This is a genomic window from Marivirga sp., from assembly GCF_051117495.1.
Classification (GTDB): Bacteria; Bacteroidota; Bacteroidia; order Cytophagales; family Cyclobacteriaceae; genus Marivirga.
This window is the reverse complement of record NZ_JBNPEF010000027.1, coordinates 1-56,389: the sequence shown is the minus strand read 5'-3', so window position 1 is coordinate 56,389 and position 56,389 is coordinate 1. Positions and strand designations below refer to the sequence as shown.

At 33.3% G+C, this 56,389-nt stretch carries 61 protein-coding genes and 2 tRNA genes (1 of these 63 cut by a window edge); 30 read left to right on the top strand and 33 right to left on the bottom strand.

Annotated features, from left to right (window positions below; all coding sequences use genetic code 11):
• From ACFE0M_RS14375 to mnmA, 9 genes are all read right to left on the bottom strand, one after another.
• Positions 1-183, bottom strand: the 5' portion of a protein-coding gene (locus tag ACFE0M_RS14375) for a MotA/TolQ/ExbB proton channel family protein (RefSeq protein WP_434546473.1). The gene continues 495 nt to the left of window position 1, outside the view; only the first 183 of its 678 coding nucleotides appear in the window; its start codon is at positions 181-183; the stop codon falls past the left edge of the window.
• Positions 184-194: 11 nt separating this feature from the next.
• Entirely contained in the window at positions 195-971 is a 777-nt protein-coding gene (locus tag ACFE0M_RS14370; protein ID WP_434546472.1) for an SPOR domain-containing protein, read from the bottom strand.
• A gap of 155 nt (positions 972-1,126) precedes the next feature.
• Entirely contained in the window at positions 1,127-2,815 is a 1,689-nt protein-coding gene (locus ACFE0M_RS14365; RefSeq protein ID WP_434546471.1) for a hypothetical protein, read from the bottom strand.
• 1 nt (position 2,816) lies between these two features.
• Positions 2,817-5,885 carry a tetratricopeptide repeat protein gene (locus ACFE0M_RS14360; RefSeq protein ID WP_434546470.1) on the bottom strand — a complete coding sequence of 1,023 codons (3,069 nt, stop codon included), beginning with the start codon at positions 5,883-5,885 and terminating at the stop codon, positions 2,817-2,819.
• A gap of 111 nt (positions 5,886-5,996) precedes the next feature.
• Positions 5,997-7,019 (bottom strand): DNA polymerase III subunit delta, encoded by a 1,023-nt coding sequence (gene holA / locus ACFE0M_RS14355; protein ID WP_434546469.1) that lies wholly within the window; start codon positions 7,017-7,019, stop codon positions 5,997-5,999.
• A gap of 223 nt (positions 7,020-7,242) precedes the next feature.
• The gene (locus tag ACFE0M_RS14350; RefSeq protein WP_434546468.1) at positions 7,243-7,728 is read right to left on the bottom strand and encodes a YkgJ family cysteine cluster protein; all 486 of its coding nucleotides are present in this window, start codon (positions 7,726-7,728) and stop codon (positions 7,243-7,245) included.
• A 74-nt stretch (positions 7,729-7,802) separates the two neighbouring features.
• Positions 7,803-8,618, bottom strand: coding sequence for a CvfB family protein (locus ACFE0M_RS14345; protein WP_434546467.1), 816 nt, complete (start codon positions 8,616-8,618; stop codon positions 7,803-7,805).
• A 131-nt stretch (positions 8,619-8,749) separates the two neighbouring features.
• Positions 8,750-9,433 carry a hypothetical protein gene (locus ACFE0M_RS14340; protein WP_434546466.1) on the bottom strand — a complete coding sequence of 228 codons (684 nt, stop codon included), beginning with the start codon at positions 9,431-9,433 and terminating at the stop codon, positions 8,750-8,752.
• Positions 9,408-10,544, bottom strand: a complete 1,137-nt coding sequence (gene mnmA, locus ACFE0M_RS14335) for a tRNA 2-thiouridine(34) synthase MnmA (RefSeq protein WP_434546465.1) — start codon at positions 10,542-10,544, stop codon at positions 9,408-9,410. Before mnmA ends, ACFE0M_RS14340 begins: the two co-directional genes overlap by 26 nt.
• 200 nt (positions 10,545-10,744) lie before the next feature.
• Here mnmA and ACFE0M_RS14330 point away from each other — a divergent pair, with 200 nt between their 5' ends.
• From ACFE0M_RS14330 to ACFE0M_RS14310, 5 genes are all read left to right on the top strand, one after another.
• Entirely contained in the window at positions 10,745-11,329 is a 585-nt protein-coding gene (locus tag ACFE0M_RS14330) for a redoxin domain-containing protein (protein WP_434546464.1), read from the top strand.
• A gap of 132 nt (positions 11,330-11,461) precedes the next feature.
• Positions 11,462-12,676 carry an Nramp family divalent metal transporter gene (locus tag ACFE0M_RS14325; protein ID WP_434546463.1) on the top strand — a complete coding sequence of 405 codons (1,215 nt, stop codon included), beginning with the start codon at positions 11,462-11,464 and terminating at the stop codon, positions 12,674-12,676.
• Positions 12,677-12,681: 5 nt separating this feature from the next.
• Positions 12,682-13,437 carry a 5-oxoprolinase subunit PxpA gene (locus ACFE0M_RS14320; RefSeq protein WP_434546462.1) on the top strand — a complete coding sequence of 252 codons (756 nt, stop codon included), beginning with the start codon at positions 12,682-12,684 and terminating at the stop codon, positions 13,435-13,437.
• Positions 13,437-14,108, top strand: coding sequence for a 5-oxoprolinase subunit PxpB (gene pxpB / locus ACFE0M_RS14315; protein WP_434546461.1), 672 nt, complete (start codon positions 13,437-13,439; stop codon positions 14,106-14,108). Before ACFE0M_RS14320 ends, pxpB begins: the two co-directional genes overlap by 1 nt.
• A complete protein-coding gene (locus ACFE0M_RS14310; RefSeq protein WP_434546460.1) occupies positions 14,095-14,973 on the top strand; it encodes a biotin-dependent carboxyltransferase family protein in 879 nt (292 codons plus the stop codon). The genes pxpB and ACFE0M_RS14310 overlap by 14 nt, the downstream gene beginning before the upstream one ends.
• Before the next feature lie 27 nt (positions 14,974-15,000).
• Here ACFE0M_RS14310 and ACFE0M_RS14305 read toward each other — a convergent pair whose 3' ends face one another.
• Positions 15,001-15,534, bottom strand: a complete 534-nt coding sequence (locus ACFE0M_RS14305; RefSeq protein ID WP_434546459.1) for a hypothetical protein — start codon at positions 15,532-15,534, stop codon at positions 15,001-15,003.
• A gap of 29 nt (positions 15,535-15,563) precedes the next feature.
• Positions 15,564-17,882 (bottom strand): penicillin-binding protein 1A, encoded by a 2,319-nt coding sequence (locus ACFE0M_RS14300; RefSeq protein ID WP_434546458.1) that lies wholly within the window; start codon positions 17,880-17,882, stop codon positions 15,564-15,566.
• A 253-nt stretch (positions 17,883-18,135) separates the two neighbouring features.
• Here ACFE0M_RS14300 and ACFE0M_RS14295 point away from each other — a divergent pair, with 253 nt between their 5' ends.
• Together ACFE0M_RS14295 and ACFE0M_RS14290 are read left to right on the top strand one after the other, a co-directional pair.
• Entirely contained in the window at positions 18,136-19,002 is an 867-nt protein-coding gene (locus tag ACFE0M_RS14295) for a substrate-binding domain-containing protein (RefSeq protein WP_434546457.1), read from the top strand.
• A 20-nt stretch (positions 19,003-19,022) separates the two neighbouring features.
• Positions 19,023-19,457: a peptidylprolyl isomerase gene (locus tag ACFE0M_RS14290; RefSeq protein WP_434546456.1), complete on the top strand. Its 435-nt coding sequence runs from the start codon at positions 19,023-19,025 to the stop codon at positions 19,455-19,457.
• A gap of 130 nt (positions 19,458-19,587) precedes the next feature.
• Here ACFE0M_RS14290 and ACFE0M_RS14285 read toward each other — a convergent pair whose 3' ends face one another.
• Positions 19,588-20,535, bottom strand: coding sequence for an OmpA family protein (locus tag ACFE0M_RS14285; protein WP_434546455.1), 948 nt, complete (start codon positions 20,533-20,535; stop codon positions 19,588-19,590).
• 77 nt (positions 20,536-20,612) lie between these two features.
• On the opposite strand from ACFE0M_RS14285, the gene ACFE0M_RS14280 reads away from it, so the two are divergent.
• Complete coding sequence (locus tag ACFE0M_RS14280; protein WP_434546454.1) at positions 20,613-21,305, top strand: SIR2 family NAD-dependent protein deacylase; 693 nt, start codon at positions 20,613-20,615, stop codon at positions 21,303-21,305.
• A gap of 18 nt (positions 21,306-21,323) precedes the next feature.
• Here the strand turns inward: ACFE0M_RS14280 and ACFE0M_RS14275 are convergent, their stop codons facing one another.
• From ACFE0M_RS14275 to gyrB, 3 genes are all read right to left on the bottom strand, one after another.
• Positions 21,324-22,184, bottom strand: a complete 861-nt coding sequence (locus ACFE0M_RS14275) for a prephenate dehydrogenase (RefSeq protein WP_434546453.1) — start codon at positions 22,182-22,184, stop codon at positions 21,324-21,326.
• Complete coding sequence (locus ACFE0M_RS14270; protein ID WP_434546452.1) at positions 22,181-23,341, bottom strand: pyridoxal phosphate-dependent aminotransferase; 1,161 nt, start codon at positions 23,339-23,341, stop codon at positions 22,181-22,183. The genes ACFE0M_RS14275 and ACFE0M_RS14270 overlap by 4 nt, the downstream gene beginning before the upstream one ends.
• An 89-nt stretch (positions 23,342-23,430) precedes the next feature.
• The gene (gene gyrB / locus ACFE0M_RS14265) at positions 23,431-25,392 is read right to left on the bottom strand and encodes a DNA topoisomerase (ATP-hydrolyzing) subunit B (protein ID WP_434546451.1); all 1,962 of its coding nucleotides are present in this window, start codon (positions 25,390-25,392) and stop codon (positions 23,431-23,433) included.
• Positions 25,393-25,566: 174 nt separating this feature from the next.
• Here gyrB and ACFE0M_RS14260 point away from each other — a divergent pair, with 174 nt between their 5' ends.
• Complete coding sequence (locus ACFE0M_RS14260) at positions 25,567-27,027, top strand: leucine-rich repeat domain-containing protein (RefSeq protein WP_434546450.1); 1,461 nt, start codon at positions 25,567-25,569, stop codon at positions 27,025-27,027.
• A gap of 125 nt (positions 27,028-27,152) precedes the next feature.
• Here ACFE0M_RS14260 and ACFE0M_RS14255 read toward each other — a convergent pair whose 3' ends face one another.
• The 3 genes from ACFE0M_RS14255 to ung all read right to left on the bottom strand — a co-directional run bounded on the left by ACFE0M_RS14255 (position 27,153) and on the right by ung (position 28,975).
• Positions 27,153-27,617, bottom strand: coding sequence for a hypothetical protein (locus ACFE0M_RS14255; protein WP_434546449.1), 465 nt, complete (start codon positions 27,615-27,617; stop codon positions 27,153-27,155).
• A gap of 76 nt (positions 27,618-27,693) precedes the next feature.
• A complete protein-coding gene (locus ACFE0M_RS14250; protein WP_434546448.1) occupies positions 27,694-28,284 on the bottom strand; it encodes a Crp/Fnr family transcriptional regulator in 591 nt (196 codons plus the stop codon).
• Positions 28,285-28,312: 28 nt separating this feature from the next.
• Positions 28,313-28,975 (bottom strand): uracil-DNA glycosylase, encoded by a 663-nt coding sequence (gene ung, locus ACFE0M_RS14245; protein ID WP_434546447.1) that lies wholly within the window; start codon positions 28,973-28,975, stop codon positions 28,313-28,315.
• A 117-nt stretch (positions 28,976-29,092) separates the two neighbouring features.
• On the opposite strand from ung, the gene apaG reads away from it, so the two are divergent.
• Together apaG and ACFE0M_RS14235 are read left to right on the top strand one after the other, a co-directional pair.
• Complete coding sequence (gene apaG, locus ACFE0M_RS14240; protein ID WP_434546446.1) at positions 29,093-29,479, top strand: Co2+/Mg2+ efflux protein ApaG; 387 nt, start codon at positions 29,093-29,095, stop codon at positions 29,477-29,479.
• Between the two features lies 1 nt (position 29,480).
• On the top strand, positions 29,481-30,260 hold the full coding sequence (locus ACFE0M_RS14235) for an O-methyltransferase (RefSeq protein ID WP_434546445.1): 780 nt from the start codon (positions 29,481-29,483) through the stop codon (positions 30,258-30,260).
• Here the strand turns inward: ACFE0M_RS14235 and ACFE0M_RS14230 are convergent.
• Positions 30,217-30,834, bottom strand: coding sequence for a methyltransferase domain-containing protein (locus tag ACFE0M_RS14230; protein WP_434546444.1), 618 nt, complete (start codon positions 30,832-30,834; stop codon positions 30,217-30,219). The genes ACFE0M_RS14235 and ACFE0M_RS14230 overlap by 44 nt on opposite strands.
• Positions 30,835-30,950: 116 nt before the next feature.
• Between ACFE0M_RS14230 and ACFE0M_RS14225 the strand changes: the two genes are divergently transcribed.
• Positions 30,951-31,883 carry a coiled-coil domain-containing protein gene (locus ACFE0M_RS14225; protein ID WP_434546443.1) on the top strand — a complete coding sequence of 311 codons (933 nt, stop codon included), beginning with the start codon at positions 30,951-30,953 and terminating at the stop codon, positions 31,881-31,883.
• A 45-nt stretch (positions 31,884-31,928) separates the two neighbouring features.
• Positions 31,929-33,065, top strand: a complete 1,137-nt coding sequence (locus tag ACFE0M_RS14220) for an acyloxyacyl hydrolase (RefSeq protein WP_434546442.1) — start codon at positions 31,929-31,931, stop codon at positions 33,063-33,065.
• A 34-nt stretch (positions 33,066-33,099) separates the two neighbouring features.
• On the opposite strand, the gene ACFE0M_RS14215 is transcribed toward ACFE0M_RS14220, so the two are convergent.
• From ACFE0M_RS14215 to ACFE0M_RS14205, 3 genes are all read right to left on the bottom strand, one after another.
• Positions 33,100-34,950, bottom strand: coding sequence for a PAS domain-containing protein (locus tag ACFE0M_RS14215; protein ID WP_434546441.1), 1,851 nt, complete (start codon positions 34,948-34,950; stop codon positions 33,100-33,102).
• A gap of 89 nt (positions 34,951-35,039) precedes the next feature.
• Positions 35,040-35,342, bottom strand: coding sequence for a hypothetical protein (locus tag ACFE0M_RS14210; RefSeq protein WP_434546440.1), 303 nt, complete (start codon positions 35,340-35,342; stop codon positions 35,040-35,042).
• A 48-nt stretch (positions 35,343-35,390) separates the two neighbouring features.
• Positions 35,391-35,834, bottom strand: coding sequence for a hypothetical protein (locus tag ACFE0M_RS14205; RefSeq protein ID WP_434546439.1), 444 nt, complete (start codon positions 35,832-35,834; stop codon positions 35,391-35,393).
• A gap of 142 nt (positions 35,835-35,976) precedes the next feature.
• On the opposite strand from ACFE0M_RS14205, the gene rpsF reads away from it, so the two are divergent.
• The 3 genes from rpsF to rplI are packed head-to-tail and all read left to right on the top strand — an operon-like array spanning position 35,977 to position 37,070.
• Positions 35,977-36,348 (top strand): 30S ribosomal protein S6, encoded by a 372-nt coding sequence (gene rpsF, locus ACFE0M_RS14200; protein ID WP_085515787.1) that lies wholly within the window; start codon positions 35,977-35,979, stop codon positions 36,346-36,348.
• The gene (rpsR, locus tag ACFE0M_RS14195) at positions 36,345-36,602 is read left to right on the top strand and encodes a 30S ribosomal protein S18 (RefSeq protein WP_013452439.1); all 258 of its coding nucleotides are present in this window, start codon (positions 36,345-36,347) and stop codon (positions 36,600-36,602) included. Before rpsF ends, rpsR begins: the two co-directional genes overlap by 4 nt.
• A 24-nt stretch (positions 36,603-36,626) precedes the next feature.
• Positions 36,627-37,070, top strand: coding sequence for a 50S ribosomal protein L9 (gene rplI, locus ACFE0M_RS14190; protein WP_434546438.1), 444 nt, complete (start codon positions 36,627-36,629; stop codon positions 37,068-37,070).
• Between the two features lie 62 nt (positions 37,071-37,132).
• On the opposite strand, the gene ACFE0M_RS14185 is transcribed toward rplI, so the two are convergent.
• A complete protein-coding gene (locus tag ACFE0M_RS14185) occupies positions 37,133-39,685 on the bottom strand; it encodes a CHAT domain-containing protein (RefSeq protein ID WP_434546437.1) in 2,553 nt (850 codons plus the stop codon).
• Between the two features lie 3 nt (positions 39,686-39,688).
• Positions 39,689-40,642, bottom strand: a complete 954-nt coding sequence (locus tag ACFE0M_RS14180) for a hypothetical protein (protein WP_434546436.1) — start codon at positions 40,640-40,642, stop codon at positions 39,689-39,691.
• A 315-nt stretch (positions 40,643-40,957) separates the two neighbouring features.
• On the opposite strand from ACFE0M_RS14180, the gene ACFE0M_RS14175 reads away from it, so the two are divergent.
• The gene (locus ACFE0M_RS14175; RefSeq protein WP_434546435.1) at positions 40,958-42,319 is read left to right on the top strand and encodes a sensor histidine kinase; all 1,362 of its coding nucleotides are present in this window, start codon (positions 40,958-40,960) and stop codon (positions 42,317-42,319) included.
• Between the two features lie 4 nt (positions 42,320-42,323).
• Here ACFE0M_RS14175 and ACFE0M_RS14170 read toward each other — a convergent pair whose 3' ends face one another.
• Positions 42,324-42,695: a hypothetical protein gene (locus ACFE0M_RS14170; protein WP_434546434.1), complete on the bottom strand. Its 372-nt coding sequence runs from the start codon at positions 42,693-42,695 to the stop codon at positions 42,324-42,326.
• Positions 42,696-42,816: 121 nt separating this feature from the next.
• On the opposite strand from ACFE0M_RS14170, the gene ACFE0M_RS14165 reads away from it, so the two are divergent.
• The 9 genes from ACFE0M_RS14165 (at position 42,817) to ACFE0M_RS14125 (ending at position 47,729) form a co-directional block, all read left to right on the top strand.
• Complete coding sequence (locus ACFE0M_RS14165) at positions 42,817-43,155, top strand: PadR family transcriptional regulator (RefSeq protein WP_434546502.1); 339 nt, start codon at positions 42,817-42,819, stop codon at positions 43,153-43,155.
• Positions 43,155-43,823, top strand: a complete 669-nt coding sequence (locus ACFE0M_RS14160) for a hypothetical protein (RefSeq protein WP_434546433.1) — start codon at positions 43,155-43,157, stop codon at positions 43,821-43,823. The genes ACFE0M_RS14165 and ACFE0M_RS14160 overlap by 1 nt, the downstream gene beginning before the upstream one ends.
• Positions 43,820-44,476 (top strand): hypothetical protein, encoded by a 657-nt coding sequence (locus ACFE0M_RS14155; protein ID WP_434546432.1) that lies wholly within the window; start codon positions 43,820-43,822, stop codon positions 44,474-44,476. The genes ACFE0M_RS14160 and ACFE0M_RS14155 overlap by 4 nt, the downstream gene beginning before the upstream one ends.
• A gap of 121 nt (positions 44,477-44,597) precedes the next feature.
• A complete protein-coding gene (locus ACFE0M_RS14150; RefSeq protein WP_434546431.1) occupies positions 44,598-45,011 on the top strand; it encodes a 6-pyruvoyl trahydropterin synthase family protein in 414 nt (137 codons plus the stop codon).
• Complete coding sequence (gene folE, locus ACFE0M_RS14145; RefSeq protein ID WP_434546430.1) at positions 44,986-45,690, top strand: GTP cyclohydrolase I FolE; 705 nt, start codon at positions 44,986-44,988, stop codon at positions 45,688-45,690. The genes ACFE0M_RS14150 and folE overlap by 26 nt, the downstream gene beginning before the upstream one ends.
• Positions 45,691-45,907: 217 nt before the next feature.
• The gene (locus ACFE0M_RS14140; protein WP_434546429.1) at positions 45,908-46,618 is read left to right on the top strand and encodes an SDR family NAD(P)-dependent oxidoreductase; all 711 of its coding nucleotides are present in this window, start codon (positions 45,908-45,910) and stop codon (positions 46,616-46,618) included.
• A 92-nt stretch (positions 46,619-46,710) separates the two neighbouring features.
• On the top strand, positions 46,711-47,151 hold the full coding sequence (locus ACFE0M_RS14135) for a hypothetical protein (protein ID WP_434546428.1): 441 nt from the start codon (positions 46,711-46,713) through the stop codon (positions 47,149-47,151).
• 6 nt (positions 47,152-47,157) lie between these two features.
• On the top strand, positions 47,158-47,406 hold the full coding sequence (locus ACFE0M_RS14130; RefSeq protein WP_434546427.1) for a hypothetical protein: 249 nt from the start codon (positions 47,158-47,160) through the stop codon (positions 47,404-47,406).
• A gap of 62 nt (positions 47,407-47,468) precedes the next feature.
• Positions 47,469-47,729 carry a hypothetical protein gene (locus ACFE0M_RS14125; RefSeq protein WP_434546426.1) on the top strand — a complete coding sequence of 87 codons (261 nt, stop codon included), beginning with the start codon at positions 47,469-47,471 and terminating at the stop codon, positions 47,727-47,729.
• A gap of 151 nt (positions 47,730-47,880) precedes the next feature.
• On the opposite strand, the gene hflC is transcribed toward ACFE0M_RS14125, so the two are convergent.
• From hflC to ACFE0M_RS14110, 3 genes are all read right to left on the bottom strand, one after another.
• Positions 47,881-48,822, bottom strand: coding sequence for a protease modulator HflC (gene hflC / locus ACFE0M_RS14120; protein ID WP_434546425.1), 942 nt, complete (start codon positions 48,820-48,822; stop codon positions 47,881-47,883).
• 27 nt (positions 48,823-48,849) lie between these two features.
• Positions 48,850-49,839, bottom strand: a complete 990-nt coding sequence (hflK, locus tag ACFE0M_RS14115) for an FtsH protease activity modulator HflK (protein WP_434546424.1) — start codon at positions 49,837-49,839, stop codon at positions 48,850-48,852.
• Positions 49,840-49,909: 70 nt separating this feature from the next.
• Positions 49,910-51,379, bottom strand: a complete 1,470-nt coding sequence (locus ACFE0M_RS14110; RefSeq protein ID WP_434546423.1) for a M20/M25/M40 family metallo-hydrolase — start codon at positions 51,377-51,379, stop codon at positions 49,910-49,912.
• Positions 51,380-51,540: 161 nt separating this feature from the next.
• Between ACFE0M_RS14110 and ACFE0M_RS14105 the strand changes: the two genes are divergently transcribed.
• Positions 51,541-51,960: a nucleoside deaminase gene (locus tag ACFE0M_RS14105; RefSeq protein WP_434546421.1), complete on the top strand. Its 420-nt coding sequence runs from the start codon at positions 51,541-51,543 to the stop codon at positions 51,958-51,960.
• Here the strand turns inward: ACFE0M_RS14105 and ACFE0M_RS14100 are convergent.
• The 5 genes from ACFE0M_RS14100 to ACFE0M_RS14080 all read right to left on the bottom strand — a co-directional run bounded on the left by ACFE0M_RS14100 (position 51,950) and on the right by ACFE0M_RS14080 (position 55,416).
• Complete coding sequence (locus tag ACFE0M_RS14100; protein WP_434546420.1) at positions 51,950-52,567, bottom strand: hypothetical protein; 618 nt, start codon at positions 52,565-52,567, stop codon at positions 51,950-51,952. The genes ACFE0M_RS14105 and ACFE0M_RS14100 overlap by 11 nt on opposite strands.
• Positions 52,564-53,538, bottom strand: coding sequence for a YheT family hydrolase (locus ACFE0M_RS14095; protein WP_434546419.1), 975 nt, complete (start codon positions 53,536-53,538; stop codon positions 52,564-52,566). Before ACFE0M_RS14095 ends, ACFE0M_RS14100 begins: the two co-directional genes overlap by 4 nt.
• Before the next feature lie 116 nt (positions 53,539-53,654).
• Positions 53,655-54,047: a hypothetical protein gene (locus ACFE0M_RS14090; RefSeq protein ID WP_434546418.1), complete on the bottom strand. Its 393-nt coding sequence runs from the start codon at positions 54,045-54,047 to the stop codon at positions 53,655-53,657.
• A 205-nt stretch (positions 54,048-54,252) separates the two neighbouring features.
• Complete coding sequence (locus tag ACFE0M_RS14085) at positions 54,253-54,930, bottom strand: molecular chaperone DnaJ (protein ID WP_434546417.1); 678 nt, start codon at positions 54,928-54,930, stop codon at positions 54,253-54,255.
• Between the two features lie 96 nt (positions 54,931-55,026).
• Entirely contained in the window at positions 55,027-55,416 is a 390-nt protein-coding gene (locus ACFE0M_RS14080) for an START-like domain-containing protein (RefSeq protein WP_434546416.1), read from the bottom strand.
• 306 nt (positions 55,417-55,722) lie between these two features.
• Here ACFE0M_RS14080 and ACFE0M_RS14075 point away from each other — a divergent pair.
• The 3 genes from ACFE0M_RS14075 to ACFE0M_RS14065 all read left to right on the top strand — a co-directional run bounded on the left by ACFE0M_RS14075 (position 55,723) and on the right by ACFE0M_RS14065 (position 56,224).
• Positions 55,723-55,803: transfer RNA gene (locus ACFE0M_RS14075), tRNA-Met, on the top strand.
• A 36-nt stretch (positions 55,804-55,839) separates the two neighbouring features.
• Positions 55,840-55,913: transfer RNA gene (locus tag ACFE0M_RS14070), tRNA-Met, on the top strand.
• Between the two features lie 53 nt (positions 55,914-55,966).
• Positions 55,967-56,224 (top strand): GIY-YIG nuclease family protein, encoded by a 258-nt coding sequence (locus tag ACFE0M_RS14065; RefSeq protein ID WP_434546415.1) that lies wholly within the window; start codon positions 55,967-55,969, stop codon positions 56,222-56,224.
• The last annotated feature ends 165 nt before the right edge of the window (positions 56,225-56,389 follow it).

The window sequence follows — 56,389 nt, the reverse complement described above, 5'->3', positions numbered from 1 at the left end:
TTTGGCAGATTTCTTAATGGTTAGTATCCGCTCAACAAAAATAGCAATTGCTGCAGCTGATAATAACAAAAGGGGAATCATAACATATCCCCCTTTTAAAAGTAAGTCGAACAAATTAACGCTTTCTTCAGAAGCGTTTACCATTGCGGAATCAGCAACAGTAGTAACTTGTAATAGTGTCATATTTTATAATATCAATATTTCAATGGCCAAGGTTGTTCTTTAAATTGACCTGACAATTCAGTAGCTCTAGTGCTCGCAGCCGCAAAACTTTCTGTTTCTTCAATAGCTACTCTATTGAATTTACTTTTTCCGAAAGGTGGAATAATATAAGCATTGGTACCATCTTTCGTTAGCTTTTCTGCATAGTCTTTAGCCAAATCTTCATCAAAGAAACTTCCCACTACCACATATGAACGCCCCGTCCTTGAGTTTAGTGTATTGACTTGCCCCTCAACTGGCTCCTCCGGCTCAATAACTTCTGGTTCTGGCTCCACTTCTTTTTCTACTACTACAGGCTCAGTTTCTTCAACAGGTTCTTTTTCAACAACAGGTTCTTCTGCTGGTTCCCTAAGGAAAAACCAATAAACTAACGCAACAGCAATCAGTATAATTATAGATAATGTAATGATAATTGGCGCTGCAGATTGTTTTTTAGGGGGGGTGTAAGTTGAAACTGGCGGTTCCTCTTCTAACTCCTCCTCATCATCTCCGAAAGGATTTGGATCGTACTCCTCTTCAGCATATTTTGAAAATGAATCTTCAGTGGTTTCAGCAGTATCAAATGAAGTTTCAATCTCAGCTTCTTCTTGAGGAGTAGTATCATCATCTGAATCGAAATCATCGGAGGGTTCAGACTTTTCCTCATCACCGTCTAAATCTGGAAGACCGAAATCTTCATCATCTTGCTCAGGCTCGTTATGTATGTTTTCGTCCTTATACTCTTCGTCTTTTTTGTCCTTTTTGGCCATATTCTGGTAATTTAAGGTTTACTCTAGCTTAAAAGTATTAAAAAATTATAATACTTTATCAATAAACTATTATTTTTAATGAAAATCAATACTCAATAATAAGTAGATTTAACTATAAGAATCAAATATAATGGCAAATATTGATATTAAAAACATTAAAATGAATATGTGAAACCACCCAAAATTTGGAAACCACGGTTGGGATAACCCAAATAATACTCGTATTTATTGGCTATCAGGTTATTAGCATGTAAGAAAACCTGACTCCTATTACTTAACTGGTAACCTAATTTTATTCCTAAATCATATATGGGAGGTATAGATTCATCTACATTGAATGAATAACTAGCATTTTCTTGAACAAATGTATTGACATTATTCATGCGGCCTTGTAAATAAGCATTCAAACCAATCTTCAATTTATTGGCTATCCAATATTGGGAATTCAATTTTAAAGTATAATTCGGACGGAATGGCATCAATTGAGTTTCCCCTACATTATAATAGAAATAATCTCCTCTTAAATTAATTTTTAATTGAGCAATATCGGTAGAAACAGAAGCATATACATTGGCCTCTGTATTATTTTCACTGAAATACTTTGCTCTATATCTTATCTCACCTTGCGATTCACTATAAATTGCCTCATAACCAAAATTATGACGTACTGAGGCAACGCTAAAACCTAATTCATAGCCAAAGAAATTGCTTAAAGAACCATTTAATCCGCCATAGAATTGGAATGGCATTAAAGTATTATAAACACCAATTGTATTATCCAAATAAGGATTTTCCATCAAAAAATCTCTGTATCGGTTAGCTCTTACATCCCCATTTAAACCACCAAATACACTTAATTTATCAAATGGCCTGTAAACAATATTCAAATCGGGATATATATGAAATTTATTCATGCCTTGAAGCGTATCATTCTCATTCACCATATTTAAGCCTATTCCTATTCTTAATTTTTCTTTGACAAACTTTACGCCAGACTTAAACCTTAATAAATTCCGATTTTGAGCAGAATCCAATTGATCGAATTTTAAATTACTGATATAGCCATCAGCATTAAAATAAATTGAAAAATCATTATTTATGTCATAACTATTTTTAAAATTATAATCAAATGAAAATTCTGAATTATTGATATTGGTAAATAATTGATAGGCATCTATATCCAAACCATAATAATATTTACTATTATCATTATGGTCTTCTAATGATATTTTGGCGCCAATTGTGTGGAAGGTTCGTTGTAAGGTATCTCTATCCACTTCTGAAGTCAAAGCCGTATCATATCCGTATAAATAGTTATTATGTCGCTCATAATATGCCTCTGCATTCAAAACTGCTTTCTGAAAAATTAATTTTCCGTAAGGATTTACTCGTTGATAACCAGAACCAGAATTTCTTCCATCTATGGAGCCATTTGCAAAGCTTTGGTGGAATAAATTGACACCATAGCTTTTGTCCTTACTTCTTTTGCTCGCAAAATTTCCTTCGAAATAGGATGCCCCATAATTTCCTCCGCCAATTTTAAGTTGATTAGCATATAGCTTTTCCAGCTTTTCATCTTGAATGGTCAGCACTCTAATTCTAGGTGAAAGATGACTGAGATTGGGTACAAACTCCCGTGAATTGAAGTCAACTTCTATTGGAGATAGATTTTCTTTTATTTCCGGCACTTTTTTGAAATCCCTATTGACTCTGGGCAGATCAATTTTACGGTCCTTCTCAATTATGACTTGGGAATCTTCCAAATCTCCTTCCTGATTCCAGTTATCCTGCCCGAATACTGCTAAAGGAATACAAAAAATTATAAATAAAATATATTTTAGCATATCAATTTTTAGTAGAATCGTTTTCAATTACTTCTTCCATTTCTAAGGCCTTCCCTGTGCTATCTTGTTCTTCTTCCTCTGCTCCATTCTCACTTTCTATCAACTCAAGCTTCAATTTAGCCTCATCTTTTAAAACCTTGGAATCAGCATTCTCAATAATTGAATTTAAGGTGGCCTTAGCTTGAAAGATTTCCCCCATCGCGTAATAATTATCTGCAATCAATAAGAAAGATTTGCCCAACCACTGTGCATAATTTCCGAAGTCCTTATTCAATTCAAATAATGTATTGATAGATTCTTGATAATTTTCAGAATTATAATCCATTAATGCTATCATATATTTCGACTCAGCTGCATATTCGTCTTTAGCCGCATCTACAGCATTTTGAAAACTTGCTTTAGCATCGGTATATTTTCCTTGATAATAATTAGCCATACCTTTATTAAGGTAAGCTTCATTAATTGCATTGGCATTCACAGCCGCTTCATCCAAGATTAAATCCGCATACAAAATCATTTTGCTGTAATCAGATTTTGCTTTGGCAATTTCCATAAGCCCTGTATAGGCATTGTATTTATCTTTTTTATTTTCGGCCTGGTCCAAAAGCTTGGTAAAATATAATCTTGCCTTATCAAAATCTTTATTTTCCAACTCTATTTCCGCTATTTTTTGAATTGAACGTTTGTTGAATGAAGTATTATTGGCTTCAACTACCTCATAAAATAATACTAATGCCTCTTCAAATTGATTATTTCTATAATAAGAATCCGCCAAATAATAACGGGCTTCCGCAGTTAATGAATGATCAGGATAATTTTGAATATAAGCTTTAAATGAAGATATCGCCCGATCATATTTCTGATTGAAATATAGAGATTGGGCAGCATCAAATTCAATTTTTGTTACCTCCCCATCATTAGGGTTTGCATTTTTATAGGCTGTCAAATATTGGTCTAAATCCCCTTCTTTATTCATTATAGAATATAATTCCTGCAAACCAGCCAAAGCACCATTAGCAGTGGAATGAGTTAAGTAGTTTTGCAATATTAAAGTATAATCTTCTTCAGCATTTTCATATTGCTGTAGGTTAAAATATGCCAAAGCTCTTTTCGAATAGGCATAAGGTCGTAATGGACTTTGGGGTAAATTTTTCAGCAAATAGGAAAATCCGTCAATTGATTTCTCATATAGTCCTGATTCAAATGCCAATTGGGCTTTTTGAAATAAGGCATTATCATAATAATTAGAATTACGATAATCCGAAATTACTTTATCAAAACTCTGATTCGCGATTTTATTATTTCCAGTTATACTATTTACCACTCCCTTTTGGAAATACGCATAATCAATATTTGGATTTCTTTCTTCAATTGCTTTTTGATAATAGTTTATGGCTAATTGATAATTTTTAGTTACATAATAGCAGTCTGCTAACCTTATCAATGCATCATTATAATAGGTAGCTGATTTGCCATTTTTAAGATATTCTTTAAAATACTGAAGCGATTTTTCAAATTGTTTATCGTTGTAATAGGCATGAGCTAAACCGTAATTCAAGTTGGCAAACCAACTATCAGTACTATTACTTGATTTGAATGATTTTTCATATGATATAATGGCTTCTTTATATTTTTTACCTGTAGAGTAAGACTCTCCCATCCAGAAATAGGTCTCCCCTAACAGATTTTTATTTTGCGGATAATCCACCGATTTTTGAAATAACTGCATGGCTCGATAATAATTTGCCTGATTGAAAAATTCAGCTCCTTGATAGAAAGTAACCTTTTGATAGGCCTCCTTTAGTTTTATGGATTTATTTTCAATAGATTCCAAAAATGCGATGGCTTGTTCATAAGCATTTGAATTCAAATAGGCTTCGCTCAACAGTTCATTAGCTTGGGTAGAATAAGGACTTTTTGGATACTTTTCAATATAAGAAGAAAGCTCACTGACGGCATTATTGGTATTCCCTTGTTTTAAATATAGTTTAGCTAATTGGAAATGACTTTCCATGGCAATTTCCTGATTGAAATCAAGCAATTTTGCCTGTTCATAGGCATTGGAAGCAAATCGATAGTTCTCTTTTTTCAAATATAATTCTCCTAAATAATAAGCATTAAATTGTGAGAGCGAATCTTTGGCAATCCCAACCTCCTCAAAAAGCTTGATGGCTTCTTCGTAATTTTCTAATTGATAGGCTACATAACCCATGCGATAGAGTAATTCCCTATCCATTTTGCTTTTGTTCTCTTTCCTGTATTCCTCAAAATATTCATTTGCCTGGCTGAAGTTATTTTGTTCAAAATAGGCATCAGCTATCAATAACTTAATATTTAAAGCTTCTAATCTATTCAATTGAGGTAGCAGACCTTCAGCATAATCAATCAATTTTTGATATTGCCCTCTTTGATAATAAATATTGGCCATCATATTGGCAGTAGAAATTTTATAGGCATCATTTTCAGCAGCTCTTTCCAAATCAATCAAAGCTTGATCAAATTGCTTTTGCTCAAAATAAATATAACCGGCATAATAATTAGTGGCTGATTGATATTGATTCTGACGTCTTTTTAATTGATTAAAATAAGGCAATGCTTCCTCAAAAGCTCTTCTACTGAAATAGGAATATGCTATTTTAAACTGATAATGGGTTTTGTCTTCTCCCCTTAATTTATCATCATCTGCTTTTTCATAATATTGAATAGCTTTAGCGTAATTCTTTTCCCTGAAATAAAAATTACCAAGTTCGTAATAAGCTTCCAATGCTTTAGGATGTGAAGGGTTGGCATCAACAAATGATTTAATTCTCTTTTCTCCATTTGTTTGATAAAGGTAAATTGCTATCAAAGCACTAAAATATTCCGCATTTTTTGATTTTATGCTTTCATGGTCATGGTGTTTTTGATAATCCTCAAATCTATTTTGTGCAGTTGTGTATTGCTTTTGCTCAAAGGCCTCAATTGCTTCTTGATAGACATCATCAGCATTTGAATTGACAAATGCATATTGACTTAACAATTTGAAAGGCAGTAAAAAAATAAGGCCTATTATTAGAATTCTTTTATTCATTCCTGTGGTGATATATCTGTTGAAATCTCTTTTTAAAATAAGATTTAAAAAAAGTATCTGAACTTGCATTATAAACTACAAAATCAATGATTTATTTCATTTAAAAAAATTTCAATGCATCAATTTATATACCAATTCTTTCATAAGTTGCGCTTCACTAATATTGGCCGTAACTCCTTTGTACATTAAATCTGCCTGAAAAATATGAGCCAAATTTTGAATTGTTTTATTCAAATTAAATCTGTTGACGGCCATTATGTAATCTTTCGCAAAAAATGGATTTACTCCTGCCGCGGCCGCAACTCCTCTTTCACTTCTATCTTGGCTGTGATGTATCAATAAAACTTTTGTGAAAAAGGAATGCAAAAAACCAATATTCACCACTGCCGGATGATTTTTAGGATCAGACGCAAAATAATTGATGATTCTATTGGCTTTTAGTACGTTGCCTTTAATAATAGCAGATTGAAGTTCAAAAATATTGTAATCCTTATTGATTCCCACATATTCCTGAATCAAGGATTCTGTGATTTCAGAAGGCTTATCGAAATTGACTAAGACTTTATCAATCTCATTGGAAAGTCGCTCTAAATTATTGCCAATATATTCTGTCAATAACATTAAGGCTTGCCTATTAATGCTGTGCCCTTTGGACTTCACATATTGGGAAATCCAATCCGGTACTTTATTCTCATAAATCTTATTTGATTCAAGAAGTACAGTATATTTCTCTAAGCTTTTGAATATCTTTTTTCGCTTATCAAGTTTTTTATGTTTATAACAAAACACCAAAACACTGGAAGCTTGTGGGCTTTGAAGGTAATTTTCCAATAAAGAAAAATCAAATTCACTTTCTGTAAACTCACCTAGATTTTGAGCTTCTTTTACGATAATTACCTGACGTTGCCCCATCATTGGGAAAGACCTTGCCGCAGATACAATTTGGTTTAGCTTTACATCTTTACCATAAAGCACTTGCTGATTAAAACCCTTCTCACTTTCATCTAAAGCATTTTTTTCGATATAATTACTGATTAAATCAATAAAATAAGGCTCTTCTCCATGAAGAAAATAGATAGGTGCATAATTACCGTTTTTAAGATCCGAGAGTATTTGTTCTGCCGATTTTGCCATAAAGTTAATGTAATGGTGCGAATATAATCTTTCCGATTGTCAGTATCAAGTTGCAAGTATTGAGTATCTAGAATTTACATAAATCCGGGCTGCGGTTTGACGGTTGGAACCGTCTAACAGATCTTGCACATTGCTATGCTTATCGGTCAGACGCTATATAGCCAGATTAAAGTTAACCAGATTAATTTCATTTATCGGCTCTAAATTAAATTTTTGATAAGCGTCAGACCGGAGCTTTCATCCTTTCTAAAATCTCATAAACTGCAGGACAAACCTCAGCATTTTTAAATGTCTTTTTTAATATCTGATGCATTCTTTTTCTGTTGGTATGGGGATATTCCCTGCAGGCTGTAGGACGATTTTTATAAACTATGCATTTATTATCATGACCCAAAAATGGACAAGGTGCTTCATTCAAAACATAATCACCATCTTCATCAATATGTAAATAAGTTTCAATAAACTCAGGCACTTTCATTTTTAGGGCTTTGGAGACCCTTTCGATATCTGATTGTTGGAAAATTGGACTTGTGGTTTTACAACAATTAGCACAATCCAGACAATCCATTTTCTCGAAAATCTCAGCATCTAAAGCATGGAATTCATCATCCAGCTTTTTCTTTTTACGCAGCTGTTGATAAAAAGCTTTATTCTGAGCAACATAGTCTTTGCTATTATCTTTCCAGTTTTGATATAATTCCGTGCTCATGCGTTTTCATATTGGTGGTTGGTGTGCCACCAACCACGGGCAAAATTTGTAGTATTTTGTAAAAATCAAATAATTTAAACCAAATAAATCCCTTCTTCTTTAATCTGGATTTTCTTTTCTTTATATAGATTTCCGATTTGTCTTTTGAATTCCTTTTTGCTGAGTCCAAACGTATCGTAGATTTCCTCTGGTTTGGATTTATCATGGTATGGCATAAAACCATTATGGTCTCTCAGAAGCTCCAGAATTTCTTTTTGCTTCTCTTCTTTTTCAATTGTCCATTGCACATCCATTTTTCCATCTGCCCTTATAGACTTGATTTTTCCTTTGCCTTCCATTCCTATATCAAGCGGATCAAATACGGTGTTTTCATAAACTAAGCCTTTGTATTGCTGATTAATCACTACCTCATAACCCAGATCTGTGATTCGGTATATCAACAAATCGACTTCTTGCCCTTCTTTCAAATCCCCGGAGCCTGTTTCCAAAAAGGATTCAATATGCATAGAAGCGACTATTCTTTCAGTTTTAGGATCTAAAGTAACATAAGCCACAATCAAATCACCTACTTCCAATTCATCAGTTTGCTCTGAAAATGGAATCAAAAGTTCTTTTTCCAATCCCCAATCTACAAAAGCACCTACTTCTGTAATTTGCATCACTTCAAATAACCTCGCTTGGTGTAATTCTGCTAATGGCTTGAGTGTAGTAGCAATTGGACGTTGAGCTGAGTCTTTATAAACAAAAACATCAATCTGATCTTCTATTTTCTTATTCTGCGGGACGTATTTATTGGGCAATAATACATCTTCATCTCCATCGCTAAGATAAAGTCCTTGTGGCGACTCTCTGACTACTTTTAAGGTATTCCATTTTCCTAATGCTAACATGCCTGCAAGTTAAGACGGTTTTGGGGAAAAATGAACAATTAGAAGTGTGAAGTAGTAAACAAGAAATAAAAAAAATTGGGTTATGTTAGGGTTGCCAGCTGTAACGCTATGGATACATTGATATTATCTTTCTAAAAACTTGTATCAAATTCCCTTTTCATTCGAATAGTTTTGCCAAATTCAATTTGTTGCAAGCCCAAGCATTCTGTTTCTCTACAAAACTCAATTTGAGAAGAAACTTTATATATCAAGCCAGTATTAGCAGCATAGACTTCAATTCTTTGATCATAATTGGCAATAGAATCCTGATTATCTTCTTGGATTACTTGAACAGAATTCTCAAAAGTTGAATCTGGAAGCTCATAGGCTTGGAAAGCTCCGGAAATGGTGTATTCATCTTCTTGAAATTCTTGTGGTGTACCATTCCAACTTTTACTTTCTACTACTGGAAAACTTAACTTTACTTCTTCTGAATTCCCTAACTTTAGTTTAGCTAACTTTGGGGTTCGGATTTTTACAATTGAGGAAACGATTTCCTTTTCTCCATTTTGATTAATACTGTACCGAAAACCTTCTAATTTAATTCCATCGTCTAGCTTAACTGAATCTGTCCACTCATCTTGAAGAAGATACAGGCTAGTGTCAATTGTGCCATCATTATTGTAATTAATTTCTTCAACTGAGTAAAGATCAGATTTTTGAAAATCAATAGGAAAAAACTGTAGCCCCATAATTTCTTCATTAGGAGCTACAGTTGAATTTTCACAGGATGTGAAAATTATTATGAGACTAAATAGAATTAGATAAGGCCTCATTTTTTAATTTTTGTTGATTGAAAGATGAATGTATCCAACCACCGCCAATTACATCATCTCCTTCATAGAAGACTGCAGCTTGACCTGGTGCAATAGCTGGTACTCCATTTCCAAAGAAAACTTTCATAGTATCCCCTACTTGTTCGATTACAGCTGGAGCCCCATCATCATTATACCTTACTTTGGTTACAGTATCCAATCGATCATCCAAAGATGTATATTTACTCATAACCAAGTTTTTGACATACATTCCATCTCTAGAAAGTTCATCAAAAGTACCCAAAACCACTCTGTTTTTGTCCTTTTGAATTTCAGTCACGTAAACTGGATATCCTAGCGCAATTCCCAAGCCTTTTCTTTGTCCGACAGTATAGAATGGATAACCTTCATGAGTACCAACTACAGTACCATCTTCTAACACAAATTCACCACCCTTTACTTCTTCTTCTAAGCCTTCAACTCTTCTTTTCAGAAAGCCTCGGTAATCGTTATCAGGCACAAAGCAGATTTCATAAGACTCTGATTTATTTACTAATTCATAAAAACCTTTATCTTCTGCCATTTTACGAATTTCAGGTTTTGTTAAATCACCTAAAGGTAAAATAGTGCGACTTAAGCTTTCTTGGGAAACTCCCCAGAGGGCATAAGATTGGTCTTTATTTAGATCCTTTCCTCTTGAGATCACATAACGTCCATTTTCTTCCCTTACTTTAGCATAATGTCCGGTTGCGATAAAGTCACAGCCTAACTTATCTGCCCTACGCAACAATGAATCCCATTTGATATGAGTATTACACAAAACACATGGATTAGGCGTTCTTCCAGCCAAATATTCATCCGTGAAATGGTCAATAACATAATCGCCAAACTCCTCACGGATATCCAAGATGTAGTGTGGAAAGCCTAAATTAACCGCTAAATTTCGGGCATCATTGATAGAATCTAAGCTGCAACAGCCTGTTTCCTTTTTGGAACTGCCTGAAGAGGCATAATCCCATGTTTTCATTGTCATTCCTATGACTTCATAGCCTTGTTCATGTAGTAGAACGGCTGCCAATGAGCTGTCTATTCCACCGCTCATGGCTACTAATACTCTTCCTTTTTTGCTCATAATTCACGTTTTCACAGGGTTCACAGCCCTGCTTTGGTGACACATTTATTTCATGATGCCAACAACTATTATTGACATAAAGTGCAAAGTTAATGAGAAAATATATATTTCGTTAAATGATCATGAATTATCGATTAAATTAAAACCAAAAATGCTATTTCATACGTTCGTGTAGGTACATTTAAAATATTAATATTTATATGACACTTAAATCAACTGCCTTAGCACCACTTTTTAATAAAAAAGATATATTTGGTCGTCAAATTAATTTAGAGGACTATAAAGATAAAAAATTATTAATCGGATTTTTTAGACATGCCGGTTGTCCATTTTGTAATTTAAGAGTACATGCCCTCACCAAAGTACATGAAAAACTAAAGGCTAAAGGACTTGAAATGATATTCTTCTTTGAATCTAAGGAAAGTGTATTATTAAGGAGCACATTCCACCAAGAAGTCTCCCCTATTCCACTAATTTCGGATCCTGAGAAAGAAATTTATGCTAAATATGGATTAGAGGAATCGAAAAAAATATCCAGAAATAGTCATATCACTAGTTTTATTCAAACAGCAATTAAAGCCAAATTCACGGGGGTTCCAATGAATATGCCTGAAGCTCAAGAATCCCTTAATACTATTCCTGCAGAATTTTTAGTAGATAAAGGATTAAGATTAAAGAAACTGCATTATTCAAAAAGCTTGACTGATAGATTAGATTTAGATCTTATTGAAAAGTTTGCAGATGACAGTAGTATATTTGATCATGATAACAAGGATGCAGCTTAAAAACCCCATAAATTCTTTATTGTGGACTTTTAGTTCGCAGACTATTGAGGAAAGCTAAAAAATCAATGAAGTAACTAGCCCGATTCTTTAACCCAGTTCCAATAATTTCATTAACTTTTGGCAAAAAAGTGAATGCTTAAAAAATTGAAGCAATTGGGGCCTGGAATGATAGTAGCTGCGGCTTTTATAGGACCTGGTACCGTTACAACAGCTAGCATGGCTGGAGCAGGATATGGTTACACACTGCTTTGGGCCATGCTCTTTTCCATTTTAGCCACCATTACCCTGCAAGAAATGACGGCCAGATTAGGGACTCAAGCTAAAATGGGCTTGGGTGAAGCCATTCGCAGAAAGTCATCCAGCAAATTTCTAAAATATTCAAGTTACTTTCTCGTCATCAGTGCCATTGTAATTGGAAATGCCGCTTATGAATCTGGAAACTTGGCCGGAGCTGTGATGGGCTTTGAAAACCTCCCTCAAGTTTTTGGTGTCAACATTTTATTGGTTTTAATCGGGATTATTGCCTTTTCCCTACTATTCTTAGGTAAATACAAATATATAGAACGATTCCTGATCCTTTTGGTGAGTTTAATGGGTGTGATTTTTATTGTTTCGGCCATAATATTGCAACCTTCTATTTTTGAAATCATAAAGGGGCTTTTCATACCAGTAATTCCTGATAAAGCAGGCTTGATGGTGGTTGGTTTGATTGGTACAACAGTAGTTCCCTATAATTTATTTTTGCATGCCTCAGCCAGTAAAACCAAATGGAAAGATGGTGATTCCCTACAATTATCAAGACTTGATACCATCCTATCCGTAAGCTTAGGTGGGCTGATCACCATGGCAATCATGGTGACTGCGGCAGTGGCTTTTGAAGCAAATCCACAAACAATAGATGGAATTGGCGCCTTGGGAGAACAACTACAACCCATTTTGGGCAATTGGTCCACTCATTTTATTGCCTTCGGATTTTTAGCCGCTGGTTTTTCTTCTAGTATTACTGCACCTTTAGCGGCCGCTTTTGCAACATCGGAAATACTCGATTGGAAAGATGGCTTGAGGAATAAAAAATTCAAAATGGTATGGGCTTTTGTACTTTTAACGGGCATCATTATCGCTTCTTTAGGTTTCCGTCCAACAGCCTTAATTCTTTTTGCACAAGTAGCCAATGGTTTGCTACTACCAATCTTGGCCATCTACCTTTTATGGATTGTCAATGACAAGGCGCTCATGGGAAAATATGTCAATTCAAAACTCATTAACTTATTTGGCGTTGTGGTAATTATCGTGACCTTAATTTTAGGCTTAAAAAGTATATTTACCGCCTTTGGTATTTTTTATTAAGAATTATGACTTCTATAGATATTAATTGTGATTTAGGAGAAAGTTTTGGTCAATTTATTATGGGAAATGATGATGAAGTTTTTCCTTATATAAGCTCCTGCAATATTGCCTGCGGATTTCATGGTGGTGACCCCATGCACATGGAAAACACAATCAAGAAAGCACTTCATCATGACGTTCAAATTGGCGCTCATCCTTCCTATCCTGATTTGGCGGGATTTGGAAGAAGAAAAATCATGCTTCCTCCAGAAGAATTAAAGGCCGCGATCAAATACCAAATTGCCGCTTTGCAAGGGATGGTCAAGAGCTTGGGAGGAGAACTAAAATACGTGAAAGCCCATGGTGCATTGTACAATACAATTGCCCATGATAAAACCGAGGCTGAAGTTTTTCTTACCGCAGTCAATGAAATAAATCCTAACTTGGCCATAATGGGATTAGCAAGAAGCCCTTTTCAAGAATACACTCGTAAATTTGGGTTTAAATTTATTAGAGAAGGTTTTTTAGACAGAAGATATCAAGAAGATGGCAGTTTGATGCCTAGAAAAGAAAAAGGCGCTGTTTTGGACAGCGTTGAGGCAAGCTTAAAACAATTCCAATCAATAGCAGAGAATGGTGAAGTTGAAACGGCCAGTGGAAAAAAAATCAAGATGGAAGTAGATAGTTTATGTATTCATGGAGATAATCCATTAGCAACAAAAATTCTAAAAGCCATTCAACAATTGGAAAATAAGATTAGCATTAAAAAATTTAATCTGTGATGGAAATTATCCCATACGGTGATAATGCATTGCTCATCAATTTCGAGCAAAAAATTGACACTGAAATTCATCAAGTAGTCAAAGCTTATCATTTTGCCATTCAAAATATTGATGAAGTCCAATATCAAATTCCAGCCTATTGTTCCATTACAGTTATTTTTGATCAAAAATCCATCAGTTACGATGAATTAGCATCTAAAATCAAAGACTTAAACATAAAGCCAGTAAAAACTCAAACAAAAGCAAAAATTATTGAAATCCCCGTTTGTTATGAAGCTGATTTTGCTCCAGACCTTCAATCTCTCTCCCAAGATTTAAAATTAAGTAAGGAAGAAATCATTTCACTACATACTGGCCAAACCTATGATGTATTTATGGTGGGCTTTCTACCAGGCTTCCCCTACTTAGGAAAATTACCAAAAGAATTGGAATGTAATCGTAAATCAACACCTAGAAAAATTGTCAAATCTGGAAGCGTAGGATTGGCTGGGAGTCAAACCGGAATATATCCAAGTGATGCGCCAGGTGGATGGCAATTAATAGGTCAAACGCCAATAGAAATATTTGATTCTGCAAAAGAAGATCCATTTTTATTGAAAATGGGAAATCGTGTGAAATTCTATTCCATTTCTGCCGAAAAATTTAAAGAGATTCGAGATGAAGCAAAGTGAACTTAGCTTAACCTTTCTGAAAGCGGGAATGCAAACTACCATTCAAGACCAAGGACGGCCTGGCATGCAACATTTGGGAGTCCCTATTGGAGGAGTATTAGATAAACGCTCTGCTGAAATGGCCAATTATTTGGTAGGAAATGAAAAGCAAAACCCCGTATTGGAAGTCACCATGATTGGGCCTGAAATTTTATTTGATTCAGATGCTTTAATTGCTATATCAGGCGCCCATTTTGATATTTTTATAGATGATAAATTAGTGAAAAATGATGAAGCTATTTACATCAAAAGTGGTACTATGGTTAAATTTGGGGAATTAAAATATGGTTGCAGAGCTTATTTGGCAGTTGCCGGGAAATGGAAGGCGAAGAAATGGAATGGAAGTGTAAGCCCACTTATGCAAGCACTTGAAGCCACACCTAATAGCATTATCAAAAAAGGAGCTAAATTAAAAATTGAATCCGCACATTTAAATAAAAATGGCACTAAGGACAAAAATAATTCCACGCCTATCCTATCTCACATGGTAAGATTGAGAGTAAAGCCTGGGCCTGAATTTGAAAATATTTCAAGGACTTCAATCGCTAAATTTTTTGGACAGGGACATATCATTTCCCAAGATGCCAATAGAATGGGTTATAGATTGAAAACTGAGCTAACCTCCTCAGAAGAAAGAAAGGAAATGATTTCTTCGGGAATAATTCCGGGAACCATCCAGCTGACTAGAAGTGGTCAACCCATTATATTACTTCAAGACGCACAAACAACAGGAGGTTATCCTAGAATTGCCAACATTATAGAAAAAGACTTAGATCAAATAGCACAATTGAAGCCTGGAGATGAAATTTGGTTTAGTTTGGAATAAGCTGTTTTAGTAAATTACAATTTGTACTCAAATTAGGATGATTTTGAAAAATTTATTGCCCAAAATCCAGATGGATGAAAATAAAATAGTATAAAAAACTGTAATCCAGACACTTTTCTTTCTAATTTTATTCAATTTAATAGCCCTCAATAAGAGAATTATATGAATAAAGACCACTATAATCGGAATTGTAAATAAGCCTAATTCAAAATAAAAACTTATTCTTCCCAGGTCATTAGGTTTAGAAAAGTTCATCACTCCTGACAATAATTGCAAATAAAAGGAACTAAACAAGAATGGAAAATAATAAAGGTTTTTACTTCTTTTTAGTACAAAAAAGAAAAAGATCGTTTGAAGTAAAGTGATAATAGGACCTATTGCAGAAATCAACATATAATCTGCTTCAGAATCATATTTACTTAAGACAGGATAGACCGTATTAAGTGTCATTTTCATATCGTAACCTAATACCTCTCCGATTAGCCAATGTCCAAATTCATGCACTAAGAAACTAGAAACAACTGCTAAAATACTTACAAGTAAAAATTTAAAATTCCACATAAAACATTATACATGGAAATTTAAAGTATTTAATCCTTATTTCCTTTAAATAATTTTTTAATTCTTTTGAATAACCCTTTGTTTTGCTTTCCTTCTTCCTCAAACTCCTTTGTTTTTTCTTTATCAGGATTTGTAAATAGCTTTTTCAAAAATCCATCTTCCTTTATGGGTGGACAGTCCATCAATCGGTTGGCTCTATCAGATAGAGCTGTGAATTGACTTTTACTATATCGATTTAAACTAGGGTCAGAATTTACTTTTTGCATCCATAGACCGAATATAGGTAAAGCCGAATTAGCTCCTTGCCCTATTGAAGTGCTTCTAAAACCTATGCTTCCATTGTCTGTACCCGCCCAACTTACGGTCACCAAATTAGGCAATAACCCTACAAACCAGCCATCTCTATTGTTCTGGGTAGTACCTGTTTTTCCTGCAATAGCATTATTCAATTTATATCTCCATCTTAATCTTGATGCAGTTCCTGAATTGACAACCTCTTGCATCATTTCTAAAATCATTTCTTGATTAAGATTTGAAAAGGCTTTTTCATATTCTTCCTTTGGTTTGAAGGTTGCCAAAACATTTCCGGATGCATCAGTTATTTTTTCAATAAAATAATTTTCAGTTGCCTTTCCATCATTCAGAAAAGAAGAGTAAGCAGTGGCTAATTCAAGCACACTTAACTCAGCTGTACCTAAAGCTAATGAAGGTACCTCAGGCAATTTTGATTTAATAGCAAGACTTTCTGCAAACTCGATTAAAGATGGAATACCGGTTTCTTCCAAAATTTTTACCGAAACGGTATTCATTGATTTCCGCAATGCTTCCTGCATATTTACATTTATATATGTATAATCCTCATTGTCACTGTTTGTGGGCTTCCATCCTTCCAAATTTTCATAAGCAACTGCACTAGCTGGAAAATAATCACAAGGTTTAACCCCATTCTCCAATGCATTTAAATATACAAATGGCTTAAAAGTAGAACCGACCTGTCTCCTACTTTGCGAAACGTGGTCATATTTAAAATACTCAAAATCAATTCCTCCGATCCAAGTTTTCACTGCTCCGGTTTTTGGTTCCATTGCCAAAAAACCAGCCTGCAATGTTTTTAATGAATGCTGAATGCTATCTAGCACACTCATTGTTTGAACATCACTTCCAGACCAATCAAAAACTTGCATCTTCTTTTTTTCATTTAATATTTTTTGGATTTCCTGCTCGGTTTTACCTTGTGCTTTTAAGGCTTTATAGTGATGCGTTCTTTGAATATATCTTTGATAAACCTCCTTCTTTTTCCAAGGTGCAAGATTACCCCAATTTTGTTCAAATGCCTTTTGTAAATTCTGCATATGCGTTCTCATGGCCGATTCCGCATATAATTGCATGTTTTTATTTAAGGTGGTATGAATTTTTAACCCATCACCATAAATATCTACTGATTCTCCTGTATTCTTTTCATATTCTTTAGCCCATTCCACTAGCTTTTTCCTCACTTGCTCTCTAAAATAAGGAGCAATTCCCACATCTGCTTTCATGGGGTGGTAATCCAAATGAATATCTTTATTAATATGCTCATTATGGATTTCTTCTGTTATTTTATCATATTTTTCCATTTGAGATAGCACAACATTTCTTCTTTCCATGCTATTCTCTGGAAATATTCTAGGATTGTAAGTATAAGTGGCTTTTAAACTTCCTATCAAAATAGCAGATTCATCTATTTCGAGCTGATTTACAGGTTTATTGAAGAAAGTACGTGAGGCCGCTTCAATTCCAAATGTATTATCAGGAAAACTAACCGTATTTAAATACAAAGTCAGCAAATCTTCTTTAGAATATATCTGTTCTAGTTTTTGCGCAATAATGGCCTCTTTAATTTTGATTACTAGAATTTCAAATTTATTAGAATATTCACGAGGGAATAAATTCTTAACTAGTTGTTGAGAAATAGTACTTCCACCACCTCCTGATCGATCTTGAAGGATTATTGTTTTTACTAAAACACGAATCAAACTTCTGTAATCAATTCCGGAATGCTCAAAAAAGCGGACATCTTCTGTTGCAATTAAGGCATCAACCAAATGATCTGGAAAATCCTCAAATTCTACGTTAGACCGAAAACTTCGGTATAGAAATCCAATATTTTCACCGTTCTCATCTACTATTTCAGTGGCTTGGGCATTTTTAATATTATTGAGAAGTTCATCATTTGGTAATTTTCCAAAAAAACCTGCTTTAGTACTATAGAAAAATAAAACAGTAAGTAATATACCTGACCCCAACAGCAAGGCTATATATTTTATAATTATTTTTTTAAGACTTGTTTTTCTTTTCTTTTTAGACATGTTATTATATGGAATCCAATATTAAGTGATACGAAGAATAGTCATTTGGCTTATATTTTTAATAAGGCACTAATGATTCTCCTATATTTACTTGTTAGGTTCTATTTGAATTATCCTGCGAAGAACGGAAAAACCACTTAAAAAGTGTAATGAAAATGTCATAAAGGCTGAAATTTTAAACAAAAGCACAAAATTTTCATTAATTCAAAAAAGAAAGATTGTATGTTTGTACACTCAAAAAAAGAAGGACATTGTGAGTAAAACCATAAGAATAGGCGGAGTACCAGAACATTATAATACACCTATACATTTAGCGATAGAATCAGGAGCCATAGAAAATGAAGGTTTAAACATTGAATGGAAAACCTTTGAAGGCGGAACTGGAGAAATGCGTGAAGCACTGATCAATAATGAAGTGGATATTTGTGCTATATTAACAGAAGGAATCGTAAGTGGGATTTTACAGGGAGTGCCAGCCAAAATAATTAGCGGTTATGTGAAAAGCCCTTTAATTTGGGGAATCCATAGCGGAACTGAGAATCCTATAAAAGATCATAAAGAAATATATGACAAGCAATTTGCTATCAGTAGAATTGGCTCCGGTTCTCATTTGATGCCTATCGTTGATGCTTTGAATAACGATAAAAAAATAGATGAATCTCAATTCAAAATTATTCAAAATCTTAAAGGAGCATTAGATTCCCTCCAAAAACAGGAAACGGATGTTTTTTATTGGGAAAAATATACTACCAAGCCCTATGTTGAAAGAGGAGAATTGAAACGCATAGGTGAATATGTTACCCCTTGGCCTTGTTTTGTTTTGGCAGCTCATACTGAAATTATTAATGAAAGGCCTAAGGATATTTCAAGGGTCTTAAGACAAATACAGCGCACATCTGCCATGTTTATGGAAAATGAAAATGCTGTAAATATAGTGAGTGAAAGATTCGGAATTAAAAAAGAAGACGCTGCCAAATGGTATCATGCAACCGAGTGGGCTACCGATGGCTGGGTAAGTAATAAAATGTTGAAAAATGTAGTCTATACATTAAAAGAAGCCAATATTATTGATGAAATGGCGGATACACAACAATTAGTTTGGCAAAGAAACAGTATTTAAACCTTACTTTATATTTAATTATGAGCAAAGCAGAAATAGTAACTAACAAAGGCACATTAAAAATAGAATTTTATGATGATGCCACTCCCAATACAGTGAAAAACTTTCACAAATTGGCCAATGAAGGATTTTATGATGGGCTAACTTTCCACAGAGTAATTCCTGATTTCGTTGTGCAAGGTGGTTGCCCTGACGGAACTGGAGCTGGTGGCCCAGGATATTCAATTGATTGCGAAACAGATGGCGATAAGCAATATCACGACAGGGGTGTTTTATCCATGGCGCATGCCGGAAAAAATACTGGTGGTTCACAGTTCTTCATCTGCCATAGCAGACAAAACACACAACATCTGGATGGAAAACATACTGCTTTCGGAAAAGTGTATGAGGGCTTAGATGTTATTGATGATATCCGTCAAGGAGATGTGATGGAGAAAGTGACGATTGTGGAATAAAGCCCCCTAACCCCCAAAGGAGGAGTTGAGTTGTACAAAAAGTCCATTAATACTTGATAGAAATGTAGAGATCAGGGAGTTGGAAGTAGAAAGCTAGAAATACTTCCTACTTCCAGCTTCTATCTTCCGACTAATTACTTTCTAAAATCTGGAATAATTCATCCAATTTAGGGGTTAAAATAATTTCTGTTCTTCTATTTTCTTTTCTTCCTTCAGCATTTTCATTTGTAGCCTTAGGTGCAAACTCCCCTTTTCCTGCTGCTGTTACCCTTTCAGGTGATGCTCCATTTTGAGTTAAAATTCTCACAATTGAAGTAGCTCTCAATACGCTTAAATCCCAGTTGTCCTTCAAATATTTATTATTCCCAGAAATAGGGACATTATCGGTATGTCCTTCCACTACAATATTCACATCTTGATTGTCTTTTAATACTTGTGCAAGCTTCTTTAGCGCCTCCACACCTTTTGCATCAACAACAGTACTCCCGGAATTGAACAATAATTGCTCAGCAAGCGATACATAAACTTTACCGTTTTTTACTTCCACAGTCAGGTCATTTTCCTTAAAATTGAGAAGTGCCTCACTTACTTTTTGTTTTAAGGCATTAACGGCCGCTTCCTTATCTGCCAATACTTTTTCTAGTTCTGCAACCCTTTCCTCACGCTCGGCCAAATTAGCCGCTAGTTCATCATTTCTTTGTTTGGAAATTTCCAGATCAGCCTCCATTTGAAGCAATTGTTTTTCTTTATTGGCCAAATCTTTATTGAGCTTACCACTGCTGCTCATCAATTTATCATAGTAATCATTAAGTGTTTCATATTGTTGTTGTAGAGAATCTAAACTATTTTGAGAATCTTGAAATGCTTTCTTGGCTTGCTCAAGTTTTTCTTGCTCTTCGGTTAACTCTGCTTCTAAAGATTCAATGGTGTTGTTTTTAATAGTAAGTTTATCTTCCAACTCCATTTTCTCAGCATCAGTCTTCACTTTTTCGGCTAATAGTTCATCATATTTTTTTTGTGTAACACAAGCCACACTACTAAAAATTACTAAGGCAATAAAAATTTTTCTTATGATCATTTTTTCAGGTTTTATTATATTGAAAATTGTAACGAAATGATTTAAATATTGATTGTATCTTTTTAAGATTTAAAGTTATGAAAAAGAAATTAGTAGTCTTAACCGGAGCTGGAGTAAGTGCAGAAAGTGGTATCCCAACATTTAGAGGAGCAGATGGCCTTTGGGAAGGACATGATGTAATGGAAGTAGCCTCCCCACAAGGCTGGGCTAAAAATCAGCGCTTGGTATTAGATTTTTATAATCAGAGAAGAAAGGCAGTTTTGGAAGCGGAACCCAATGAAGCACATAAAATTTTGGCAGAATTGGAAGATTATTATGATGTGCAAATAATTACACAAAATATTGACGACCTACATGAAAGAGGTGGCTCTTCGAAAGTTTTGCACTTACATGGTGAGATCAAAAAAGCCAGAAGCTGTGTGGATGAAAATCTAATTTATGAATTAGACGGTTGGGAAATCAAAGAAGGAGACTTATGTGAAAAAGGCTCCCAACTACGGCCACATATTGTTTGGTTTGGAGAAATGGTACCCATGATTGAACCTGCAGCTCGAATAACCGCTGGAGCAGATATTTTATTAGTAGTGGGTACCTCACTACAGGTCTATCCTGCTGCTGGCTTGATTCATGAGGTGGGAAAAGAAGTTCCTATTTATGTTGTTGACCCAAGTACTCCTGAATACTATGGAAGTAATCAGGTAACAGCTATAGCAAAAAGTGCAGTGGAAGGAATGAAGGAGTTGAGGGAAATGTTAAAAGAGGAAAGTTAATGATTGAAAATTTTGACACTATTCCAAAACCTTTCGAATTTCATTGGCTTTTTGCATGAGAGCTTTCATTTCTTCTACATTTTCTGTTTTCAATTGCTCTTGAAATTGCTGTAACTGCAAAATGTACTCATCCAGCGCTTTGCTGAGATATGATTTGTTCTGCTGAAAAATCGGAGCCCACATATCGGGAGAGCTTTTAGCTAAACGCACCGTACTTTCGAAACCACTTCCTGCTAAATTGAAAATATTTTTTTCATCATTTTCTATATTCAAAACTGTTAATCCCAACATGAAGGAACTGATGTGAGAAAGATGGGATACATAAGCTAAATGTTTGTCGTGGCTTTCCGCATCCATATAAATATTATCCATATTCACGAGCTCAAATAACCATTTGGCTCGTTTTTTAGATTGATCACTACATAATTCGAATTCACAAATAATATTCTTCTTACCACTAAAAAGCTTTAAAAACGCAGCTTCTGGTCCTGAATATTCTGTTCCAGCTATTGGGTGAGCCGCCACAAATTGTGACCTTTTAGGATGGTTTTTTACCGTTTTACAAATACTAGATTTGGTAGATCCCGTATCTAGAACCACTGAATTTGATGAAATATTGGATAGCAATTGAGGTAAAATTTCTTTAATTGCATTCACTGGGGTAGCCAAAATTATCAAATCAGATTCTAAAACTTCTATATCATTAGATGATTTAATCTCATCAATCAAATTTAATTCAAGTGCCTTTTTAGCATGGTCAGGGTTTTGATCTACTCCGTAAATTTTAATATCAGGAAATTGAGTCTTAACAACTAAAGCAAAACTACCACCTATTAATCCAAGTCCAAATACACTGAGACTGTTTACTCTCTGAATCATAATGAAAAATTTTGAAGCCTGTCCATTGCAGTTTTAAACTGACTTTCATTGGCACAAAGTGAAATTCTGATGTAGCCCTCACCTTGTGTCCCAAAAATAAAACCAGGACTTAGGAATATTTTATAATCATATAACAATTGATCAATCAACTTATCTGATGAAGACATTTCAGATGGTAATTTAGCCCATACAAAGAGTCCTTTTTGATTTTTATTGAAAGTACAACCTAATTTAATCAATATTGCTTCAGCTAAACTTCTCCTATTTTGATAAATTTGATTCAGATTTTCAAACCAGTCATCTTCCAAATTCAATGCCTCGGTTGCCGCTAATTGCAAAGGTTTGAACATGCCACTATCCATATTGCTTTTTACTTTCATAATGGCATTTATAAAATCAAGATTTCCCATACACCAGCCAACTCTCCAACCTGCCATATTGTGCGACTTACTTAAAGAATTTAATTCAATGGCCACATCCTTTGCTCCATCAAGAGACAATATACTTTGATAATCCTTATTTAAAATCATGGAATAAGGATTATCATTTACAATTAAAAATTGATGTTTTTTGGCTAGATCAACTAATTTTTGCAGCGTCTCTACAGTATATTGAACGCCCGTAGGCATATGAGGAGAATTGAGCCACAGTAATTTGATATTATCCAAATCCAACTTTTTCAGAGATTCAATATCCAACTGCCATTCATTTTCTTCTAATAAATGATAATATTTTATATCCGCTTGTACTAAATTGGCAACTGCAGCATAAGTTGGGTAGCCAGGATTGGGCACTAAAATTGTATCGCCTTTATTTACAAAAGCTTGAGTAATATGCATAATTCCTTCTTTGGAACCCACCAAAGGCAGAATTTCATTATCTGCGTTTAATGCTACATTAAAATATTTGGCATAAAAATCTGCTATTGCGTTTCTTAATTCCAGTATGCCCCTATACGATTGATATGCATGGACATTGGGTTTTTCAGCATTTTGAGTTAAAGCTTCTATTACCTTTTGATGTGGTGCCAAGTCAGGACTTCCGATACCCAAATTTATGACGGGAAAATCACTACTATCCAAGGCTCTGACTTCTTGGAGTTTCTTACTAAAATAATATTCCTCCACTGATTTTATTCTATTCGCAGTATTGATCATATTCACAATTGTAGCTTAACAAAAAAGCCTGAACATTATGCTCAGGCTCTATTAATATTGAAATATAGAAAAATGTTTTTGATCAAGCCCTAAATATCAATTTTAGCATATTTTGCATTTTTCTCAATAAAGTCTCTTCGAGGTGGTACCTCATCCCCCATCAACATACTAAATAAATGATCAGCCTCCGCTGCAGACTCCACTGATACTTGTTTCATTTTTCTAGTCTCAGGATTCATTGTAGTACTCCAAAGTTGCTCTGGGTTCATTTCACCCAAACCTTTATATCGTTGTAAGTGAACTGCTCCTTCTGTTCCATCAGGAGAAATTTCCTTTACAACTTGTACCCTTTCATCCTCTGTAAATACATATCGTTCAGTTTTACCTCTTTTTATTAAATACAAGGGAGGTTGTGCAATATATACATATCCTTTATCAATTAATTCTCGCATATAACGGAAAAATAAGGTAAGAATAAGCGTACGAATATGAGAACCATCCACATCGGCATCCGTCATGATCACAATTTTATGATATCTTAATTTATCAAGATTTAAGGCTTTTTCGTCATCCTCGGTACCAAAGCGAACACCTAAAGCAGTTAGAATATTCTTGATTTCATCATTATCATAAATCTTATGTTCCTGAGCTTTCTCCACATTTAGGATTTTACCTTTCAAAGGTAAAATAGCTTGGAAATTACGGTCACGACCTTGTTTAGCAGATCCACCCGCAGAATCACCCTCTACTAGATATAATTCACAAATGGAAGGATCTTTCTCAGAACAGTCTGCCAATTTACCTGGCAAACCAGTACCAGACATTACGTTCTTTCTTTGTACCATTTCACGGGCTTTCTTGGCAGCATTTCTTGCTTGAGCTGCTAATATCACCTTTTGAACAATGGTCTTGGCGGCTTTTGGATTTTCCTCTAGGAAATATTGTAGCGTTTCAGAAACACAGCTTTCCACTGCTCCCATCACATCCGAATTACCTAATTTGGTTTTGGTTTGCCCCTCAAATTGAGGTTCCGCTACTTTTACAGAAATAATGGCAGTTAGTCCCTCACGGAAATCATCACCGGTAATTTCAATTTTTTGCTTTTCTAAAAGTCCCGATTTATCAGCATAACTTTTCAAAGTTCTTGTTAAAGCTCTTCTGAAACCTGAAACATGGGTACCCCCTTCTATTGTATTAATATTATTCACATAGGAAACCACATTTTCCGAATAAGAGGTATTGTAATTCAATGCAACCTGAACTGGTACACCATTTTTTTCCCCTTCCATGTATATAGCCTGAGGAATTAATTTTTCACGGCTTCCGTCCAAATAATCAACAAATTCTAATAATCCACCCTCAGAGTAAAAGTCTTCCTCCTTAACATTCCCTTCTTCATCTTTTTCTCTGTGGTCAACTAATTTTATTTTGATACCAGCATTTAAATAAGCCAATTCCCTTAATCGAGAGGCTACTGTTTCATATTTAAACTCTGTTTCTATAAATATAGATGTATCTGGTTTAAATCGTATTTTTGTTCCCGTTACATCAGTTTTACCAACTGGTTTAACTGGTTCCTTCGGAAAACCTTCTGAATATTCTTGTTCGTAGATTTTACCATCCCTGCTATAAACAGTAGCCAAGAGATAGGTAGAAAGTGCATTTACAACCGAAATACCAACCCCATGTAATCCACCTGATACTTTATAAGAATCTTTATCAAATTTACCACCGGCATGCAAAACGGTCATTACCACTTCCAAAGCAGAACGCCCTTCTTTTTCATGTATATCAACCGGGATACCTCTACCATCATCGGTTACGGTAACTGAATTATCATCGTTAAGTTCGACCGTAATTTGCGAACAATGGCCTGCCATCGCTTCATCTATGGAGTTATCGACTACTTCCCATATCATATGATGAAAACCTTTCACGCCTACATCACCAATATACATAGCCGGTCTTTTCCTAACTGCTTCTAATCCCTCTAAAACGGTAATATTACCCGCTGAATAATCTTTGTTCTTATTATCTTTTTCTGTACTCATAGTGTTTTTACCAAAAGGTCAAAAATAGGTTATTTTAATGGATTTTGATAGCTTTCTTATGTGTTTTTTACTTTTTGTACCATTATTCCCTATCAAATTAATTATTATTAAAATTTGCTATTCAATTATTAATACTATAAATTTAGTATTTAAGGATTAGTTAATTATTAAATCATGAAAAAATTAGCACTAATAATATTGATTTCAATGGGTTTACATCAACTGACAGTAGCCCAAAAAACTTATAAATTTTACAATAAGCAAGATTCCATAGATTATAATCATTATAGCTTGATTATGCGAAATGGATATAAAATCAGTGTAGAGGATGGAGTTTTTAAAAGGGAATTAGTAGATAGTAGTTATCAAGATCCAGAAAAATTTATTAGTTGGGATTCAGCCTATTCACTTTCAAAACAAATTCCAAAATTTGAATATTATATTAGGTCACAGTCTGAATCTCACCTTGACTCTGACCAACTAAAAAATCATAATCAATATGATACTATAACTCACATTTCATTTGAGGGATTGGATATTAAAAGATTACCACTATTTAAATTGCTGAAATGTAAAAATTTAAAAGAAATTGAATTAGTTAATACTTCCGTTAAAAAAATTCCCTGGTTATTAAACTGGAAAATATTTGGTTTGGATAGTTTAGAAACTATTAGAATATATAATCATGCTCCAGGTGAAAGGATAAAATTTAAAAAGAATACCAATATCAAAGAATTGGTCTATAGAGATAGCCCATACTCTCCTATTCCCAATAATTTCCATAAGCTCAAAAAAGTAAAAGAAATCGATTTTGCCAGAAATGATTTTAGGTCCAATACTAAATTCCATCTTGAAAAGCTTAAAAATCTGGAGCATCTCAACCTCTCAAGAAACAATATCGATCTACAAAATTTGGCTAACGACAGTGTTCAGAACTTGAAGTATATTGTTTTATCATTTAACAATTTAACCTCAGTTCCAAAGGAGATTGGCTTATTAAAAGATTTAGTGGATTTACAATTTGCTGAAAATGAAATTAAAAGTGATCAAATCCATCATGCTTTAGGTAGTTTAAGGAAATTGGAAGTCCTTTCTTTCTATAAAAATGATTTGGACAGTCTTCCTCCCTTTATTTTCGACCTGAAAAACTTGATAGAGTTGGATCTATATTATAATCAAATCGAAAAACTGCCTAAAGAACTAGGAAACCTTCAAAATTTAGAAAGATTATATGTTGCTCATAATCGGTTTTATAGTATTCCAGAAAGCATTGGTAATCTTAAATCATTAAAAGAATTTTACATTCATCATAATAGGGTTTCCTATTTACCTGAAAGCATAGCAGATTTAAAACATATAACTGATTTTCATATTCATAATAATTACTTCCAGGGTTTTCCTGAATTTATCTTGAATTATGAGAAACTAGAGGATTTGGATATTTCGTTTAATGAAATACATAAATTTCCGCCTGATATATTGAAGCTTGATCAATTGAAATATTTATGGATGAGGGGCATAACTTTTGAAGCCTCTAGCAAAGAAGAGGCTGATGAGTTGAAAAATACTTTAGAGACTTTGCAGCAAAATGGGGTAAAAGTCAGTATTGAATTAGATCAAGAAATCAGTCCGTGATTTGAAAAAAACTTTCCAAAGTTTCAAATTAAGAAGAAGGACTTTCAACTTTTCCTAAGTAGAAAGAAATAATTATGATAATATATAACTTTTATGAAGTTTGATTAATTGAAGATCGCTCCTTGCTACTTAAACTTAGCTTTTAGCAATAAAATCAATCCACATACAAAAGCAATAGCCTCACAAAAAACTCTAATCCAATGCCAATTTCCCCATTTAATTAATTCATTTTGAAGTGCCTCATTTGAAATTGATCTTTCAGCAAAACTTAAGTTTGCTTCTTTAAAATAAATAAAAAATGTAGAAAAAAACAGCAGTGAAAATATAAACATCAACCACATTAGAACATCAGTTTTTGACTTGGATAAAAGGCTGAAAAAAAATATGATAGTAGGCAAAATAGTAGATGCAATTGTTAAGGGTGCATAAAAATGATATAGTTTTGTTCCATAGGCTTCGTAAAACATAAAAAAACCATCGCTTGATAATTCTTTCCAATAAGGGACAATAAGCACTGCTTCTGCAAGCTGAGACCCCAAGAAAACCCCCAAGGTGCAAGTTGATAAGAGTAAAAGTATTTTTTGAGCCATCTTAATTAATTTTATCTTGAATGCATCAAATTTACCTTAGCTTAAAATCAATTCCATTTACATAGGTTGATAAATACTATCCTAATGAAAGTTTTTTTCTTATTCGGCTTAATTGTGTTGGGGTAATACCCAAATAGGAGGCAATATGATATTGAGGGATTTTCTGCTCTAATTCTGGAAACTGCTTTTGAAAAATAAGATACCGTTTTTCAGCATCTAATAATACTAATTCAATTTCCCTTTGTTCCTTCTGAACAAAATAATATTCTGCTAAAATTCGTGCTATTCTTTCAATGTCAGGAAAAGTAGAATATAGTGATTGTAAATCGGCATATTTTGCTACCCATATAGTGCAGCTTGAGAGTGCCTGCTGATTTATATTGGACGGTTTGTTAGTTATCAAGGAGGCATAACCTCCTATTAAACAGGGATTAAGAAAAAAGTGTTTGTTATATTCAACTCCTTTGTCATTTCTGTAAAAAACTCTAATAATACCATCCTCTAAAAACCCAATTTCTTTTGCAATTTTTCCTTCTGAAATAAAGTAATCACCTTTTTTTAAAGTTCTTGGTTCAAACAACACTGAGAATTTATTCCAGCTTTCTGTTGAAACTGAAGAAAAGTCATTTAAAAATTTTTTAAAGACAATCATTGTAGTGTTGTGCATTTTAAACTGATCACGTAATGCCACATATTTACCATTCTATAATTTCTTTATCTTTTGAATTAAGAAATTGATTGCACCTACTAAATGGTTTTGAACCAAAAAACCCTCTGTGTGCCGCAAAAGGTGAAGGATGTGCAGACTCAATAACATAATGTTTATTACGATTTATAATTGCACCCTTCTTTTGAGCATAAGCACCCCATAATATAAAAACTAAATTTTCTTTATCCTCTGAAAGTTTTTGAATTACGGTATCCGTGAAATTCTCCCAGCCTTTCTTCTGATGAGAACCAGGAGATTTTTCCGCAACAGTCAATGTGGCATTAAGCAACAAAACCCCTTGTTGCGCCCAGCCCGTCAAATCACCATTTGGGGGCATTGATTTTCCCAAATCAGCTTTTCTTTCCTTAAAGATGTTGACCAAAGAAGGTGGCATAGGAACTCCCGGGCGGACGGAGAAACAAAGACCGTTTGCTTGTCCTGGCCCATGATAAGGATCTTGTCCCAAAATCACCACTTTCACCTCATCAAATGGGCATGCATCAAAAACTTTGAAAATTTCTTTAGCAGGTGGATATATCGTTTTATTTTGATATTCTGATTTAACAAATTTTGCTAATTCAAGGAAATAATCCTTATCAAACTCCTTTGATAGTTTATCTTTCCAACTTTTTTCAATTTTTACATGCATAAATTTATTTTTCCTTAAAATTATAAAAAGATATAAAAAGCCAATAGTTTTCAAGCAATGTAATAAATCCATAAACTATTCATGTGCTTCATTCGTTGATTTAACTATATTTACATTATGGTTCAGTCAATCACAAAAGGTATACACGTTTGCGTTGAAACGGAATTCCAGCCGGAATACAGCAGTCCGGTACAATTCCACTATGTCTTTACATATAAAGTTGTGATTGAAAATAAGGGAGACCAAACCGTACAATTGCTTCGAAGACAGTGGTTTATTCATGATGCTGCTTCTGATATGAAAGAAGTAGAAGGAGAAGGTGTTATTGGTCAACAACCCATTTTAGAACCCGGACAGAAGCACACCTATGTTTCAGGATGTAACTTAAAGTCTCCTTTTGGTAAAATGCATGGCTATTATCAAATGGAGAGAATGCTGGACGGACAATTAATTGAAGTAAGGATTCCTGAATTCAATATGATTGCCCCTTATAAACTAAATTAAGTTGAATTTCTTTCTAATAAAAGAATACATTAGGTATTTCCATTACAAAACAGACGAGCATTCGATCCACTCCCCTTTCTTCTACAATTTTTATACAAATCTGGTTAAGAAAACATACGATTACAAGGAATGGAAATCAATTGAAATCCAAAGAAAGCAGTTATTAAAAGATGAATCTGAATATGAGATTTTAGATTTAGGAGCAGGTTCAAAAGTAGAAAAGTCTGCTGTCCGTAGGGTGAAATCCATTGCAAAACACAGTTTATCAAAACCAAAATTCTCTCAGTTTTTATTTCATTTAATTAGACTTTATCATTTCAATAATATTGTAGAGCTAGGGACTAGTTTGGGAATCAATACTGCTTATTTGGCTAAAGCTAATCCTGATGCAGGAATCAACACTTTTGAAGCAGATCCCAATGCAATTGAAATAGCTAAAAAGATCAATTCAAGTCAAGAAAACATTCATTTTCATGTGGGAGATATAGCCAAAACACTTCCTGAATTTTTACAAAAATCGAATCATAATATCGAGTTAGTATATGCTGATGCCAACCATACTTATGAAGCAAGCATTCAATATTTTAACTTTATACTTCCACATCTTTCTGAAAATTCAATTTATATTATGGATGATATTCACTGGTCTGCTGGTATGAAAAAAGCTTGGATAGAATTAAAAAACAGGCATGAAGTCACCTCAAGTATAGATTTTTTTGATGCAGGCTTATTGTTTTTCAATACTGATTTTGAGAAACAAGATTTTGTTTTGGAGTTTTAATTTTCATCTTGATAAACAACTCACTTCCCTGTCTTTCTGGAATTGAATTATAGGCAGTCTCCATTTTTATGATTTCGAAATATTGAGCAAAAAGCTTTTCATATTCTTCCCTTCTTCCTCCAAAAGGAGGATGGCCGTCAAAAAGCGGGATATTAAACAGCAATCCTACTAATTGTCCTTCAGGTTTTAATAACTCCAGCATTTTTTCAGCATAATCCTCTCTTAATTCTGGACTTAGGGCACAGAAAAATGTTTGTTCAATGATATAATCAAATTTTCCTTCCGCATCAAAGAAATTTATATTCCATAATTGACTTTTAGGGAAATCCGGGTTTTCCTCGGAGAATTTATTTAGAGGAACTGCAGAAAAATCTAATAGGTAAACATTCTTAAATCCCTTTTTCCATAAATAGGAAGCCTCATAAGCATTTCCACAACCTGGGATCAATATTTTTGCATTTTTATCCTTAACCTTATCCATAAATTCAGTGATCGCAGGTGAAGGATATCCTATATCCCAACCGAGTTGATTACTATAATATCTGTCTGTCCAATAAGATTCATTTAACTCCATGCGGTAAAATATAATATTTGTTTAAATTTGTGGTTTGTATTTAACGAAGAAAATATACTATTTGTAGTACAAAAACTTATTTTCATCAGCAAACTTATTAAAAAGTTCGACCTATTATGTCAGAGGAATCAAAAAACTCAGCTTACAACGATTTGGAAAAAGAGAATAAAAGCTCTAAAAGAAATATCATAATTATTGCATTTCTAGTCATAATTGTGGCGATAATTGGTATAAAATTTTATCTGGATTCTGTAAAAGAAAATGAGGAACTACAGCAAAACTTAGAACAAACCTATGGAGAATTGGATAGCATAAGTTCTCAGTTGGATATGAAAATTGCTGAGATAGAGAACTTAGGTGGGGATATAACAGAATTACAACTTATCCGAAAAAATCTGGAATCGGAAAAAGAAGAGCTTAAAAAATCTAATAATTGGGCTGCAAATCAAATTCAGCGCTACAAAGATAAAGTGAGTGGTTATGAAGAATTATTGAATCTTCAGGATGAAAAAATTAAAAAACTTGAAGCCATCAATAAGGAATTACTTTCTGAAAACACCAATTTAAAAACTGAGAAGAATCAATTAAATGACAGTATCTCCAGACTTAAAAACAATAGAGAAGAATTGGAGGATAAGGTTGCAATGGCTTCAAGATTAAAAGCAGAAAATATTAAAATAATTGCAATTAATTCAAGAGGTAGAGAAAGAGATGATAAGGAATATAAACCTCGTCATATTGAAAAATTAAAAATACAATTCAACTTAGCCGAAAACAATGTTGCCCAGCCAGAAGGAAAAGATATTATTCTTAGGATAATAAACCCAATTGGCAATGCTTTATTCGATGTGGCTACGGGCTCTGGTTCCTTTATGATAGATGGGAAAGAAATGTTCTACACTGCCAAACAAGAAATTCTATTTGACAATACGCAACAGGAACTTTCTTTTGTGTACGATAGAGGCGAGGAATATGAAGAAGGTGTTTATCAATTAGAATTATATGCTGATAATTATTTGATTGGTAAAGAAAAGTTCTCAGTTAATTAATCTGTCATATCAATTCTAAATTCTTCCTACAATAGTTTTATTAAAATGAGCGTCAAAACTTTTAGCTTATTAGTACTAATATTATTCTGTTTTGAGTCTTTTAGTCAGGAAGATAAGCAATATCTAGTGCCAGAGTTTTTGGTTGGGTCAATTGTACCAAATTATCTCAATTCGCCATCTTTTGGTGCAAAAATTGGTGGTGCTGTCACTTATTATAAAAGTGCCGAGCGAAATACCCTTACCAATCAATATTATAATTATCCACTTTTAGGAATCCAAGCAGGTTTTTATCGTTTAGGTAATCCAGAAGTTTATGGAAATGAAATTAATTTGATGCCGGTATTAGGTTTAAGAATGAAAAAAGGCATGTTTCAATGGGGAATTGGGACTTCATATTTTACTAAAACCCATAGACAAAATGAGAAAAACCAATCTATAGGAAGCCATTTTAATTGGGCTTTTCAATGGATGTATTACCGTTCATTTGATCTCTCAGAAAAAAGAAATCTTCGCCTTGGAATTGGATATAGGCATTCTTCCAACGGCCATGTTCAGCTTCCAAATTATGGGCTGAATTCAGCAGTATTCTCAATGACCTTCACGCCAAAAGAGCTTAAGTCCTCAATGCCTGATAAGGAAGAGGTGAGTAAAAGCCGGTCATTTTTTCTCAAAATAAGAAGTGGGATCGGTTTACATGAATTTGGAAGTACAACTTCCCCAGTGGGTGGAGAGAAAAAATTAGTGTTTAGTCAAAGTCTTGGAGTTGGTTTTATATTTAAGGAGCATTTCAGATGGTACGCAGGTTTTGGTACTCGTTATTATCAGCATTTTGCAGACTCCATAAAAAATAGTGATGAATTACAGGCACTTAATGTTCATCCCAACAACCACTTTTTTATGATGGGAATAGAATATTTAATTTATCATGTTGGTATCTCTATTGAAGGCGGAATTAACATATCCAAACCTTTCTATTACCATTTTTCTGAGAGATTTGAAAATACTGAATCAGTTAAATATACATTGAAAAAGCTATTCCCTAGCAGAATGGGATTAAAACTATATTTGATTAATACGGCAAAAAAGCCGAAACATAATATATATATTTCGGCTCATATCAATGCCAATTTTGGGCAAGCAGACTTTTCAGAAGCTAGTTTGGGTTATGTTTATAATTTCTAGTATTACCATATATATAGATGATTGCCCTCTTGACTTACTTCAATCCTAATCTTTCTAATTGCTCATTAAATAATTTTTGAGCTACCTCTTCTTGTTCAATCACATATCTTACACCAACATATTTTTTCGGTTTACCATCAGCGTCAAAAACTGGAGAAATAACAGCATCTACCCAATAAACAGATCCGTCTTTAGCTCTGTTTTTAACAATTCCTCTAAACACTTTTCCCGATTTAATGGTATCCCATAACAATTTAAATACTTCAGAAGGCATATCAGGATGACGAAACAAATTATGTCCTTTTCCGATCATCTCCTCCTTGCTATATTTAGCTACCTCTATCAACTTATCGTTTACATAGGTAATAGTGCCAAATAAATCAGCTTCAGAAATAATGGTCGATTCATTAAGGATATCTTCCCGTGCCTTCATTTCAGCCTGCAATTTTTCCATATCCTTCATCTGTCTTTCCATCTCATCGGATTGGGCACTTAGTTCTTCCATGTTCTGCCGGAGCTCCTCTTCCTGTTGTTGCAATTGTTGGTTTTGTTCCTCTGTCTCCTTATTTTTTCGCTCCATCTCCTCCTGAGTGGCTTGTAATTCCTCCATATTCTGATGAAGTTCCTCTGCTTGAGAACGCATTTGTTCTTCTTGCTCCTGAGAAAGTTCTAATAAGCGCTTAGTGTTAACATTAATCTTATTCATGTTAAATGAAGTTGCTAAACTTTCTCCCAGGTTCTTCAAATAATCAACTTTGTAATCAGGTAAAACTTGAAATGAAGCAATTTCCAATATACCTTCAATTTTCTCATTAGTCATTAAAGGTATAATCACAATATTTTTAGGTGGGGCATCCCCTAAACCACTTTTAATTCGCACAAAATCATCTGGAACATCAGTCAAATAAATCATATCCTTTTCCAAATAACATTGGCCAATCAAACCTTCACCAGGACGGACTTTATCTTTAATAACTTTTTTTCTACCAAAAGCAAAAGCCGCCTTCATTTCCATGTAGGGCTCTTCATCTTCATCATCTTTCTCCACTAAATAAATAGCACCTTGATTACCTTCAACATATTTAACTATTTCACTGATTACCTCTTTGGAAAGTTGAGCTGGATTATCGTGTTGTCTAGTTAGCTCATTAATTCTGCCTAGTCCCTCTGTAACCCAAGCCCTATTTTTTTCTTCTTCCTGTGCTTTTTGTACTTCTTCTAAATTCTTTTTAAGAATGTCTTCTGATTTATGTAGTTCTTGGGTTTGCTTTTTATTATTTTCAATTAAATTTTGACTTCTAAGCTCGGATCTATAATTGATATACGCCAGCATAAAAACGATAATAAATAACAATAATACCGATACCACATAGTTCAATTCAAATAAAAATCCTTCTGTAATAAAGCTGACATCAACAGAATCAATCCAAACAAAAGGTAGGTACTCCACTCCAACAAAAATGATCAAATTAAATAATACAGCAAATATCAAATATCCTTTTTCCCTTATATCGAATACTAAGAACGGTATAACAGAAAATGCCATCATGATAAGGTATAGTACTAATGGCAGGGAATTACTTGCCTGTAACAAATTTGCGTTAAATAAGGCAGCTAGCAATAAGGGAATTAGAGCTGAAAATACTCTTGCTAGATATATAAGTTGAATTTTGTTAAAAAACCAAACCAAACTCATAGCGAGGATTCCTATTAAAGGAATTACTATAAGCTCTTGCACATAAAAATAGGAGATAATTGAAAAAGGAAGTGCAACAAAAAGAATATTAAATAAAGCGATTGCATTACACAATCTTATCTTAGAATTGACGTAATTAGGATACTTATTATGCACCCCAATATTTTGTAATCGAAAAAAAATGTTCATGTAAAAATAGAATTGATTTAAAAATCATGACAAATGTCATCATAAAATTAAAAAAATAAATCTCTCAGAAAAAAGATTAAAACAGTAAGTTAAACTGTAATTTGTGAGGGTTTCTGCTCTATGAATTCAGATTTTTCAAAAATAATAAATGAAAAAAAACCATAATAAGATACAGATATATTACCGAATTGGTATTCGAAATGGCTATACAACAGCCTATTTTGAAATTCAAAATCCCCTAGTTCCATAAGATCTTCTGCACTTAATGCTATATTTTGATGATTAGCTCCATAATCTTTTGCAATACGTGATAAATAATCCTCTTTTTGGGGGACTAAGAATACGATAAGTATCAAAAGAAAAATCAGTGATATCAATAGCTTTCTAGACATATCAAAAAAAACTATATTAAGCTAAAAAAGTTGGCAAAAAGTCGAATTTTATATGTCTTTACATTCTCCCGTGTAATCTTCTACAAACTGAAGATCTAATTCATTATTATCCTCAAACATGAAAATTTCCATCACAAAAACACCTTGAGAAAATGTTTGGGCATTTGATCCCATCCATAATGTATCCGATTGATATACAATATTATTTGAAATTCCTTTGGCTAAAATATATTCTGTGTTGATTGTGTCCATATTTATCCAACACGTATATTGTTGTAATGGAAAGAATCCTACTGAATCTTGATGACCACCGATATCATAATAAAAAGTATCAAAATCCACGCCACTGTCATTGAATAAAGCTAAATTGGCTTTACTATTTTGCACTTCTCCGCAAACAACAGGAATGCATAAATCTTGATTTAATTGTTCAAAATCGGAGCAAGCAACTGAGACTATAATTAAGAATAAAAAAGAAAAAATGTATTTCATAAATATTACTATCAATCCTTAAGACAGCTGAAACCCAATAAAGGTTGTAAGTGTTGAATAATAATTCAATAAACTTTTACTAATATTTTGCTGTATTTAAAGATTATCACTATTTTTGCGCTTCAAAATAAATAAATATACAATGCAATTGAAAAATTACGAGACGGTATTCATACTTACTCCCGTTTTATCTGATGCTCAGATGAAGGATGCTGTCGACAAATTCAGAAAAGTCTTGGAAGACAAAAAGGCTGAAATCATTAATGTTGAACAATGGGGCTTGAAAAAGCTAGCTTACCCAATTCAACATAAAAGTACTGGTTTCTACAACCTAATTGAATTCAAGGCAACACCTGAAATTGTTGCTGCACTGGAGTTGGAGTATAGAAGAGACGAGAAAATCATGAGATTCTTAACAGTAGCTTTAGACAAGCACGCTATAGAATACGGAGAAAGACGCAGAAAAGGCGCATTTAATAAACCTAAAGAACAAAAAGAGGAGGTAGCGAAATGACACTTCATAACGAGCCAATAAACCAGAAAAAGCAGGATAATCAAAAGAAATATTGTCGATTCAAAAGATACGGCATTAAATATATTGATTATAAAGATCCTAACTTCTTATTGAAGTTTGTAAATGAGCAAGGTAAATTATTACCAAGCAGAATTACAGGAACAAGCGCAAAATATCAGAAAAAAGTGGCACAAGCAGTAAAAAGAGCAAGACATATTGCCTTATTGCCTTATGTTACTGATTCATTAAAATAATTAACCCAATAAAAATTTATCAAAATGGAAGTAATCTTAACACAAGATATAAATGGATTGGGCTATAAAAATGATACAGTAACTGTAAAGCCCGGATATGGTAGAAATTATTTAATCCCACAGGGATTTGCCATTATCTCCAATAATTCAAATGCAAAGAAAATTGCTGAGAATATTCGTCAAGCAGCGCATAAAGCTGAAAAACTGAAGAATGATGCCGAAGAAATTGCCAATAAAATTGGTGATTTGACTCTTAATATTAAAACCAAAGCTGGTGAAAGCGGTAAAATATTTGGAGCAGTAACCACTGTACAAATTTCAGATGCTCTAAAAGAGAAAGGTTTTGATATTGACAGAAAGAAAATCGCAATTTCTGGAGACATAAAACAATTAGGAGAATATAAAGCAGTAATCGATTTACATAAAGAAGTGAAAAAAGAAATCTCACTTGTTGTAGAAGCTGACTAATTCTTCGAAAATCAAAATATCAGAAAGCCTTTTGTAGTTTTACAAAAGGCTTTTTTTATGAATTATTTTCCCCACAGAATGAAAGGCGCCCAGTAATATGGGGCACTATAATCAGAATTGATCATTGATAGTTTGGCATTCCTTAATCCATTGGAAAACGAATGGTTCTCCCCACCCAACTCCTTTTGATAAAAAGATTGCATTAATAAAGAGGTTGATTCGTCAGCCACTTTCCATAAAGACAAAATTAAATTATCTGCTCCTGAATAAGCAAATGCCTGTCCCAATCCCATTACACCTTCCCCCCTATTGATTTTACCTAAGCCGGTTTCACAAGCTGATAAGACTACGAGTTCAGCATTTATACTTAGCCCATAAATTTCCCCAACATAAAGTACATTGTCATTTTCCAGTTTATTACTTTCATCATTTTTAAAATATACGCCCGATAAATCGGGAGATTCTAAATCAACTGTTCCGTGAGTGGCCAAATGAATAAAACGAAAGCTGTCTAAAGTAGAATTCTTAAACCTTTTTTTAGTGGCGTCATTTCTCACAAGAGATTCTATAACTAAAGATTGCTGACCACACCACTTCTTAAAATGCTCACTTTCTTGCTCAGAAGCAGGTAACATGGGGATTCCATCGCCAAATTCCACAGGCGAAATCAATAAAGCTTCATTGCCGTAATTCGATGTTTCCTTTGAATGATAAAGAGAGGCGGAATAAGCATAATTTGTTTCGTAAAATTTGATCAAGTAATCTAAATCATAAAAAGCCGTATTTTCTTTCTGATTCTTTACCAAAGCTTCAAACGGGATGGTGGACAATTCACCATCGGGAACTATAATCAACCTATTAATACCTTTTTTAATGTTAATTGGCAATAAATATTCATGAAGTTCATATGCTATAGACTGAAAACTTTGCTGTAAGTTGTAAGTCAATGTATTTCGATAAGCCCTTAAAAATTTTAAGACTTCATCCAATTCATAAATCCTTTGATAGGATATATTACTTTTAGTTATCAAATATAAGTTTATAGAATTACTTTTATTAGCAATTGAATATTCTAAAATAGCCTCATTATCATTCAATCTGTTTTGAATATCTTGAATACTTACAAAGGTTTCACGATGTTTCAAATTATAATACTCAGGATATTCACGTCCCAATTCTTCAATAAAATTATTATGCTTTTGCTTTAATTGAAAATACTGATCTCTCAATAAATTCAGCTTTGAAGTCTCCTTTTCCAACGCAATTTGAGTATTTAAATATGCCAATTCACTCGAAAGATCTTTTTCTTGCTCTAACACTTCCTTAGGAATACCTGCAAAACTTTGAGCCTCAGATTCCACTACGGCCGTTTTTAGCAAGGATGATTTTGATTTTTCAGCATATTGAAAGGCTTTGATTAAATATTCGTTACCAAATAAAGTTACTTCTTGCAATTGCAAAGCAATTCTTTGCCCATCCTCAAAAAGTTCAGATGCCAAATCGCTCAATTCCAATAAATCCTTTTTATTGGTAGTGCCTGCTCTAATATTCTCCAGCACCTTTTCAGCAAGATCAATAGTGGATAAGGCAATTTCCAGATGAGATTTTTTCAAAGAAAAGCCGTAATAAAATGACTCTAAAATAATAGCCTTCCTCATGAGAAGTGTCAGCTGGATATTTAATTTATTGGCATCTTCAACTTTAGGGTTTGAATTATAATCCATTTGGTTAAATTCAAAACTATTTGCTTTCAATGCCCTTTGAATATACTCTAGTGATTTCTCATAAGACTGTTCTCTTAATTCCAATTCTGATAATTGTGCAAATACATTAGCAAGTTCAGAATTCCTTTCACCGTAGTTTTGAAGATAAATAACCCTAGCTTCTTCCAGATAATCTTCTGCCAGTACTAATTGATTGGTAGCAAGATAAATGCCTCCTATATTGGCTTTAATAAATGCCTCTGTGGGTAATCCATCTTGATGGTTGGCTTTCCATCTACTTAATGCATTATTCAAAATTCTTAAAGCCTCAATTTGATTACCCTGATTAATTTCTGCCAAACTTATATTGATGGAAAGTTGAATGATTTTATCCAATTGATTATCAGCAGATTCAGTATATATCTCTAATGCATTATTATAATAATCTACTGCTTTCTTAGGTTCAGTATTGACATATACCAACCCTATATTATTGTATATATCTGCTATATTAGTTTTTTCAATTCCATCAATTACTTTGTATTCAGCCAATGATTGTTGTAAAAATTCAAGTGCCTGATCCCTTTTACCTTGATTCCATAAAATAAGACCATAATTTTTAAGCCATCTTGCGTAAAGTTCAGGATGTGGATGATTTCGGATTTCTTTATTATTTTCCAATAAATCAAGGATCTTCTTAGCTTTATCATTCCTGCCTTTCAAAAAATAGAGCTCTGCGAGCAATAAATTATCTTCATGAGAAGTAGAGTCGAGATCCAAATTATTGATTAAAATATCAATATCTTGAGTACGGCTTTTAAAAATAGTTGCATGATACTTGTCCGATAAAAGTTGGCCATACCCAAATAATGGTAAAAAAATCAGGACTATTAAAAAAAAATATCTGAACATATCTTAAAAATTATAAGTGTAATTAAGACTAATCACATGTTTTCTTGTGAGCCCGTCAGGGTTAAATTCCCTATCTGTTATCCTTTGGCCATAGATTAGGTTAAGACCAGAAAAAACATTGAATTTGTAATTTAATCCAAATAAAGCAGAAAGTGCCAGCCCTGTAGTTCCTTCTAATTTTTCATATTCATTATCTTCATTCAATGCTTGGTCTTTTGTAATTCTATATATCGGTAATAATCCAACATTAAAGGTTAACCTCGACATTCTGAAGTTTCTTTCAAAACGCATCATCACATCGGTACCTCTCCTTAAATTACGTCCTACATCGTGTTCTCTTACGTAAGACATTCCGCCTTCATACCAACTCCAGGAATCAACAGAAGCATCAAATGTATTTTCATTTTGATGGATTAAAGGTTGTTGATAACCAACTGAAATTAACCATTTTTTATTGATGAAAGACGCTCCTGCCACCATATCATAAGTACCAAGAGAAGTTTGATAGTACATCGGGAAAACTGCATCACGTCCTGGCACTGTAATATTTGACCTATTTGTCGGTATTTTTGCACCTAAAGTGCCCAATATATCAAATTCTGGTTTTGTAATTAGATTCTTGGTTAAACTAAGGGAAATATCCCCTATACCAGAATTACTACCAAAGTTACCATCAATATACATATATGGGACTTTTACCTGAAGATCATATTGGCCACCAATTGAAAAGCCAAAATCTAATATACCTGCCCTTATGATGGCAGAAGTATTACTTTGACCTTCATAAAAACCTACCGTCACTGACCGCAATTTAATTGGGATATTTTTGTTAAATTCTTGACTGGGTTTCATCGCCCCCATGGTGCAAAAACCCGCATCACTACACCCCTGACTGTATAATCCGTATGAAAGTGATAATGCTATTAACAAGCTGATTAACTTCCTATATATATACATAAACAAATATAATTTGTAATATAAAAATAGGTTAATTAATTGAAAATGTAATAAAAACTGTTGTAATTATAAAGATAATTACCTTCAAATTTTTCACAACTAGAATAATCAACTTCAATTTTAAAAACTGTAAATTATCATATTGTAAGAGTTCATTTTTTTTCTCAGGTAAAAATTATTGAAATGAGTTCTCATTTATAAACAATTTAATATAAAATATTACTTCATGTAGTTACATGAAATAATCATTTCTTTATTCTAACTTATAGTTTTATATTATGGAATTAAATAATTATCATTTTTTAAACTAAACTAATGAAGTACTGGGGGGAGTATAAAATTAGGATGGCGCAAACCATTTTAGGTCAAAGCGAGGCCAGCCCAAATTTATCTTATTATCGCAATCAGCTGTTTTTTTATCTCATACTTTACACATTTACATTTTCGCCTCTGGCCATAATACCGGGTATAATAGCTTCCTATCGTACGGGTTTTATCAATCTTCTCATTTTAAATGTTATTTTATTTTTTGTGCTGATGATTATTGCCTTTGTTAAACCTATCAAAATACAAACAAGAAAATTAATTTTCATCATTGCACTCCTCATTACTTCATGGTCTTTAATTTTTAACCTTAAATTAGAAGGGCCTGGAATGATGTATTTATATTCATGTATCATAGTGACTTGTCTTATTCATTCCGGAAAAATTGCTTATAAATTAATTCTAATTAATTCAATCGCATTAGGATTGATAGGTTTGAACATTCAATATCAATGGGTGGGCTTAGGTTTAACAAAAGATCAAAGTATCACTACATGGTTTGGAATTACTGTAAACCTAATATTTGTAAGTATAATTATAGTGGCATGCTTTGAAATGGTTTTTAGAAAATTGGACAAAATCATTCATCAACAAAGAACACTTAATGAAATGGTTAAATCGGACAATAAAAAAATGAAAGATACTCAAAAGGTTCTTCAAGAAAAAAATGATGAATTGAGTCAGTTTGCCCATATTATTGCACATGATTTAAAGGAGCCATTAAGAAGCATGCAAGCTTTCTCCGATTTAACAATTAGCAAATATAAAGAATCAATTCCTGAAAAGGGTCAAGAGTTTTTAAACCATATTAAAACCTCCTCGAAGCGAATGGCGCTTTTATTGGATTCCTTATTGGAGTATGCCGAAATTGGAAAAGATAAGCAAAAATCAAATTTTTCAGTTAATGAACTGATGGAAGAACTAGAGCAAGATCTTAGCCAATTGATTAAGGAAAGTAAAGCTAATATTATATATGATGGATTACCAGAAATAAATGCTTATGAATTTGAGTTTAAACAACTTCTGCAAAATCTAATAGCCAATGCAGTAAAATTTAAAAAAGAAGACGAAAACATTAAAGTTAAAATTGAAGCAAATGAAAAAATTCAACATTGGGAATTCTTAATTACTGATAATGGAATAGGCATTGATTCTAAACATCAAGAAAAAATATTTACAATATTCCACAGATTGCACAAAAATAGATTTCCAGGAACAGGTTTAGGGCTTGCCAATTGTAAAAAAATTGTAGAAATGCATAATGGAAAAATATGGGTGGATTCTGTTCCGGACAAGGGTAGTACATTCCATTTCACCATTAGTAAAGAGCTAGAGTACCAGTTAGACAATTAAGAAATCAAATGGTCTTTCGGAAATAAGGCTTGGTCATAGTACCCACTAATTTAGATATATCATAGCCTTCGTCCACTACTTTTGCATTTTCGATTTCCTCTATGGTTTCTCCAATCTCATGAGCATAAAATTTTGACAACTGCCAGTTTTCTTTTTTACCAGCTAAATACAATTTATGACTGTATAGCTGTAAATAGCCCATAGCTTTTGCCAACTCATACCCTTCTTCTACTTCTTCCTTTTCCATGCTAGACTGGACTGTTTTTTTTCTTTCTTCTTCAATATTGCTATTTAATTCGGCAATACTAATATAATTCATGATAGCAATGACCAACGCAATAATGACCAACCCTCCGGCTAATAAATTTTTGTTCATAATTAAATAGTATGTTTAATGACTTTCCAAATTTAGATTTGTTTTCATAAGGAAGGAAAAATATGGAGAAAATTTAATACCTAATTTTCTTATGCATAAGATAATTTTGTATAATTGTACCATGGCCAATCAACAATTAATAAAAGGGAGTCTATCTACTATAGTTTTGCACCTTTTGCAAACTACTGGTGAAATGTATGGCTATGAAATCACGCAGAAAGTAAAACAATTGACTGCAGATGAAATCAAGCTGACTGAAGGCGCTCTCTATCCTACTCTGCATAAACTTGAAGCTGAAGGCACATTAACTACCGAAAGCAGAAAAGTAGATGGCAGGGTAAGAAAGTATTACCGGCTTACAGAAAATGGAAAGAAAGCCACAACTGAGAAAATGCAGGAATTGGAGGCTTTTCTTATGAATATGCAACGCGTATTGGGCTTTAACTTAAAATTAGGCTGATGAGGACTTTGACAGCAGAACAAAAAACACAACTAGCAAATCATATTGCTAAAAAGCCAATCGATTACATAGAGTTATACAATGAACTGTATGATCATTATGCTTCATCCTACGAAAAAGGTGAAAAAAGTCTTGAAGAAACATTGGAAGAACTAGATGATCATTTTTACTACCAAAGGGTCAAAAGAATTAATAGTAATTTATTGAAAAAGACTAAAAAGTCTGTTAATGAAATCTATTGGAGAGAATTCAAGAATTTTTGGCGTTGGCCTCAGATTGTATCTACATTAGGAATACTTTTTTTAGGACTTTTATTAATTGAAACAATACCAGTTAAATCAATAGTTTGGTATATTTTGGTTCCAATACTTGTGATTAATGTTGGTTTATTATTGTACGGTTCGATTTTAAAATATTTAAAAAAACAGGCCGGCAAAAAATTCGAATCAGCGCACTTTAAAGCTACTCAACACTACTTAAGCTTACCAACCACCATCTTCAACTTGACTATTTTTTTGCCAGTCTTAGTTTTAGAACCTAGCGAACCTACAATCAGTATTTTTGAAAAATATCCTGCTATTGTCTTAGTACTATTAATGCTATTTTTTACATCTGCCTTTATCGGATTTAAATTATTCAGAACTAATATCAAAGTGCAATATCTATGAAACTATCAGCCGAACAAATAGCTCAAATCAAATCATGGATCTCAAAAAGAGGGTTTACTCACACGGATGTACAATATGAAATTATTGATCATGTAGCTTCCGCCATTGAAGATAAAATGGATAAAGACCCTGATTTAACACTTGAAATTGCATTCAAACAAGTCCATAAATCATTTGGGGTATTTGGTTTTCAAACAATTGAAGAATCTATAGCCTCTAAATTGAACAAAGAATTAAGGGATTCCTATGGAAGAGGCATCAAGCAGATATTCAGTAGTGAAAAACTATTCATTCCAATTTTATTCATCTTAAGTTTAATCACTTTTTATCAAAGCTTTCCTGAGTATTTCAAGGTATTTTGTCAAAGTATATTCATAGCTTCCACTGTAGGGGCATTGATTTATTATTTTGTTCAATACAGACAAAAAAAGTATATCAAAAATTACTTAAGTTTTAAAATGGCAATTGCTATCATTCCGAATATTTTGGTAGTAGTAGGCAATTTGAGTATAAATTTTCTAAAAAATATTCATCCAAACTATGCCGTAGTCATTTTCTCTATCCTCGTTATCGTTGTTTATGCAATAATCTTAGGCACTAACCAAATGATCGAAAAAACAGAGAAGTTGCATAAACTTTACAAATCAAATTGAAGTTTAAGAGGTAATGACATAACCTTTAAAAAATATTGTTTAGCTTTTTTATTATTTTATTAAACACTTCGAACTCTTCCGTGTTATTGCCGTATATTTGACCTTCAATAAAAAAATATTAATGCAAGTATCAGTTTTTAGGAAAGAACATTTTAATGCCGCCCATAGGTTAAACAATCCCAATTGGTCGGAGGAGAAAAACCAAAAGGTTTTTGGAAAATGTAACAATCCCAATTTTCATGGACATAATTATGAACTTATCGTTAAAGTAACAGGAGAAGTTGATCCTGATACAGGATATGTCATGGACATGAAAGTGCTGAGCGATTTGATTAAAGAGAGAGTTCTTAACAGGTTTGACCATAAGAATCTGAATATGGATACTGAAGAATTCTCTAAGCTTAATCCAACCGCTGAAAATATTGCCATCGTGATTTTTAATTTGTTGAGGGAAAAAATTGACCCTGAAAAAGAATTAAAAATCAAGTTGTACGAAACGGAAAGAAATTATGTCGAATACCCAACAGAACAATAGAGAATTGGAAAATATAAATGAATTTGAGGAATTTGGAGATGACCACGTGGCTTCAAATTTTGAGACTCCATTAAGAGCAGATGCCTTTGAGATGGACGATGAATTGAAAATGGAGATGATTGCCAAGCACTTCAAAGAAATCATGCACATCTTAGGCATGGATTTGAGCGATGATAGTTTGAAAGGAACTCCCAACAGAGTGGCTAAAATGTATGTAAAAGAAGTTTTCAGTGGTTTAAACCCCAAAAACAAACCACAACCAAAGCTCTTTGAAAACAAATATAATTATAGTCAAATGCTAGTGGAGAAGGATATTACCTTCTATTCACATTGCGAACACCATTTTGTCCCTATCTACGGGAAAGCACATGTAGCTTATATTTCAAGCGGAAAGGTAATTGGGCTTTCTAAAATCAATAGGATAGTGCAGTACTATTCTAAAAGGCCTCAAGTACAAGAACGTTTGACAGTACAGATAGCTGAAGAATTAAAAGAAGTAATGCAAACTGAGGATGTGGCTGTAGTTATGGATGCCAACCACATGTGCGTTTCCTCTAGAGGAGTTGGCGATACCAACAGCCGAACAGGTACTTCATACTTTGGCGGTAAATTCAATGATGAAGCTACAAGAAGAGAGTTTTTGGATTATATCAATTCCTCAAGTTCCTTAAATAAATAAGTAAAACTAACTATTCACTTAAAGCCAATTTTCAGAAGAAGATTGGCTTTTTTAATTTATAGCATCGATCAATTGAATACAGCAATAAATATTGGTCCGTTTTAGCAAAAAAAGTAATTAAATAAGCTCTTACGATTAAAAGTAAAAAATCAATCTACAATTAATAAAACATTAGCTATTGTTTAATGTTATAAGTAATAATATTAAACAAATTACTATGTCATTTAAAGATAAAAATATATTAATAGTGGGAGCTAGTTCAGGAATTGGATATAGCTTAGCTAAAAAACTACAGGAAAAGGGTGCAAATTTAATTTTAGCCTCTAGAAATAAACCTGATTTATCAGGTGATTTCCAATACATTAAATTAGATGTCTTGGATATGAAAGATGAATTGAAGGAATTGCCTGAAGAATTGCATGGTTTAGCATATTGCCCAGGCAGTATTAACCTTAAACCCTTTCAAAGCATAAAAGAAAATGACTACATCAATGATTTTAGGCTAAATACGGTTGGTGCGGCCATGGTCATTCAACAATCCTTAAAAGCATTAAAAAAATCTGGTGAGGCTAGTATTGTTTTGTTCAGCACAGTAGCAGCCAACACTGGATTGTCATTCCATGCTTCGGTAGCTTCGGCAAAAGGGGCATTGCAAGGTTTTGGATTAAGTTTAGCTGCAGAACTTGCTAACAAGAACATCAGAGTAAATTTAGTTGCGCCAAGTTTAACAGATACTCCCATGGCTAAAAATCTACTTTCAACAGATGAGAAAAAGGAAGCATCCAATAAAAGACATCCTATCGGCAGATATGGTACAGCTGAAGATATTTCAAACGCGGCCACTTTTTTATTAGATAGTGAAAACAGTTGGATAACGGGGCAAATTATAGGCGTAGATGGCGGAATGGAAAGAATAAGAAATATTTAAAATTTATCAAACAATTCAATTAACTCAGATGTTAAAACATAAACTTTTTATAATTAAATAATTTTTTTCACACAATTACAATTTTTAAAATTATGAGTAACGAGACAGAAACTTTAAAAGATAATTTAGTAAGTCATCATAAAGGTTCACACGCAAAAATTTCATTTGTTGAGGGAAAACCTGTAGCCATTGTTGAAGCAACCAGTACATATATTCCTATTGAAGAATTTAAAAATATATTCAATGAAATAGGTAAACTGGTAGAATCAAAGAAAATTACTAAGCTTGTTTTTGACAAAAGAAAGTTAACAGTTTTTCATCAGCCTTCCATGGAATGGTATTTTACAGAATGGAAAGAGCAGATGTGGCATAAAGGTCTGAAAACACATAGAAAGATTTTGCCCGATAATAAAGTTTTCCAACAAAGTGTTAAGATTGGTAGAGAGAAAATAAAGGAAGAAAATCCTAATTTGAAATTCAATGAAATGGATATCCAGTATAAAGATTCACTACAGGATGCCATTGATAATTAATAAAATATGTCAAATAGTACTGTAGAAGAGTTAAAACTAGAACTTGATAAATCCAACAATGAAATAAAACTCTTAAAATCCAAATACGAAAGTCAAGTTGGAGAACTTAGAAATGAAGTGTCATATCTGAAAGAGCAGTTAATGGCTCAACAGGATATGCTCAAAATGGCGGTAGATTATGCCAATAAACTAGGGAAAGAGTTAAAAGGATTAAAAAAGAAAATAGATTCAGGTAATTTTCAAAGCATACATTAGTTTTGCTTCTCGAATCTCAAAAAAAATTGTAATAATTTTGAAAAACGGTTAAACACTGTTATATGAGTAGAATCCCAGAATCATATTATTTTTATAAGGATTTATTAAGAAAATCTAGAGAAGAAAAAGCAAAGCTTAAAAAAGAATATACCGATAAAATAAATGGATTGTACGATGAAATATCCTTTTTGAAGGAACAGATAAGTTCACAACATACCATGATTGAAGAGTCTATTAATTATGTCATGAAGTTAGAACAGCAGCTTAAAACCTTCGATTTGGAGATTTCGAATGAGAAAAAAGAGAAAGAAGATAATAAATAATAATTGATAATTTACGGTTTAATACTAAAGCATCTATTTCTTAATAGATGCTTTTTTTATGAATTTAAAATAATGAGTTACTAAAATAGAATAGGCAAAAAAAAACATCTGCCAAAGAGACAGATGTTTAATTTGAATTTACTATTAATCTTTAATTCATCGACTTCAAGTACTTGTACAAATCACTATCTGTAGATAAAATAACAGTAGTTTGATCATTAAATGTTTTCTGGAAGGTTTCCATAGATTTTAAAAAGGAGTACAATTCTCTAGAAGCATTATTTTTGTTATATGCATTCGCATAAATTGCGGCCGCTTCAGCATCAGCCTTACCTTTGATCTGCTCTGCTACTTTAAATGCTTCAGACTGAATAGACTTGAGTTCTCTTTCTTTCTCACCATTAATTCGAGAAGCTTCCCCCTGCCCTTCTGAACGGAATTTATCGGCAATTCTAAAACGCTCACTTTTCATTCGCTCATATACCTGTGTTCTCACCTCTTCAACATAGTTAATTCTTTTGAATCTGAAATCTAATATTTCTATTCCTAAATCTTGAGTCTGAAGATTTGCAGATTTTTGAATATACTCTTGAATACTATCACGACCAACATTGATTTGGACTAAACTATCCTCTACGATCTCACTTATAGCGCCACTTGAGATTGGGGTTCTATTACTAGTTCTCACGGCTTCTTCCAAGTAATTATTCGCAATAAAATCACGAGTTTCCCCATCTAAAATATCATCTAAACGAGACTGCGCCCCACGCTCATTAGTCAAACGTTTGAAAAATTGTAGAGGATCGGTAATTTGCCAACGGGCATAGGTATCAACAAAAATGAATTTCTTATCTTTTGTTGGAACTTGATTAGGATCACCATCCCACTCCAAATAACGTTTATCAAAGAAATTAGCAGTTTGCACAAATGGAACTTTGAAATGAATTCCTGCATCTTTAACAGCGTCTCCTACAGGTTTACCGAACTGAGTAATAATCACCTGTTCTGATTCCCTTACTATATATGCGCTCTGAGCAATTACTATTAAAGCAACTACTACTATAACTAATATGGTTATTAATGATTTTTTCATAATTAATATTTCAAAAATTTAAAATGATTACTGATTAATCGCTTTACCTGATTTTGTAGCCATGTTCAATAATGGCAATACATTCCCACCTTTTTCATCAGTAATGATTTTATCACCTAATTTAGGCACTACTTCTTGCATTGTTTCCAAGTAAATCCTAGTTTTAGTCACACCAGGAGCTTTTATATACTCTGTATAAAGTTCATTAAATCTAGCTACTTCCCCTTCAGAATTATTGACCCGCTCGGTTGCATAACCTTCTGCTTTTTGAATAGTCTCTTCGGCCTGTCCTCTTGCTTTAGGAATCACTTTATTATATTCTGATTTTGCTTGATTAATCAAAGTTTCTTTTTCCTGCTGTGCTTCGTTTACTGCATTAAAAGCTCCTCTTACAGGTTCAGGTGGAGTTACATCTTGTAAAACCACTTGCTCTACCCTAATACCTAATTCGTAATCATTGGAAAGCTCTTGTATAAGGACTTTCAATTTACCAGCAATTTCAGCTCTACCCACAGTTAGTACTTCATTAACCGTTCTATCTCCAACAATTTGTCTCATACCTGACTCAGAAATATCACGAAGTGTGTTTTCAGGGTCTCTTACTTTAAATAAGAAATTATAAGGATTGTCAATTCTGTATTGAACCACCCATTCTACATCAGCTAAATTCAAATCTCCAGTTAACATTAATGATTCACCTTCAGCCCCTCTTTTCGAAAATGTTGATTGAACACCCGCACTGGTAGTTCTAAATCCGAATTCTTGTTTTTGTTGTCGCTCAACTGGCACTTTAGTCACTGATTCTACAAAGGGAATCTTAAAATTCAATCCTGATTCAAGGGTTCTGTTGTAAGCTCCTAAACGAGTTACTACCCCAACTTCCTCCGCTCCTACTTGAAAGAATGTACTGATAACAGCTGCCAATACCACTACCACTACAATGATCAAGCGTATGTTCTTTACTATTTTTTGAAAGGACTCTTTTGCTTTGTCCCCATCAAATTCAAATTCTGCCATAAATATGCTATTTTATTGGTTAATTGTTTTTTACTTATACTATTAATTATTAATTACTAATTTTTAATTATCACTCTCCCCATTTCCATTCATTTCCCAACTCCAGTTCTTCCTTTAAACCTTGGTTAATTAAGAATTCTTTGGTTTGCTCAAAATCAAGTTTCTTGGTTGGAATTTCCTCTAAATTTGCTAACTCCCATAGGAACATGCCTCCAAAACGTACAGTATTCTTAAGATGTTCCTCATTTACCAATGAAAAATCATCTCCATTAGAATGATAATAGCTATAAACCTTTCTTTCTAAGTTTCCTACTAAGCCCACTACTGGAACTCCTTCCATCATAAAAGATTGATGATCACTGTGTAATCCAGCCTTATTGGCATTAGTATTTTCATAGCTTGAGTCAACAGCTTGAATTTTTTGTCCTATCGCATCAAATACAGGCACCATTTCTTCTCTGCCAGAAGCATTAAATCCTTTAGGGTTTCCGCTCATATCAATATTCATCATATAGGCCACATTTCCTAATTCTCCTTTATCAGCTAACATCTTAACCATTTCTTTAGAACCTAATAAACCTTGTTCCTCACCCATAAACATTACAAATTTGATATTTCTTTTTGGTTGAAGATTAAGCGCTTTATATGTTCGAGCTATATCCAAAATTGCGGCAATGCCAATCCCATTATCTATTGCTCCAGTAGAAAGGTCCCAACTATCCAAATGACCACCAATAATGATGTTCTCATTTGTTTTTTCTTTAGCTGGTAATGTAGCAATAACATTTCTGGATTTTATCATCTCACTTTTATTGCTCATTTGAATATGAGCTGTAATTTTTTCTCCTTCAGCTAATTGCTTTTTCAGTTCCATACCTTTTTCAAAGCTGATACAAATAGCTGGAATATCAATCAAACTTCCTGTAACGGATGCAGTACCTGTCAATAATACTCCTCCTGGCACTTGATTGGTGATAATAATTCCTTTAGCTCCATATTCTATTGCTAAGGCAGTTTTCTCAGAACGGTGAATATTTTTCAATCCCTCTGGACTGCCATCCAAAATCCCGATATAGACCAAAGCTATTTTCCCTTTCACTTCATTTTTTAAGCTATCAAAATCAGCTCTTAACCCATTATTGACATCTATGACTTCATGTTCAACATCCGCAGAAACAGGTGAATGCCCCAAGGAAACCACTTCTTCAACCTCCTCATTATTAACCTCAAGACGCACGGAATCACGAGCCCAAGCTTCTACTTCAAATTCATGATATTCAACATTTTCATAACCATAAGATTTTAAAAGCTCATATGTATATTCTTCTGCTTCAGTACCATTTTCAGAACCCGTTAAACGATGCCCAATTTCAGAAGTCATCTTTTCCAAATTTGAATATGCCATACTGTTTTCCTGTACTTCCTTATTAATAGAAGCTAAAACATTATCCTCTTCTTTTTGCTTAGTTTCACATGACAATAGAAGGATAATTGGAAAGCTTAGTAAAAGTACTTTAATAGTATTCTGTTTATTTTTCATTGTTATTAGTTTAGAAATTTGAAGTTAAGCAAATCTAATTACAAATTAGAAAATGTACATGCCTTTAAAATAAAACCTGAGAAAATAAGCAACAATATAATTATTCCTATTTTAGCAAATTGAATTTATAGTCTAAACAGTATCCATTAAAAATCACAAATATGAATATTGAATTTTGGATGAAAATGGCAATTGATTTAGCCAAAGAAAGTAAAACTCCCTTTGGTGCCATTATAATAGATCCTGAAGGTCAACATGTGAGCGGATACAATACTACCATTCATGATGGGGCAGTTGCTCATGCGGAAATAAATGCAATCAATAAAATAAAGCAACTGGATTATGACCGAGCAGAGGAATTAACCTTAATTACTACGGTGGAGCCTTGCCCAATGTGTATGTCTGCCATCATCTGGGCTGGAATAGGTGAAGTGATTTATGGTTGCAATATTCCTACTGCCTCTAAATATGGGAAGCAAATTAATATTAGAGCAAAGCAGATAGCTTCGGAAGCCTGGTATGGTCCAATAATAAATGGCGATGTTTTAGCAGAAGAATGTGAGAATTTATTTAAAAAGTAATAGAAGCTAAAAATTTACGAAATGCTATAAATTCTTCCAATTGATGTTCTGGGATTTTATAAGCTTGCAATTCCTCATAGTAGTCATAAAAAATGGCCTCTGTCATCTTTTCATTTAAAATCAATCTTAATAGATAACTCCTTTGGCATAGTTTAAACAGATTGGTGTGTTTTTGGTTTTTAGTGAAAATTAGATCTTTATAATAACCTGATAACACCTTCAAATCCGACATTGTATCCAACCAACTGAAACCATTTTTAACCAAAGCTCTTTCAATTTCAGGCAAAGTTTTTGAAAGCTCAACACTATTTTGAATGAAGCTTCTTTTTGAAATGTTGTCTGCTATTTGATTAATATTTTCCCAATAAGTGAGTTTCAATGGTGAAGTTTCCTGTCCATAAAACCTAAAAATCAATTCTTCAACTTTATTAATTTTTATTGCCAACTGAATTTCAAGCATTAAGCCATCTTCATAAGGAGTGATATTGACCACAATTAATTTACTACCTAACTCAAAACTATGATAAAAAGCATCATAGCCCTCCAGCTTGAAATATTGAAAGTCATTTAAAAAATCCTCTAATTTTTTAATGACCTCTATTTTCATTGATAAACCTTTAAAGTTTCAGTAAAAAATGACAATGCTCGCTCTTCAGCATAAGTGAATTTTTTATTCTTTTGTAGAAAGCCTACATGTCCACCGTGAGAAGTCAATTCTAACACAATATTTTGATTGGCATTTGCTTCTGATTCAGGATAACAATCTCCTGTAAGCATGGGATCGTTCAATGCATTTAAAATCAAAGTTGGAATTTTAATGTTTTTCAAATGCGGGAAGCATTGAACACTATCGTAAAAATCTTGAGCATCTTTGTAACCGAAAATTTTTGCGCTATAATGGGAGTCAAACTCATGAAAATCTTTGAATGTCTGCCAAGGTTTGATTTCTAATAATCCAGGATATTGTTCATTTTTATGCCTGAGCTTTATATCTAATTTCCGCATAAATCTATTTTGGTAGAATTTATTTTTCTTGAGTGCCAACATTTTAGAACTACTTGACAAATTACAAGGAACACTTACAGCCATGGCTGCTTTTATTTCAGGATACAAATCCTGTCCGTTTTCCCCTACATATTTTAAAGTCAGACTACCTCCCATACTAAACCCTATCATCACAATTTCATTATAGCCTTCTTTCAATGCTTTATTTACTACTTCTTCCACATCTTGCGTAAATCCATGATGATAAAGGAACTCTTTACGATTCATTTCACCACTGCAACTTCTGCAGTTCCATGCCAATACATCCCAATTATTTTGCCCAAACAATTTCGCAACCCCTTGTATATAAGGCCTTTCAGAACTTCCTTCCAAACCATGAGAGGCAATAATTAATCTAGAATTATTATTCCTTACCCAATCAATATCCAAAAAATCCCCGTCTTGGGTTTCAATTCTCTCTCGCTCATATTTTACTCCTTTCACTTTTCTCAAAGCACTGGGGACTATGGTTTCCAAATGCTGATTAAATAGGTAGAATGGGGGTTTATATTGAATATTCTTAATTATTGGCATTATTGAAAATTTAAGCAAGGCCGAAGATAATTAAACTGTTTCTTTAGCTCTTGATAAAAAGCATAAAAAAACCCAATTGTTTCCAATCGGGTCATGATTATTTATTTATTATTGAATTAGGCAGTTGCTGACTGTTCGGTACTCTTGATTTCATACTGATAAAGCCATTCTTTTCCATCCTCAATAGAATCGAATAATTTCATTTTTCTCCCAGTTGCTGCAATAATTGAATTCAAAATTAAAGTAGAAAGCTTACTCAACCCACACACCACGGTTACTTTTACTTTTGGATTATTCTTTTTTACAGTTTCTTTAATTTTTGACAAAAGGTCTTTATTGAATCTGGCATTTGTTGCATTTACACAAGACAAAACCGACTTATCTGGAAATTCAGCTACCAATTTCTGTACTGCATCAAATGTTGGAATAGCTTCGTTTCCATTTGTATTTTCAATATCAGTATAAACTATTTTAACTCCTTTATGATCGACAACTTTACAATACGACATAATTATAATATTTTATTATTTTTTATCACTTATTTAATTTTGTTTCTAATTAAATAAATAAACTTCAGATTAAGAAACAAATCATGAAAATGGTGATAATAAATTTACATTTTTAGATAAAAACCAATATTTCTACGATAAATATATAGGCTTGACGTCTAAGAGATAAAATTTATCAAATTAAATAATTTGTTAGACAGAATGGCTAATCATGTTCAGTATGATTGCAAATTTTTTCGGTGCTAGTACTACCACTTCCCAAACAATTTGGGCAATAAGTATAAAGTTCTTTTTCACCTTCACACACAGGGCATATATTAATACCCTCTCCTTTGCACTGGTGACATGTTTTGTAACTTCGATTTCCCATTGCACCGAGTTGTATTAACACTCCGTCTCCACTGCAGGCAGTACATCCGACTTTTCCTTTAGCTTCACAATAATCGCAATCCTTAAGTAATTGTTTTTCACCATTACAGGTCATACAAGTTTCCAAGCGGTATCCACTTAAATCACAATATTGACATGAAAGGCTTTTATTGAGCTGAAGAGCCAATAATTTTTTTAATTCTTCCGCATTTTGATAATACGTACCTGCCTTGCCCATAATTTCAAAGTATTTATCCAAGAAACTTTGGCTGTTTTGGTATTGACCTACCTCGTACAAAGTTTTTGCAAATAAATAAGGCATTTCTGAAGGAAGCTTAACACCTAACTTTAAAATTTTTCGGAATTGAGTATTTGCAGACTCATAGTCACCACTTTGCATAGCCTTTTGAGCATTTTCATAATAAAAATTAAGTGTTTCTTTTTGATCTTGAGCTGAAGAATTTTCTAAATTAAATAGTAAAAAGAAAATTATTATAGAAAAAATATTTTTCATCTGGCAAATGGGCAATAGACTTTTAAGACTGGTATTATTTTTAAATTATTACTATTAACGCACAAAATTAATAAAGATTCCTAAAGTACCAGAAAATTAACCTCCTACTATTTCCTTTAAGTTATTAATCAAACCTTCCCATACTTCATACTGCTCCTGCTCATCTTCAAAATCTGAGTAATCAACTACTTTCATATACATGGATTGGGTTAGCTCATTTTCATCTAAATGTATTTCGATGTAGGCCGGATCATCTTCCTCTCCTTCTTCTGGAAATTCAAATTTGACAAATTGATTCACTCTATGCCCTGCCATAATTGCAGGATGGTCTTCATCATCATATATAAAATTATATTCCTTATCCTCATTTATATTTACATCATCAGCAAACCATTGTGACAAGCCACTTGCTGTACTTATATAAGGATATAGCATTTTCTTTGAAGCATTTATTTCAAAGTCTCCAATAAATTTTTTTAGTCCCATAACCAATTCATTTTAATAGTTGATAAGTTAGGATTAAATATGATATATCACAATAAATTCTTTTTCAATTTTTTTTGGATTATGAAATCATAATTCATTATGTTTGCACTCCAATTTCGAGCTGGTGGTAAAATCAAAAGGATTTTAGTTGATTGAAATTGATAATTGGTGAGGTAGATCATTAGGTTATCCCATTGGGATCCCTTCGGGGGAGCGCAGGATTCATATCCGCTGACTAGCGGACGGCAGTTTCAAATCTGCTCCTCGCTATTAGTTGTTTGAGTATTTGATTTAATGATATTATTTGGCGAGGTAGCTCAGTTGGTTAGAGCGCAGGATTCATATCCGCTGGCTAGCGGACGGCAGTTTCAAATCTGCTCCTCGCTATTAGTTGTTTGAGTATTTGATTTAATGATATTATTTGGCGAGGTAGCTCAGTTGGTTAGAGCGCAGGATTCATAACCCTGAGGTCGGCAGTTCAAATCTGCTCCTCGCTACTATTTTAAAGGCAACTTCGGTTGCCTTTTTTGTTTCTACCAAAGCAAAGAAAATGTTTAAGGTTTACGTTCTTTACAGCCCCAACCATCATAAGATTTATGTCGGATTTACCTCTGACCTACAAAATCGAATGGACAGCCACAATATATTCTCCAAAAAAGGATACACCGCAAAATTCAGACCCTGGGAAATCCTATTTACTGAGGATTATGAAACCAAAAAGGAAGCTCTCAAAAGAGAAAAACAGCTCAAAACCGCAAATGGAAGAGAATACATTTGGGAAGTGGTCTATGAAAAATATAAACTGTAATATAACTGACAGCTCAGTTGGCTAGGGCACAGGATTCATATCCGCTGGCTAGCCATAGCCGTCAGCCTAACACCGTAATGGATTGATTTAAAGATAGTTTGCCTTTCTTTTTCTCTAATATTAGTATTTTTGGAGCTATTTCTATTAATTCATCCATCAGAGTGA

Excerpts from the sequence above, each read along its gene's own strand:
- ACFE0M_RS14370 (WP_434546472.1), bottom strand. The coding sequence starts at position 971 with ATGGCCAAAAAGGACAAAAAAGACGAAGAGTATAAGGACGAAAACATA.
- ACFE0M_RS14365 (WP_434546471.1), bottom strand. The coding sequence starts at position 2,815 with ATGCTAAAATATATTTTATTTATAATTTTTTGTATTCCTTTAGCAGTA.
- ACFE0M_RS14360 (WP_434546470.1), bottom strand. The coding sequence starts at position 5,885 with ATGAATAAAAGAATTCTAATAATAGGCCTTATTTTTTTACTGCCTTTC.
- holA (WP_434546469.1), bottom strand. The coding sequence starts at position 7,019 with ATGGCAAAATCGGCAGAACAAATACTCTCGGATCTTAAAAACGGTAAT.
- ACFE0M_RS14350 (WP_434546468.1), bottom strand. The coding sequence starts at position 7,728 with ATGAGCACGGAATTATATCAAAACTGGAAAGATAATAGCAAAGACTAT.
- ACFE0M_RS14345 (WP_434546467.1), bottom strand. The coding sequence starts at position 8,618 with ATGTTAGCATTAGGAAAATGGAATACCTTAAAAGTAGTCAGAGAGTCG.
- ACFE0M_RS14340 (WP_434546466.1), bottom strand. The coding sequence starts at position 9,433 with ATGAGGCCTTATCTAATTCTATTTAGTCTCATAATAATTTTCACATCC.
- mnmA (WP_434546465.1), bottom strand. The coding sequence starts at position 10,544 with ATGAGCAAAAAAGGAAGAGTATTAGTAGCCATGAGCGGTGGAATAGAC.
- ACFE0M_RS14330 (WP_434546464.1), top strand. The coding sequence starts at position 10,745 with ATGACACTTAAATCAACTGCCTTAGCACCACTTTTTAATAAAAAAGAT.
- ACFE0M_RS14325 (WP_434546463.1), top strand. The coding sequence starts at position 11,462 with ATGCTTAAAAAATTGAAGCAATTGGGGCCTGGAATGATAGTAGCTGCG.
- ACFE0M_RS14320 (WP_434546462.1), top strand. The coding sequence starts at position 12,682 with ATGACTTCTATAGATATTAATTGTGATTTAGGAGAAAGTTTTGGTCAA.
- pxpB (WP_434546461.1), top strand. The coding sequence starts at position 13,437 with ATGGAAATTATCCCATACGGTGATAATGCATTGCTCATCAATTTCGAG.
- ACFE0M_RS14310 (WP_434546460.1), top strand. The coding sequence starts at position 14,095 with ATGAAGCAAAGTGAACTTAGCTTAACCTTTCTGAAAGCGGGAATGCAA.
- ACFE0M_RS14305 (WP_434546459.1), bottom strand. The coding sequence starts at position 15,534 with ATGTGGAATTTTAAATTTTTACTTGTAAGTATTTTAGCAGTTGTTTCT.
- ACFE0M_RS14300 (WP_434546458.1), bottom strand. The coding sequence starts at position 17,882 with ATGTCTAAAAAGAAAAGAAAAACAAGTCTTAAAAAAATAATTATAAAA.
- ACFE0M_RS14290 (WP_434546456.1), top strand. The coding sequence starts at position 19,023 with ATGAGCAAAGCAGAAATAGTAACTAACAAAGGCACATTAAAAATAGAA.
- ACFE0M_RS14285 (WP_434546455.1), bottom strand. The coding sequence starts at position 20,535 with ATGATCATAAGAAAAATTTTTATTGCCTTAGTAATTTTTAGTAGTGTG.
- ACFE0M_RS14280 (WP_434546454.1), top strand. The coding sequence starts at position 20,613 with ATGAAAAAGAAATTAGTAGTCTTAACCGGAGCTGGAGTAAGTGCAGAA.
- ACFE0M_RS14275 (WP_434546453.1), bottom strand. The coding sequence starts at position 22,184 with ATGATTCAGAGAGTAAACAGTCTCAGTGTATTTGGACTTGGATTAATA.
- ACFE0M_RS14270 (WP_434546452.1), bottom strand. The coding sequence starts at position 23,341 with ATGATCAATACTGCGAATAGAATAAAATCAGTGGAGGAATATTATTTT.
- gyrB (WP_434546451.1), bottom strand. The coding sequence starts at position 25,392 with ATGAGTACAGAAAAAGATAATAAGAACAAAGATTATTCAGCGGGTAAT.
- ACFE0M_RS14260 (WP_434546450.1), top strand. The coding sequence starts at position 25,567 with ATGAAAAAATTAGCACTAATAATATTGATTTCAATGGGTTTACATCAA.
- ACFE0M_RS14255 (WP_434546449.1), bottom strand. The coding sequence starts at position 27,617 with ATGGCTCAAAAAATACTTTTACTCTTATCAACTTGCACCTTGGGGGTT.
- ACFE0M_RS14250 (WP_434546448.1), bottom strand. The coding sequence starts at position 28,284 with ATGCACAACACTACAATGATTGTCTTTAAAAAATTTTTAAATGACTTT.
- ung (WP_434546447.1), bottom strand. The coding sequence starts at position 28,975 with ATGCATGTAAAAATTGAAAAAAGTTGGAAAGATAAACTATCAAAGGAG.
- apaG (WP_434546446.1), top strand. The coding sequence starts at position 29,093 with ATGGTTCAGTCAATCACAAAAGGTATACACGTTTGCGTTGAAACGGAA.
- ACFE0M_RS14230 (WP_434546444.1), bottom strand. The coding sequence starts at position 30,834 with ATGGAGTTAAATGAATCTTATTGGACAGACAGATATTATAGTAATCAA.
- ACFE0M_RS14225 (WP_434546443.1), top strand. The coding sequence starts at position 30,951 with ATGTCAGAGGAATCAAAAAACTCAGCTTACAACGATTTGGAAAAAGAG.
- ACFE0M_RS14220 (WP_434546442.1), top strand. The coding sequence starts at position 31,929 with ATGAGCGTCAAAACTTTTAGCTTATTAGTACTAATATTATTCTGTTTT.
- ACFE0M_RS14215 (WP_434546441.1), bottom strand. The coding sequence starts at position 34,950 with ATGAACATTTTTTTTCGATTACAAAATATTGGGGTGCATAATAAGTAT.
- ACFE0M_RS14210 (WP_434546440.1), bottom strand. The coding sequence starts at position 35,342 with ATGTCTAGAAAGCTATTGATATCACTGATTTTTCTTTTGATACTTATC.
- ACFE0M_RS14205 (WP_434546439.1), bottom strand. The coding sequence starts at position 35,834 with ATGAAATACATTTTTTCTTTTTTATTCTTAATTATAGTCTCAGTTGCT.
- rpsF (WP_085515787.1), top strand. The coding sequence starts at position 35,977 with ATGCAATTGAAAAATTACGAGACGGTATTCATACTTACTCCCGTTTTA.
- rpsR (WP_013452439.1), top strand. The coding sequence starts at position 36,345 with ATGACACTTCATAACGAGCCAATAAACCAGAAAAAGCAGGATAATCAA.
- rplI (WP_434546438.1), top strand. The coding sequence starts at position 36,627 with ATGGAAGTAATCTTAACACAAGATATAAATGGATTGGGCTATAAAAAT.
- ACFE0M_RS14185 (WP_434546437.1), bottom strand. The coding sequence starts at position 39,685 with ATGTTCAGATATTTTTTTTTAATAGTCCTGATTTTTTTACCATTATTT.
- ACFE0M_RS14180 (WP_434546436.1), bottom strand. The coding sequence starts at position 40,642 with ATGTATATATATAGGAAGTTAATCAGCTTGTTAATAGCATTATCACTT.
- ACFE0M_RS14175 (WP_434546435.1), top strand. The coding sequence starts at position 40,958 with ATGAAGTACTGGGGGGAGTATAAAATTAGGATGGCGCAAACCATTTTA.
- ACFE0M_RS14170 (WP_434546434.1), bottom strand. The coding sequence starts at position 42,695 with ATGAACAAAAATTTATTAGCCGGAGGGTTGGTCATTATTGCGTTGGTC.
- ACFE0M_RS14165 (WP_434546502.1), top strand. The coding sequence starts at position 42,817 with ATGGCCAATCAACAATTAATAAAAGGGAGTCTATCTACTATAGTTTTG.
- ACFE0M_RS14160 (WP_434546433.1), top strand. The coding sequence starts at position 43,155 with ATGAGGACTTTGACAGCAGAACAAAAAACACAACTAGCAAATCATATT.
- ACFE0M_RS14155 (WP_434546432.1), top strand. The coding sequence starts at position 43,820 with ATGAAACTATCAGCCGAACAAATAGCTCAAATCAAATCATGGATCTCA.
- ACFE0M_RS14150 (WP_434546431.1), top strand. The coding sequence starts at position 44,598 with ATGCAAGTATCAGTTTTTAGGAAAGAACATTTTAATGCCGCCCATAGG.
- folE (WP_434546430.1), top strand. The coding sequence starts at position 44,986 with ATGTCGAATACCCAACAGAACAATAGAGAATTGGAAAATATAAATGAA.
- ACFE0M_RS14140 (WP_434546429.1), top strand. The coding sequence starts at position 45,908 with ATGTCATTTAAAGATAAAAATATATTAATAGTGGGAGCTAGTTCAGGA.
- ACFE0M_RS14135 (WP_434546428.1), top strand. The coding sequence starts at position 46,711 with ATGAGTAACGAGACAGAAACTTTAAAAGATAATTTAGTAAGTCATCAT.
- ACFE0M_RS14130 (WP_434546427.1), top strand. The coding sequence starts at position 47,158 with ATGTCAAATAGTACTGTAGAAGAGTTAAAACTAGAACTTGATAAATCC.
- ACFE0M_RS14125 (WP_434546426.1), top strand. The coding sequence starts at position 47,469 with ATGAGTAGAATCCCAGAATCATATTATTTTTATAAGGATTTATTAAGA.
- hflC (WP_434546425.1), bottom strand. The coding sequence starts at position 48,822 with ATGAAAAAATCATTAATAACCATATTAGTTATAGTAGTAGTTGCTTTA.
- hflK (WP_434546424.1), bottom strand. The coding sequence starts at position 49,839 with ATGGCAGAATTTGAATTTGATGGGGACAAAGCAAAAGAGTCCTTTCAA.
- ACFE0M_RS14110 (WP_434546423.1), bottom strand. The coding sequence starts at position 51,379 with ATGAAAAATAAACAGAATACTATTAAAGTACTTTTACTAAGCTTTCCA.
- ACFE0M_RS14105 (WP_434546421.1), top strand. The coding sequence starts at position 51,541 with ATGAATATTGAATTTTGGATGAAAATGGCAATTGATTTAGCCAAAGAA.
- ACFE0M_RS14100 (WP_434546420.1), bottom strand. The coding sequence starts at position 52,567 with ATGAAAATAGAGGTCATTAAAAAATTAGAGGATTTTTTAAATGACTTT.
- ACFE0M_RS14095 (WP_434546419.1), bottom strand. The coding sequence starts at position 53,538 with ATGCCAATAATTAAGAATATTCAATATAAACCCCCATTCTACCTATTT.
- ACFE0M_RS14090 (WP_434546418.1), bottom strand. The coding sequence starts at position 54,047 with ATGTCGTATTGTAAAGTTGTCGATCATAAAGGAGTTAAAATAGTTTAT.
- ACFE0M_RS14085 (WP_434546417.1), bottom strand. The coding sequence starts at position 54,930 with ATGAAAAATATTTTTTCTATAATAATTTTCTTTTTACTATTTAATTTA.
- ACFE0M_RS14080 (WP_434546416.1), bottom strand. The coding sequence starts at position 55,416 with ATGGGACTAAAAAAATTTATTGGAGACTTTGAAATAAATGCTTCAAAG.
- ACFE0M_RS14065 (WP_434546415.1), top strand. The coding sequence starts at position 55,967 with ATGTTTAAGGTTTACGTTCTTTACAGCCCCAACCATCATAAGATTTAT.